This is a genomic window from Mesorhizobium sp. CA15 (genome assembly GCF_020165215.1).
In the GTDB taxonomy this organism is placed as follows: Bacteria; Pseudomonadota; Alphaproteobacteria; order Rhizobiales; family Rhizobiaceae; genus Mesorhizobium.
In genome coordinates this window covers 112,938-168,760 of the sequence record NZ_JAIUHQ010000011.1, presented here as the reverse complement: position 1 = coordinate 168,760, position 55,823 = coordinate 112,938, and the positions used below count along the sequence as shown (strand labels likewise).

53 protein-coding genes, 1 tRNA gene, 1 pseudogene and 1 riboswitch (2 of these 56 cut by a window edge) are annotated in these 55,823 nt (G+C 64.6%); of the genes and pseudogenes, 28 read left to right on the top strand and 27 right to left on the bottom strand.

Annotation, left to right across the window (positions count from 1 at the left end; translation table 11 throughout):
• From LB515_RS18800 to LB515_RS18765, 8 genes are all read left to right on the top strand, one after another.
• A protein-coding gene (locus LB515_RS18800) for a winged helix-turn-helix domain-containing protein (RefSeq protein ID WP_224522766.1) crosses the window boundary here: on the top strand, positions 1-853 show its 3' portion. It extends 347 nt beyond the left edge of the window; only the last 853 of its 1,200 coding nucleotides appear in the window; its start codon lies off the left edge, out of view; it ends in the stop codon at positions 851-853.
• A 509-nt stretch (positions 854-1,362) separates the two neighbouring features.
• Positions 1,363-1,566: riboswitch (cobalamin riboswitch) on the top strand.
• Positions 1,567-1,605: 39 nt separating this feature from the next.
• Positions 1,606-2,037 carry a DUF1636 family protein gene (locus tag LB515_RS18795; RefSeq protein WP_224522892.1) on the top strand — a complete coding sequence of 144 codons (432 nt, stop codon included), beginning with the start codon at positions 1,606-1,608 and terminating at the stop codon, positions 2,035-2,037.
• Positions 2,034-3,071: a cobalamin biosynthesis protein CobW gene (gene cobW, locus LB515_RS18790; RefSeq protein ID WP_140839926.1), complete on the top strand. Its 1,038-nt coding sequence runs from the start codon at positions 2,034-2,036 to the stop codon at positions 3,069-3,071. Before LB515_RS18795 ends, cobW begins: the two co-directional genes overlap by 4 nt.
• 16 nt (positions 3,072-3,087) lie before the next feature.
• Positions 3,088-6,645 carry a cobaltochelatase subunit CobN gene (locus LB515_RS18785; RefSeq protein ID WP_224708595.1) on the top strand — a complete coding sequence of 1,186 codons (3,558 nt, stop codon included), beginning with the start codon at positions 3,088-3,090 and terminating at the stop codon, positions 6,643-6,645.
• Positions 6,642-8,117, top strand: a complete 1,476-nt coding sequence (gene cobG, locus LB515_RS18780; RefSeq protein WP_224708594.1) for a precorrin-3B synthase — start codon at positions 6,642-6,644, stop codon at positions 8,115-8,117. The genes LB515_RS18785 and cobG overlap by 4 nt, the downstream gene beginning before the upstream one ends.
• Positions 8,118-8,750 carry a precorrin-8X methylmutase gene (locus LB515_RS18775; protein WP_224522769.1) on the top strand — a complete coding sequence of 211 codons (633 nt, stop codon included), beginning with the start codon at positions 8,118-8,120 and terminating at the stop codon, positions 8,748-8,750. It begins immediately after the preceding gene.
• 8 nt (positions 8,751-8,758) lie between these two features.
• Positions 8,759-9,496: a precorrin-2 C(20)-methyltransferase gene (locus tag LB515_RS18770; protein ID WP_263490331.1), complete on the top strand. Its 738-nt coding sequence runs from the start codon at positions 8,759-8,761 to the stop codon at positions 9,494-9,496.
• On the top strand, positions 9,493-10,254 hold the full coding sequence (locus LB515_RS18765; protein WP_095764851.1) for a precorrin-3B C(17)-methyltransferase: 762 nt from the start codon (positions 9,493-9,495) through the stop codon (positions 10,252-10,254). The genes LB515_RS18770 and LB515_RS18765 overlap by 4 nt, the downstream gene beginning before the upstream one ends.
• On the opposite strand, the gene LB515_RS18760 is transcribed toward LB515_RS18765, so the two are convergent.
• Positions 10,221-10,988, bottom strand: a complete 768-nt coding sequence (locus tag LB515_RS18760; protein ID WP_224708592.1) for a cobalt-precorrin-6A reductase — start codon at positions 10,986-10,988, stop codon at positions 10,221-10,223. The two genes, LB515_RS18765 and LB515_RS18760, sit on opposite strands and share 34 nt — an antisense overlap.
• 1 nt (position 10,989) lies before the next feature.
• Here LB515_RS18760 and cbiE point away from each other — a divergent pair, with 1 nt between their 5' ends.
• The 8 genes from cbiE (at position 10,990) to LB515_RS18720 (ending at position 17,861) form a co-directional block, all read left to right on the top strand.
• Complete coding sequence (cbiE, locus tag LB515_RS18755; protein ID WP_224708591.1) at positions 10,990-12,231, top strand: precorrin-6y C5,15-methyltransferase (decarboxylating) subunit CbiE; 1,242 nt, start codon at positions 10,990-10,992, stop codon at positions 12,229-12,231.
• Positions 12,228-12,614, top strand: a complete 387-nt coding sequence (locus LB515_RS18750; RefSeq protein WP_095764849.1) for a cobalamin biosynthesis protein — start codon at positions 12,228-12,230, stop codon at positions 12,612-12,614. The genes cbiE and LB515_RS18750 overlap by 4 nt, the downstream gene beginning before the upstream one ends.
• The gene (gene cobM, locus LB515_RS18745) at positions 12,611-13,375 is read left to right on the top strand and encodes a precorrin-4 C(11)-methyltransferase (RefSeq protein WP_224708590.1); all 765 of its coding nucleotides are present in this window, start codon (positions 12,611-12,613) and stop codon (positions 13,373-13,375) included. Before LB515_RS18750 ends, cobM begins: the two co-directional genes overlap by 4 nt.
• Positions 13,372-14,187 (top strand): uroporphyrinogen-III C-methyltransferase, encoded by an 816-nt coding sequence (cobA, locus tag LB515_RS18740; protein ID WP_224708589.1) that lies wholly within the window; start codon positions 13,372-13,374, stop codon positions 14,185-14,187. Before cobM ends, cobA begins: the two co-directional genes overlap by 4 nt.
• Positions 14,184-15,500 carry a cobyrinate a,c-diamide synthase gene (locus LB515_RS18735; protein WP_224708588.1) on the top strand — a complete coding sequence of 439 codons (1,317 nt, stop codon included), beginning with the start codon at positions 14,184-14,186 and terminating at the stop codon, positions 15,498-15,500. Before cobA ends, LB515_RS18735 begins: the two co-directional genes overlap by 4 nt.
• On the top strand, positions 15,497-16,264 hold the full coding sequence (gene cobS / locus LB515_RS18730) for an adenosylcobinamide-GDP ribazoletransferase (protein WP_224708587.1): 768 nt from the start codon (positions 15,497-15,499) through the stop codon (positions 16,262-16,264). Before LB515_RS18735 ends, cobS begins: the two co-directional genes overlap by 4 nt.
• A gap of 24 nt (positions 16,265-16,288) precedes the next feature.
• On the top strand, positions 16,289-17,299 hold the full coding sequence (cobT, locus tag LB515_RS18725) for a nicotinate-nucleotide--dimethylbenzimidazole phosphoribosyltransferase (protein ID WP_224708586.1): 1,011 nt from the start codon (positions 16,289-16,291) through the stop codon (positions 17,297-17,299).
• A gap of 229 nt (positions 17,300-17,528) precedes the next feature.
• Entirely contained in the window at positions 17,529-17,861 is a 333-nt protein-coding gene (locus LB515_RS18720; protein ID WP_224708585.1) for a hypothetical protein, read from the top strand.
• A gap of 175 nt (positions 17,862-18,036) precedes the next feature.
• Here LB515_RS18720 and LB515_RS18715 read toward each other — a convergent pair.
• Positions 18,037-18,112: transfer RNA gene (locus LB515_RS18715), tRNA-Lys, on the bottom strand.
• A gap of 105 nt (positions 18,113-18,217) precedes the next feature.
• Positions 18,218-19,168 (bottom strand): PhzF family phenazine biosynthesis protein, encoded by a 951-nt coding sequence (locus LB515_RS18710; RefSeq protein WP_224708584.1) that lies wholly within the window; start codon positions 19,166-19,168, stop codon positions 18,218-18,220.
• Between the two features lie 84 nt (positions 19,169-19,252).
• Here LB515_RS18710 and LB515_RS18705 point away from each other — a divergent pair, with 84 nt between their 5' ends.
• From LB515_RS18705 to LB515_RS18695, 3 genes are read left to right on the top strand one after another with little or no spacing between them, the layout of a single operon-like run.
• Positions 19,253-20,539, top strand: a complete 1,287-nt coding sequence (locus tag LB515_RS18705; RefSeq protein WP_224708583.1) for an efflux RND transporter periplasmic adaptor subunit — start codon at positions 19,253-19,255, stop codon at positions 20,537-20,539.
• Between the two features lie 4 nt (positions 20,540-20,543).
• Positions 20,544-21,248 carry an ABC transporter ATP-binding protein gene (locus LB515_RS18700; protein ID WP_224600870.1) on the top strand — a complete coding sequence of 235 codons (705 nt, stop codon included), beginning with the start codon at positions 20,544-20,546 and terminating at the stop codon, positions 21,246-21,248.
• Positions 21,245-22,462, top strand: a complete 1,218-nt coding sequence (locus LB515_RS18695) for an ABC transporter permease (RefSeq protein WP_224708582.1) — start codon at positions 21,245-21,247, stop codon at positions 22,460-22,462. The genes LB515_RS18700 and LB515_RS18695 overlap by 4 nt, the downstream gene beginning before the upstream one ends.
• A 74-nt stretch (positions 22,463-22,536) precedes the next feature.
• Here the strand turns inward: LB515_RS18695 and LB515_RS18690 are convergent, their stop codons facing one another.
• Positions 22,537-23,253: a hypothetical protein gene (locus LB515_RS18690; RefSeq protein WP_224708605.1), complete on the bottom strand. Its 717-nt coding sequence runs from the start codon at positions 23,251-23,253 to the stop codon at positions 22,537-22,539.
• Positions 23,254-23,258: 5 nt separating this feature from the next.
• Positions 23,259-24,371, bottom strand: coding sequence for an endonuclease/exonuclease/phosphatase family protein (locus tag LB515_RS18685; protein WP_224708581.1), 1,113 nt, complete (start codon positions 24,369-24,371; stop codon positions 23,259-23,261).
• Positions 24,372-24,538: 167 nt separating this feature from the next.
• Here LB515_RS18685 and LB515_RS18680 point away from each other — a divergent pair, with 167 nt between their 5' ends.
• Positions 24,539-25,126 (top strand): BA14K family protein, encoded by a 588-nt coding sequence (locus tag LB515_RS18680; RefSeq protein ID WP_224545440.1) that lies wholly within the window; start codon positions 24,539-24,541, stop codon positions 25,124-25,126.
• Between the two features lie 170 nt (positions 25,127-25,296).
• Positions 25,297-25,581 (top strand): PilZ domain-containing protein, encoded by a 285-nt coding sequence (locus LB515_RS18675; RefSeq protein WP_095764807.1) that lies wholly within the window; start codon positions 25,297-25,299, stop codon positions 25,579-25,581.
• A gap of 183 nt (positions 25,582-25,764) precedes the next feature.
• Here the strand turns inward: LB515_RS18675 and ilvC are convergent, their stop codons facing one another.
• From ilvC to LB515_RS18660, 3 genes are all read right to left on the bottom strand, one after another.
• Complete coding sequence (gene ilvC, locus LB515_RS18670; protein ID WP_140839888.1) at positions 25,765-26,784, bottom strand: ketol-acid reductoisomerase; 1,020 nt, start codon at positions 26,782-26,784, stop codon at positions 25,765-25,767.
• Between the two features lie 25 nt (positions 26,785-26,809).
• Positions 26,810-27,460, bottom strand: a complete 651-nt coding sequence (locus tag LB515_RS18665) for a TetR/AcrR family transcriptional regulator (protein ID WP_263490336.1) — start codon at positions 27,458-27,460, stop codon at positions 26,810-26,812.
• A gap of 133 nt (positions 27,461-27,593) precedes the next feature.
• Complete coding sequence (locus tag LB515_RS18660; RefSeq protein WP_224708580.1) at positions 27,594-28,049, bottom strand: MarR family winged helix-turn-helix transcriptional regulator; 456 nt, start codon at positions 28,047-28,049, stop codon at positions 27,594-27,596.
• A 96-nt stretch (positions 28,050-28,145) separates the two neighbouring features.
• Between LB515_RS18660 and LB515_RS18655 the strand changes: the two genes are divergently transcribed.
• The 3 genes from LB515_RS18655 (at position 28,146) to LB515_RS18645 (ending at position 30,000) form a co-directional block, all read left to right on the top strand.
• Positions 28,146-28,451, top strand: a complete 306-nt coding sequence (locus tag LB515_RS18655; protein ID WP_224708579.1) for a Rieske (2Fe-2S) protein — start codon at positions 28,146-28,148, stop codon at positions 28,449-28,451.
• A 1-nt stretch (position 28,452) separates the two neighbouring features.
• Positions 28,453-29,172, top strand: coding sequence for a glutathione S-transferase family protein (locus LB515_RS18650; RefSeq protein WP_224708578.1), 720 nt, complete (start codon positions 28,453-28,455; stop codon positions 29,170-29,172).
• A gap of 126 nt (positions 29,173-29,298) precedes the next feature.
• A complete protein-coding gene (locus tag LB515_RS18645) occupies positions 29,299-30,000 on the top strand; it encodes a hypothetical protein (protein ID WP_224708577.1) in 702 nt (233 codons plus the stop codon).
• A 9-nt stretch (positions 30,001-30,009) separates the two neighbouring features.
• Here LB515_RS18645 and LB515_RS18640 read toward each other — a convergent pair whose 3' ends face one another.
• Together LB515_RS18640 and LB515_RS18635 are read right to left on the bottom strand one after the other, a co-directional pair.
• Positions 30,010-31,242, bottom strand: a complete 1,233-nt coding sequence (locus LB515_RS18640) for an FAD-dependent oxidoreductase (protein ID WP_224708576.1) — start codon at positions 31,240-31,242, stop codon at positions 30,010-30,012.
• Positions 31,243-31,325: 83 nt separating this feature from the next.
• Positions 31,326-31,736, bottom strand: coding sequence for a winged helix-turn-helix transcriptional regulator (locus LB515_RS18635; protein ID WP_095764800.1), 411 nt, complete (start codon positions 31,734-31,736; stop codon positions 31,326-31,328).
• A 267-nt stretch (positions 31,737-32,003) separates the two neighbouring features.
• On the opposite strand from LB515_RS18635, the gene LB515_RS18630 reads away from it, so the two are divergent.
• Entirely contained in the window at positions 32,004-32,897 is an 894-nt protein-coding gene (locus LB515_RS18630; protein ID WP_224708575.1) for an SDR family oxidoreductase, read from the top strand.
• A gap of 145 nt (positions 32,898-33,042) precedes the next feature.
• Here the strand turns inward: LB515_RS18630 and LB515_RS18625 are convergent, their stop codons facing one another.
• The 3 genes from LB515_RS18625 to LB515_RS18615 form a co-directional block, all read right to left on the bottom strand.
• Positions 33,043-34,959 carry a potassium transporter Kup gene (locus LB515_RS18625; protein WP_224708574.1) on the bottom strand — a complete coding sequence of 639 codons (1,917 nt, stop codon included), beginning with the start codon at positions 34,957-34,959 and terminating at the stop codon, positions 33,043-33,045.
• A gap of 147 nt (positions 34,960-35,106) precedes the next feature.
• Positions 35,107-37,020, bottom strand: a complete 1,914-nt coding sequence (locus LB515_RS18620) for a potassium transporter Kup (protein ID WP_095765532.1) — start codon at positions 37,018-37,020, stop codon at positions 35,107-35,109.
• An 86-nt stretch (positions 37,021-37,106) separates the two neighbouring features.
• Entirely contained in the window at positions 37,107-37,847 is a 741-nt protein-coding gene (locus tag LB515_RS18615) for a pyridoxine 5'-phosphate synthase (RefSeq protein WP_224708573.1), read from the bottom strand.
• Between the two features lie 109 nt (positions 37,848-37,956).
• Here LB515_RS18615 and LB515_RS18610 point away from each other — a divergent pair, with 109 nt between their 5' ends.
• The gene (locus tag LB515_RS18610) at positions 37,957-38,355 is read left to right on the top strand and encodes an STAS/SEC14 domain-containing protein (RefSeq protein WP_140626916.1); all 399 of its coding nucleotides are present in this window, start codon (positions 37,957-37,959) and stop codon (positions 38,353-38,355) included.
• A 229-nt stretch (positions 38,356-38,584) separates the two neighbouring features.
• Here LB515_RS18610 and LB515_RS18605 read toward each other — a convergent pair whose 3' ends face one another.
• From LB515_RS18605 to LB515_RS18565, 9 genes are all read right to left on the bottom strand, one after another.
• Positions 38,585-39,712 carry an ATP-dependent RecD-like DNA helicase gene (locus tag LB515_RS18605; RefSeq protein WP_224626105.1) on the bottom strand — a complete coding sequence of 376 codons (1,128 nt, stop codon included), beginning with the start codon at positions 39,710-39,712 and terminating at the stop codon, positions 38,585-38,587.
• Between the two features lie 131 nt (positions 39,713-39,843).
• Positions 39,844-40,194, bottom strand: a complete 351-nt coding sequence (locus tag LB515_RS18600; RefSeq protein ID WP_224708572.1) for a nitrile hydratase accessory protein — start codon at positions 40,192-40,194, stop codon at positions 39,844-39,846.
• Positions 40,181-40,840, bottom strand: coding sequence for a nitrile hydratase subunit beta (gene nthB / locus LB515_RS18595; protein WP_224708571.1), 660 nt, complete (start codon positions 40,838-40,840; stop codon positions 40,181-40,183). Before nthB ends, LB515_RS18600 begins: the two co-directional genes overlap by 14 nt.
• Positions 40,837-41,451 (bottom strand): nitrile hydratase subunit alpha, encoded by a 615-nt coding sequence (gene nthA, locus LB515_RS18590; protein ID WP_224708570.1) that lies wholly within the window; start codon positions 41,449-41,451, stop codon positions 40,837-40,839. The genes nthB and nthA overlap by 4 nt, the downstream gene beginning before the upstream one ends.
• Positions 41,452-41,515: 64 nt before the next feature.
• Entirely contained in the window at positions 41,516-44,668 is a 3,153-nt protein-coding gene (locus tag LB515_RS18585; protein WP_224708569.1) for an efflux RND transporter permease subunit, read from the bottom strand.
• Positions 44,665-45,969: an efflux RND transporter periplasmic adaptor subunit gene (locus LB515_RS18580; protein ID WP_224708568.1), complete on the bottom strand. Its 1,305-nt coding sequence runs from the start codon at positions 45,967-45,969 to the stop codon at positions 44,665-44,667. Before LB515_RS18580 ends, LB515_RS18585 begins: the two co-directional genes overlap by 4 nt.
• A 213-nt stretch (positions 45,970-46,182) precedes the next feature.
• Positions 46,183-46,779 carry a LysE family translocator gene (locus LB515_RS18575; RefSeq protein WP_224545426.1) on the bottom strand — a complete coding sequence of 199 codons (597 nt, stop codon included), beginning with the start codon at positions 46,777-46,779 and terminating at the stop codon, positions 46,183-46,185.
• 106 nt (positions 46,780-46,885) lie between these two features.
• Complete coding sequence (ilvN, locus tag LB515_RS18570; protein ID WP_027169049.1) at positions 46,886-47,461, bottom strand: acetolactate synthase small subunit; 576 nt, start codon at positions 47,459-47,461, stop codon at positions 46,886-46,888.
• Positions 47,462-47,603: 142 nt separating this feature from the next.
• Positions 47,604-49,385 carry an acetolactate synthase 3 large subunit gene (locus tag LB515_RS18565; RefSeq protein ID WP_224636047.1) on the bottom strand — a complete coding sequence of 594 codons (1,782 nt, stop codon included), beginning with the start codon at positions 49,383-49,385 and terminating at the stop codon, positions 47,604-47,606.
• A gap of 583 nt (positions 49,386-49,968) precedes the next feature.
• On the opposite strand from LB515_RS18565, the gene LB515_RS18560 reads away from it, so the two are divergent.
• A complete protein-coding gene (locus tag LB515_RS18560) occupies positions 49,969-51,777 on the top strand; it encodes an NAD(P)/FAD-dependent oxidoreductase (RefSeq protein ID WP_224708567.1) in 1,809 nt (602 codons plus the stop codon).
• Positions 51,778-51,829: 52 nt separating this feature from the next.
• Here LB515_RS18560 and LB515_RS18555 read toward each other — a convergent pair whose 3' ends face one another.
• Together LB515_RS18555 and LB515_RS18550 are read right to left on the bottom strand one after the other, a co-directional pair.
• Positions 51,830-52,420 carry an HD domain-containing protein gene (locus tag LB515_RS18555; protein WP_224708566.1) on the bottom strand — a complete coding sequence of 197 codons (591 nt, stop codon included), beginning with the start codon at positions 52,418-52,420 and terminating at the stop codon, positions 51,830-51,832.
• Positions 52,417-53,568: a gamma-butyrobetaine dioxygenase gene (locus LB515_RS18550; RefSeq protein ID WP_224708565.1), complete on the bottom strand. Its 1,152-nt coding sequence runs from the start codon at positions 53,566-53,568 to the stop codon at positions 52,417-52,419. The genes LB515_RS18555 and LB515_RS18550 overlap by 4 nt, the downstream gene beginning before the upstream one ends.
• A 109-nt stretch (positions 53,569-53,677) precedes the next feature.
• Here LB515_RS18550 and LB515_RS18545 point away from each other — a divergent pair, with 109 nt between their 5' ends.
• Positions 53,678-54,562 (top strand): LysR family transcriptional regulator, encoded by an 885-nt coding sequence (locus LB515_RS18545; RefSeq protein ID WP_224708564.1) that lies wholly within the window; start codon positions 53,678-53,680, stop codon positions 54,560-54,562.
• A gap of 5 nt (positions 54,563-54,567) precedes the next feature.
• On the opposite strand, the pseudogene LB515_RS18540 reads toward LB515_RS18545, so the two are convergent.
• The 3 genes and pseudogenes from LB515_RS18540 to LB515_RS18530 all read right to left on the bottom strand — a co-directional run.
• A pseudogene (locus tag LB515_RS18540) lies at positions 54,568-55,092 on the bottom strand (N-acetyltransferase family protein); the annotation flags it as partial.
• Between the two features lie 38 nt (positions 55,093-55,130).
• Positions 55,131-55,439 carry a hypothetical protein gene (locus LB515_RS18535; RefSeq protein ID WP_140839842.1) on the bottom strand — a complete coding sequence of 103 codons (309 nt, stop codon included), beginning with the start codon at positions 55,437-55,439 and terminating at the stop codon, positions 55,131-55,133.
• Positions 55,440-55,444: 5 nt separating this feature from the next.
• A protein-coding gene (locus tag LB515_RS18530; protein ID WP_224708563.1) for a helix-turn-helix domain-containing protein crosses the window boundary here: on the bottom strand, positions 55,445-55,823 show its 3' portion. 188 nt of this gene lie beyond the right edge of the window; only the last 379 of its 567 coding nucleotides appear in the window; its start codon lies off the right edge, out of view; the stop codon is at positions 55,445-55,447.

Here is a 55,823-nt window from a genome sequence, read left to right as displayed (position 1 = left end):
TCTCGGCCTGGCGAAATGGGGTCGTGAACGCAAGGAAATGATCGACGAGATATATAGAGAGGTCGCCGATCGCGGTCCGATCGCCGCGTCCGACATCGAAGGCCACAAGGGCAATGGCGGCTGGTGGGGCTGGAGCGAGGCCAAGCACGCTTTCGAATGGCTGTTCTGGGCCGGGCGCATCACCACGGCCTACCGCCGCGGCTTCGAACGCTATTACGACCTGCCCGAGCGCGTTTTGCCGCAGGCGGTGCTCGACCTTCCCATTCCCTCGGTCGAGGACGCGCATCGCGAGTTGCTGCGCATTTCCGCCCGCGCCCATGGCATCGCCACCTATGGCGACCTGCGCGACTATTTTCGTCTCGCGCCGGGCGACACGAAGGATCGCATCGAGGAACTGGTCGAAGCCGGCGAATTGCTGCCGGTGAAGGTCGAAGGTTGGGACAAGACCGCCTATCTCCACAAGGACGCCCGTTTCCCGCGCCGGATAGAAGCGCGCGCCCTGCTCGCCCCTTTCGATCCCGTCGTCTTCGAACGCACCAGGACGGAGAAACTCTTCGATTTCCGCTACCGCATCGAGATCTACACGCCGGCCGAGAAACGCCAATATGGCTACTACGTGCTGCCCTTCCTGCTCGGCGACCGGATCGTCGCCCGCGTCGATCTGAAAGCTGACCGCCCGGCCAGCATCTTGCGCGTCCACGCCGCCTACGCCGAGGCCGGCGCCCCGCCCGAAACGGCCGCCCAGCTCTTCGACGAGTTGAAGCAGATGCAGGGCTGGCTCGGCCTGGAGGCGATCGAAGTGACGCCGGCCGGCGACCTCGGGCCGGCGCTGGCCGACATCGCGGTGTCGTAGCTGCGCGTTGACAGGGAGAGTGAACAAAAATAGAACATCCCAACTGTGGTTAGGATCGGTTGCGATGGTTTTCAGGCGCTCGATATGTCTGGTCTTGGCCTACCTGACCTTAGCGTCGCCATCATATGCGACAGGTGCTTACCGAGAGGAATGGGTAGAGGTCACGCGTCCAGTCATTTTCTGTGGCGGCCACATTGCACCCGGTATGCAGCCAAAAGAAGTGACGGCGCTTCTTCTGCGGTGGTTGGAGTTTGGAACGATCGACAAGCAGATCGCAGGCGCCTGTGGCTTATTGCCGGTAGGGCAGCGCTATATAATAGTTCATGAGCCGAAGTTCGACGCCAATCGCTTCGTCTTGATGTGGGAACCGGTTTGCCAGCACGGCTGTTCGTTAAGTATGGCGCCCGTGGCCTCACCGCCTCGCAAACTTGTGGGTCCATACCTCAAACCCATAAAGCCGCCAAAAGGCTGGTACTAAGCCAGTCGTTGACTCCAGCCCCCTGAACCCTCTAAATCCTGACCCAGACGGTCTTCTCCCGGCAAAGGGAGGAGCCAAGAGGGAATGCGGTGCGGGCCAACACCCAAATCCGCGGCTGTCCCCGCAACTGTAAGCGACGAGCCTCTGCCGAAAACCACTGGGATGTTCCCGGGAAGGCGGCATTCAGGGTGACGACCCGCGAGCCAGGAGACCTGCCGTCTGAGACTTTAAGTATCCGAATGCCCGGCGGGTTTTCCGGGCAAGGAGCATGGTTTTGGATCGCAACGGCAGTTTCCCGGCAAACAGTGCGGACATTCCGTCCGAGCCCGATGCTTTGGCTGGCGTCACCGTCATCGTCTGCTCATCCTGCCGCGACGAGACCGGGTCGGATGCGCATCCGCGCGCCGGCGCGCTGCTTGCCGAAGACACGCGTCGGGCTGCTTGCGGCGAAAAGATCGACATCCGTACCGTCGAATGCCTCGGCAACTGCAAGCGCCGGCTAAGCGCCGCGCTGCTGCGCGACGGCTGCTGGAGCTACGTCTTCGGCGATCTGAACACGACCAGCGGCGCCGATCTCGTCGCCGGCGCAAAGCTCTTCGCCACCTCGACCGATGGCCTCATCCCCTGGCGCGGCCGGCCCGATTCTCTCAAGCGCGGCCTGGTTGCCCGCATCCCTCCCCTCGACATGCTGAAGGACCGACCATGAACGCATCCGTTTCCCGCGTGCCCTGCACCGTCGTCACCGGCTTTCTCGGCGCCGGCAAGACGACGCTGATCCGCAACCTGCTCGAAAACGCCAAGGGCAAGCGGCTGGCGATCATCGTCAACGAGTTCGGCGATGTCGGCATCGATGGCGAGATCCTGAAGGGCTGCGGCGTCGACACCTGCCCGGAGGAAAACATCGTCGAGCTCGCCAATGGCTGCATCTGCTGCACCGTCGCCGACGATTTCGTGCCGGCGCTCGACCAGATCCTGTCCCGCACGCCGAAGGTCGACCACATCCTGATCGAGACCTCCGGTCTCGCTCTGCCGAAGCCCTTGGTGCAAGCCTTCCAGTGGCCGACCGTGAAGAGCCGCGTCACCGTCGACGGCGTCATCGCCGTGGTCGACGGCCCGGCGCTGGCCGACGGCCGCGTCGCTTCCGACATGGACGCGCTGAAGGCGCAGCGTGCCGCGGACGATTCGCTCGACCATGACGATCCGGTCGAGGAGGTGTTCGAGGACCAGATCGCCTGCGCCGACCTGATCATCCTGTCGAAGAGCGATTTGATGGATGCGGCGGGCTCTGAGCGCGCCAACGCCGTCATCGGCGAGCATGTGGCGCGCGCCGTGAAAGTCGTGCCGACGTCGCAGGGCAAGGTCGATCCCTCGGTGCTGCTCGGCCTCGGTCTCGCCGTCGAGGACGACATCGAGAACCGCAAGACCCATCACGACGACGAGCTCGACCACGAGCACGACGATTTCGATTCCTTCGTCATCGACATCCCGTCGATCGCCAATCCCGACGAGCTGGCCAAGCGCGTCGCCCTTGCCGCCGAGCAGGAAAACGTGCTGCGCGTCAAAGGCTTCGTCGAGGTCGGCGGCAAGCCGATGCGGCTCCTGCTGCAGGCCGTCGGCCCGCGCGTCAACCACTATTACGACCGCGCCTGGACGGCTGAGGACGACCGCCGCTCGCGGCTCGTTGTCATCGGCCTCAAGGGGCTGAACCGCCCGGCGATCGAGCGTATCCTCGCCGGCTGAGGCAATCCGGACCGCGATGCACATCCTCGCCACCACATCCGCATCGCTCGACGATCTCGCCGAGCCGATCGACCTCAGGCAGACGCCTGCGGATGTGGTGGCGCTGTCCTTCACCGACAGCGACCTCGCCGGCCTGGCCACCGCCTGGAAGGCGGATGCGGCGCGGCTGCCCTCAATGCGGCTTGCGGCGCTGCGTGACCTTCGCCACCCGATGTCGGTGGACCTGTGGATCGACAGCGTCGCCCGCCACGCCAGGGTCATCCTCGTCCGCATCCTCGGCGGCTATGACTGGTGGCGCTATGGCTGTGACCAGCTCGCCGCAGTGGCGCGCGAACGCGGCATCAAGCTGGCATTGCTGCCCGGCGAAAGCCATGACGAGGACCTGCGGCTGGTCGAAGGCTCGACCCTGCCGCGCGCCGAGCTCAACGCCCTGCTCGGCTATTTCCGCGAAGGCGGCCCGGCCAATATGCGCGCGCTGGTGCAAAGGCTGGCAAGGCTCGCCGGGTCGGATGCGGCCGTGGCCGAACCGGTCAGCGTGCCGAAGGCGGGATATTATCAGCCGGGAGTTGGTGTCGTCGAGAAGCCGAACCTTTTAAAGGCGGAACTCGACGCCTACAATTTCGCCGTCATCCCCATCCTCTTCTACCGCTCGATGCTGCTTGCCGCCGACGTGGCACCGATCGACGTTCTCGTGGAGGCGTTGAAGCTGCAAGGGCTCACCCCCGTGCCGATCTTCGTGTCCAGCCTCAAAGACGCGGCATCCCTGGCCTTCGTCGAAACCGCCCTCACCTCCCTGAACCCCGCCGCCATCGTCACCGCCACCGCCTTCGCCTCCGGCGCGGAACCCGGCGCCGAAACCCTGTTCGACCGCGCGGGCGTACCGGTGTTCCAGGTCATCGTCGCCACCACCAGGCGCGAGGTCTGGGAAAAGAACCAGCGCGGCCTGGCGCCTGCCGACCTTGCCATGCATGTCGTCCTGCCCGAGCTCGACGGCCGCATCCTGGCCGGCGCCATCTCCTTCAAGGGCGAGGTCGAGACCGATCCGGCGCTGGCCTTCCGAGCCTTCGCCAACCGGCCCGAGGCGGACCGCGTGGCGCAAGTTGCCAAGCGGATCGCGGCGTTCATCCGCCTGCAGCGGATGGAGCGGGCCGAGCGCAAGCTGGCGATCCTGATCCCGGATTATCCGAGCGCGCCAGGGCGAACCGGTTACGCCGTTGGGCTTGATGTGCCGTCGAGCGTGCTCGTCATGCTGCAGGACCTGAAGGAACAAGGCTACGCGGTTGAAGGGATTCCGCAATCGCCGCGGGCCTTGCTCGATGCGCTGGAGGTTGGTGGGCTTGGCCTCTCCTTAGGGGACTACTCCGCCTTTTCGGTCGAACTCCCGAGGGAAGCGCGCGATGCAGTAGAGGCCGCGTGGGGCAAGGCAAAAGGGATAGGTTCGCGCGAGGCACCCCCCTCTGTCCTGCCGGACATCTCCCCCGCAGGGGGGGAGATTGATCTGTCGCCACCGCTTTCGCCAATCGGCAGTGTTGTAGGTGGAGCGCCGGCGCCCGAACTGCCAATCTCCCCCCTAGAGGGGGAGATGTCCGGCAGGACAGAGGGGGGCGCGACAGAACGCCAGCCTTGGCAGCTAGCGGGTGAAACAACCTTCCCCTTCCGCGCCGCGACATTCGGCAACGTCACCGTGGCGCTGGCCCCCGACCGCGGCCGCTCGGCCGACCGCCGCGCCGACTATCACGACCCGACGCTGCCCCCGCGCCACGAGCTGATCGCCTTCGGCCTGTGGCTGCAAAAATCGCTCGGCGTGCATGCCATCATCCATGTCGGCGCGCATGGCACGCTCGAATGGCTGCCGGGCAAGACGGTGGCCCTCTCCGGAACCTGCTTCCCGGAGATCGTCACCGGATCGCTGCCGGTCATCTATCCATTCATCGTCTCCAATCCGGGCGAGGCGGCGCAGGCCAAGCGCCGCATTTCGGCCGTCACCCTCGGCCATCTGCCGCCGCCGCTGAGCGGCGCCGGCCTAGACGAGGCGCAACAGAAACTCGAGCGGTTGGTCGACGAATACGCGCAGGCCGACGGCCTCGACCGCCGCCGCCGTGACCGTCTGGCCAAATTGATTGTCGAGACGGCGCAAAAAACTGGCCTTGCGTCCGAAGCCGGCGTTGCCGGCACAGACGCTCCTGACGAAGCGCTGCGCCGCATCGACGCCTGGCTCTGCGACCTCAAGGATTTCGCCGTCAAGGACGGGCTGCATGTCTATGGCCGCGCGCCGGAAGACGAAGCCGACCCGCTGCGCCGGCAAAGCGCGGCGGCCGAAAAATCCAACCTGCTCGCCGCGCTCGATGGCTGCCACATCAAGGCCGGCCCTGCCGGCGCCCCGGCGCGCGGTCGCTCCGATGTGCTCCCCACCGGCCGCAACCTGTTCACCTCCGATCCGCGCACAATGCCGACGCCAACCGCCTATGACCTCGGCCAGGCGGCGGCGGAGGAAGTGGTGCGCAGCTATATGCAAAGCCATGGCGACTGGCCGCGCTCGCTGGTCATCGACCTCTGGGGTTCTGCCTCGTTGCGCACCGGCGGCGAGGAGATCGCGCAAGGTCTGGCGCTGATGGGCTGCCGGCCGCAATGGGATGCCGCCACCGGCCGCGTCACCGGCATCGAGGTGCTGCCGCCGGCCACGCTCGGCCGCCCGCGCGTCGACGTCACCTGGCGCATCTCCGGCCTGTTCCGCGACATGTTCCCGACCCAGATCGCGTTGATCGACGCCGCTGCCAATGCCGTCGCCAGCCGCGACGAGGACGATACCGAGAACCCGCTCGCCGCAGCGACGCGCGCTCAGGGGAAGATCAGCCCGCGCATTTTCGGCACCTCACCGGGAACTTATGGCGCCGGCGTCGAGGACTTGCTGTCGCGCGGCGAATGGGGCGCGCGCGAAGAGATCGGCCGTGCCTATCTCGACGCCACCTCGCACGCCTATGGCGGCGCCGAAGGCGAAGCGATCTCGGCGCCCGGCGCTTTCGAAGGCCGGATCGCCGAAGCTGATCTCCTCGTCCACACCGGCGACGATCCGGGCCGCGACATCCTTGAAGGCTCGGCCGACGTCGCCTTCATCGGCGGCTTTTCGGCCGCCCTTGCAGCACTTGGCAGGAATGCCGACGTCATCGTGCTCGACACGACCGACCCGAAAAAGCCGAAGCCGCGTTCGGTCGGCGAAGCGGTATCGCGCGTGGTCCGCGCCCGCGCAGTCAACCCGCGCTTCATCGCCGGCCAGATGCGCCACGGCCCGCGCGGCGCCTCTGAATTCGCCGAGACGGTCGACCGTCTGGTCGGCTTCGCGGAGACTACCCATGCCATTTCGGGCGCGCTGATCGAGGCCGTTCACGACGCCTATGTTGGCGATCCGGACGTCCGTGCCTTCCTGCTGCGCGAGAATCCGGCGGCTGCCAAAGTCATCGCCGAACGGTTCCTCGCCGCCCGTCGGCGCGGCCTGTGGCACCCGCTGCGCAACTCCATCGACGACGACCTCGCGGCCTTGATTGCCGAGGCCCAGGCAGGTGGAGTGGCGGCATGAACGCGTTTTCGCGCCGTGGCGCTTGCCCTGCTCTAAGCGCGCCGATGCAGACCGGCGACGGGCTGCTGGTGCGGCTCAACCCAGTCGCTGGAGGAATTTCGCCCAAGTCGCTGATCGGACTCGGCGAATCCGCCTTGCGCCACGGCAACGGCATCATGGAGGTGACGGCGCGCAGCAGCCTGCAGATCCGCGGACTGACGGCCGAAAGCGCCCGGTTGCTGGCGGACGAAGTGGATGCGCTGGGCATCGCGGTGCGCACCGGAGTGCCGGTCGAGACGGGGCCGCTGGCGGGGATCGATCCGCAGGAGATTGCCGACCCGCGTCCACTGGCGGAGCACATACGGGCCGCGATTGAAGAGGTTGGGCTGACGGCAAGGCTGGGGCCGAAGGTGTCCGTGGTTGTCGATGGCGGCGGACAGCTGACGATGGATGCCGTGACGGCCGATGTAAGGCTGAAGGCGGTGCAGGCTGCGGCGGGCATCTGGTGGAGCGTGTCGATTGCCGGCGACGGGCGGAGTGCGAAGCCGCTCGCGACGGTCGATGCTGATGGCGCGCGCGACATTGCAGTCGCGGCTCTTCGGATGGTCGCCGAAAAAGATCGCGAGGCGCATACCCGGGATCTTTCGGAGAGACAGTTGGCTTCTCTCGCCAGCTGGCATTCCTTCGCGCCCCCCTCTGTCCTGCCGGACATCTCCCCCACAAGGGGGGAGATTGGCGGTTCCCGCGCCGGCTCTCCACTTTCAGCGTTGGAGATTGGCGAAAGCCGCGGTGACAAGGCAATCTCCCCCCTTGAGGGGGAGATGTCCGGCAGGACAGAGAGGGGGGCGCAGGAACGCCAGCCCGCGAGAAGTCCCATTGGCCTATTCAATCTAGGCAACAACACCGCCCTAGGCATCGCCCTGCCCTACGGCAGCATGCCGGCGCAAAACCTCATCGATCTCGTCACCCAAGCCGCAAACCTCGGCGCCTCCGAAATCCGCCTCGCCCCAGGCCGCGCCTTGCTCTTTCTCGGCCTCTCCGCCCCCTCCACGCTCCAATCCTCCGCCGCCGCTCTCGGCTTTGTCACCGACCCCGCCGATCCGCGCACGCGCATAGCCGCCTGCCCAGGCGCGCCGGCCTGCGCGTCCGGCCGCATCGCCACCCGCGTCATCGCCGAAACGATCGCAAAAGAAAGCGCGGACCTTCTCGACGCCTCGCTGTCTCTCCACATCTCCGGCTGCGCCAAGGGCTGCGCGCATCTCGGCACCGCTGCGCTCACCCTGGTCGGCGACGAAAACGGAGCCGGACTTGTCGTGGACGGGACTGCGAAGGCTCTTCCTGCCGCGTACAGGCCGGGCTATGACGCCGCGCGCGGGGTCGCCGGCATCCTTGCCGCGATCCGCGACGGAAGACATCAGGGCGAAACCGCCGCCGCCTGCCTGGCAAGGCTTGGCGCTGCCGGCATCGCCGAACTCTATCGACGGAACCAGTGAATGGCCGCCTACGACTATATCCATGACGGAACGGCGATCTACGAGCGGTCTTTCGCCATCATCCGCGCCGAGGCGGATCTGTCGCGCTTCTCGGAGGCGGAAGCCGATGTCGCGATTCGAATGATCCATGCCTGCGGCCAGGTTGAAGCCGCCAGCCATTTCGTCTTCTCGAATAATTTCGTTACCGCCGCCCGGACCGCGCTCGCCGCCGGCGCGCCGATCTTCTGCGATGCCGAGATGGTGGCGCACGGCGTCACCCGCGCCCGTCTGCCGGCCGGCAACGAGGTGATATGCACGCTGCGCGACCCCCGCACGCACGACATCGCCAGGCAAATCGGCAACACCCGCTCGGCCGCGGCGATCGACCTCTGGGGCGAGCGCATGGCCGGCTCTGTCGTCGCCATCGGCAACGCGCCGACCGCGCTCTTCTATCTGCTTGAGAAGCTGCGCGACGGCGCGCCGAGGCCGGCCGCGATCATCGGCATGCCTGTGGGCTTCGTGGGTGCTGCCGAATCCAAGGATGCGCTGGCCGAAAATTCCTACGGCGTGCCCTACGCCATCGTGCGCGGCAGGCTGGGCGGCAGCGCCATGACCGCCGCCGCGCTCAATTCGTTGGCGAGGCCTGGCCTGTGAACGCGATCATGAAAGGCCGTCTGGTCGGCGTCGGCACCGGCCCCGGAGATCCGGAGCTTCTGACACTGAAGGCGGCGCGCGCGTTGGCAGAGGCGGACGTCGTCGCCTATTTCGCCAAGCGCGGCAATAACAGCAATGCGCGTGCCATCGTCGAGGCGCGCTTCCGGCCGGACATGATCGAGCTGCCGCTGCTCTATCCGGTGACGACGGAGATCGACAAGGATCACGACGACTACCGCGCGCAGATCGCCGATTTCTACGAGCAATCGGCCGAACAGGTGGCCGAGCATCTCGGCGCCGGCAGGATGGTGGCGGTGCTGTCGGAGGGCGATCCGCTCTTCTACGGCTCCTACATGCATCTGCATGTGCGGCTTGCGCACCGCTTCCCGACCGAGGTCATTCCTGGCATCACCGCCATGTCGGGCTGCTGGTCGAGCACGGGCCTGCCGATCGTGCAGGGCGACGACGTGCTGAGTGTGCTGCCCGGCACAATGAGCGAGTTCGAGCTGACCCGCCGCCTCGCCGACACCGATGCGGCCGTCATCATGAAGGTCGGCCGCAACCTGCCAAAAATCCGCCGCGCGCTGGAAGCGACCGGCAAGCTGGCGAAGGCCGTCTATGTCGAGCGCGGCACCATGCCGGGCAGCGTCTCGATGCGGCTTGCCGAAAAGCCGGACGACAAGGCGCCCTATTTCGCCATCGTGCTGGTTGCCGGCTGGTCGGCTCGCCCAGGGACCAAGCGGTGAGCGGCCGCCTTACCGTCATCGGTCTCGGACCCGGCAATGCCGACCAGGTCACGCCGCAGGCTGCCAATGCCGTCGCCGAGGCTTCCTTCTTCTATGGCTACAAGCCCTATCTCGACCGGCTGGAACTGCGGCCGGACCAGACCCGCATCGCCTCCGACAACCGCGAGGAACTCGCCCGCTCCAACGAAGCGCTGGCCAAGGCGGCCGAAGGCCACAACGTCGCCGTCGTCTCCGGCGGGGATCCAGGCGTCTTCGCCATGGCCGCGGCCGTTTGCGAGGCGATCGAAGCCGGCCCTGAGGAATGGCGTGCCATCGACATCTCGGTTGTCCCGGGCGTGACTGCGATGCTTGCCGTCGCCGCCCGCATCGGCGCGCCGCTCGGCCATGATTTCTGCGCCATCTCGCTCTCCGACAATCTGAAGCCGTGGGAGCTGATCGAGTTGCGCTTGTTGGCGGCGGCCGGGGCCGGCTTCGTCATCGCGCTCTACAATCCCATCAGCAAGGCTCGCCCCTGGCAGCTTGGCCGCGCCTTCGAATGCCTGAAGGCGATCCTGCCCGGCACCACGCCGGTGATCTTCGGCCGCGCCGCCGGCCGGCCCGACGAGCGAATCGAAATCTCTCTGCTGGCGGACGCCGATGCGTCAAAGGCCGACATGGCGACCTGCATCATCATCGGCTCGCCGGAAACCCGCATCATCAAGCGCGGCGAAAAACCAGCGCTGGTCTACACCCCACGTTCTGCAACGGGGTCGAAATGATGATCGACCTTTGCCGCCAGCGCATCGACGGTCTCAGTCGAAGGAACGTCCGGCAAACGCGGTCGGCGGATCATGATCACTTCGATACCAAGCGCCCGCGCAGCGGCGATCTTGCCATAGGTCGCCTCGCCGCCGCTGTTCTTCGAAACGACGGCATCGATACCGTATTTTTCGAGCAACGCCCTTTCGTCCGCTTCCGGAAACGGTCCGCGCGCCAGCAAGTAGAGCGCATCGGGTACGCCAAGCTCCGGCTCGACCGGATCGACACTGCGGATCAGATAACGGTGCTGCGGAGCGGCCTCGAACGCGCCCGCCTCCTGCCGGCCGATCGCCAGGAAGACGCGACGCGGCGCCGTGCCGAGCGCACGTGCCGCCTCGGTGACATTGTCAACCAGCGTCCAGCGATCACCCGTCACGGGTTCCCAGCCGGGACGGCGCAGCGCCAGGATCGGCACGTCCGTCTGCCTTGCCGCTTCGGCGGCATTGGCCGAAATACGCGCGGCGTATGGATGCGTGGCGTCGATCAGCAGATCGACGTGTTCTTCCCGAAGATAGGCAGCCAGCCCATCTGCGCCGCCAAAGCCGCCGACACGCACCGGCACGCCTTGCGCGACCGGGCTTTCAGTGCGGCCGGCCAGCGACAGCGTGACCGAAAAATCGTCGCGACGGGCGAGCTTCCCGGCCAATTGCCGGGCTTCCGTCGTTCCGCCGAGGATCAGGATATGGTGGGTCATCATGCCTGCTAAGGGTCCGCGCGCCGCCAAGCCAGCCTCAAAATGGCTCACCATCGTCGGCATCGGCGAGGACGGTGTAGCGGGTCTCGGCGACGAGGCCAAGCAGCGGATTGCCGAGGCCGAGATCGTCTTCGGCGGGAAGCGGCATCTCGGCCTTGTCGCGTCGCTGGCCAAGGGCGAAGCGCGCCCGTGGCCGACGCCCTTCGATGCCGAAATGCGCGACGTGCTGGCGGTCGCGGGCAAAAAAATCTGCGTGCTCGCGTCCGGCGACCCGTTTTTCCATGGTGTCGGCGCCACGCTGGCCCGCAAGGTCAAGCCGGAGCAAATGCTCGTCCTGCCGGCGCCCTCGTCTCTGTCGCTGGCCGCGTCCCGTCTCGGCTGGGCATTGCAGGACGTGGAGACCATCTCGCTGCACGGCCATTCGATCGACCTGATCCGCCCCCTGCTCCATCCCGGCGCGCGCATCCTGGCGCTCACCTCCGACGCCGACACTCCGGCGGCTATCGCTGCACTGCTCGACGAGCTCGGTTTTGGCCCTTCGCGCTTGACTGTCCTCGAAGCGCTCGGCGGCCCCGATGAGATGCGCCGCGCCGCTCGAGCCGATGCCTTCGATCTCAAAAACATCAATTCGCTCAACGTGCTGGCGCTCGAAATTGAATCGACGCCGGATGCGCGCATCCTGCCCTTGACCGTCGGCCTCGCCGATCATCTGTTCGAGCATGACGGTCAGATCACCAAGCGCGAGATCCGCGCCATCACGCTGTCGGCGCTGGCGCCCCGGCGCGGCGAACTGCTGTGGGACATCGGCGCCGGTTCCGGCTCGATCGGCATCGAGTGGATGCTGGCTCATTCCTCGCTGCGCGCCATCGCCATCGAGGCTAACGCAGAACGCGCCGCCCGCATCGCTCGCAACGCCGCGCATTGCGGCGTGCCCGGCCTCGTCGTGATCGAGGGCGCCGCGCCTAAGGCGCTGGCAAAATTGGAGACGCCCGATGCCATCTTCATCGGCGGCGGCGGCAGCGATGCCGGGGTGCTGGAGCAGGCGATCAAGGCGCTGCGTCCCGGCGGCCGGCTAGTCGCCAATGCGGTGACGCTGGAGATGGAGGCGCTGCTGCTCGACCAGCACAACAGGCGTGGCGGCGACCTGACCCGCATCGCCCTGTCGCGCGCGGCGCCTGTCGGATCGATGCAATCATGGCGTCCGGCCATGCCGGTCGCGCAGTGGAGCTGGGTCAAGCCATGATGGTCGCGGGCATCGGCAGCCGTAAAGGCGTGACGGCGGGCGACGTTCGCGCCGCGGTCGAGACCGCGCTCGAAGCGCACGGGTTGGCGATGACGGCGCTTTCCGCGCTGGCGACAGGCGAAATCAAGCGCGACGAGCCGGCGATCTTCCTTGCCGGCCGAGACCTCGACCTCCCCGTGCTCGTCATCTCCGACGCCGCGCTGCGATCCGTCTCGTCCGGCACGGTCAGTCGCTCCGAAGCGTCGCAGGCCCAGGCCGGCACGCCTTCTGTCTCGGAAGCCTCGGCTCTGGCCGCGGCCGGGAAAGGTGCGAGACTGCTTGGACCGCGCATCGTGCTCGGTCCGGTGACTTGCGCCATCGCTCTTGGCGGAGGCGCCGCATGACCGTCCATTTCATCGGTGCCGGCCCGGGCGCGGCCGACCTCATCACCTTGCGCGGCGCCCGGCTGCTGGCCAGTTGCCCGGTCTGCCTCTATGCCGGCTCGATCGTGGCTCCGGAACTGCTCGAGCATTGCGCGCCAAGCACCAAACTGATCGACACGGCGCCGATGTCGCTTGACGAGATCGAGGCCGAATATGTCGCTGCGCACAAGGCCGGCCAGGACGTCTCGCGCCTGCATTCCGGCGATCTTTCGGTGTGGAGCGCGGTGGCCGAACAGATCAGGCGCCTGGAAAAGCACGGCATCCCCTACACGCTGACCCCAGGCGTCCCCTCCTTCGCGGCGGCGGCGGCCGCGCTTCGCCGCGAGCTAACCATCCCCGAGCTCGCGCAAAGCCTGGTGCTGACGCGCGTTTCCGGCCGCGCCTCGAAAATGCCGCCGGGCGAGACGCTGGCCGGCTTCGGCCGCACCGGCGCCACGCTTGCCATTCATCTCGCCATCCATGCCATCGACCGCATCGTCGCGGATCTGACGCCGCTTTACGGCGCCGAATGTCCGGTCGCGGTCGTCTTCCGCGCCTCCTGGCCGGACGAGCGCATCCTGACCGGCACGCTGGGCACCATCGAAGCGCAACTGGCGGAGAGCCCGATGGAACGCACCGCGATCATCTTCGTCGGCAGCGCTCTCGCCGCGCAGGATTTCGGCGAAAGCTCATTATACGACGCCCACTACCAGCGGCGTTTTCGCGGACGGGATGGATTGTGAACGGCAGCGCCAATACGAACGGACGGGCTAATGTGGAGCAGGCGCTGGCGCGGCTGAACTTCAAGCCGCGGGAGCTTGAGCCCGGTCATGTCTGGCTGGCAGGCGCCGGCCCCGGCGACCCCGGCTGCCTGACGCTGGAGGTGCTGGCGGCACTTGGGCAATGCGATGCGCTGGTCTATGACGCGCTGGTTTCGCCCGATGTCGTCGCGGTAGCCCAGGGTGCCGAGCTTTTCTACGCCGGAAAACGCGGCGGCCAGCCCTCGATGAAGCAGGACGACATCAACGCGCTTCTCGTGCGGCTGGCGCGCGAAGGCCGCCGAGTCGTGCGCCTGAAGGGCGGCGACCCCTATATTTTCGGCCGCGGCGGCGAAGAAGCTCTGGCGCTCGCCGGCGAAGAAATTCCGTTCCGGGTGCTCTCCGGCCTCACCTCCGGCCTCAGCGCGCTGGCCGCGACCGGCATTCCCGCCACCATGCGCGGCATCAACAAGGCCGTGATCCTCGCCACCGGCCACGCCGCCGGCACCGATGACGATGTCGACTGGACCGCGATCGCCCGCACCGGACAGCCGGTCGTCGTCTATATGGGCATGGCCAATTTGCCGGTGATCGCGGCAAAGCTGCTCGAGGGCGGCCTCGCGCCATCGACCCCGGCCGCCGTGATCGTGGCGGCAACCACTCCGCAGGAGCGCATCGTGGTCGCCACGCTCGCCAACATCGCTGACGAGGCCGCGGCCGCCGGGCTCGCTTCGCCGGCGCTGATCGTTGTCGGCGGCATCGTCGCCATGCGCGCGGCACTGACGGGCGGCGCATGACGGCGCGCGCAATCATCGTCGGCGCGCCGCGCTCCGGCTCGGGCAAGACCAGCGTCACCATCGGCCTGTTGCGTGCGCTTGCGCGGCGCGGGCTGAAAGTGCGCGGCGCGAAGTCCGGACCAGACTATATCGACCCGGGCTTCCACGCCGCCGCGACCGGCCTGTCAGGCGTCAACCTCGACAGCTGGGCGATGTCGCCTTCTCTGCTCAATGCGCTGGCCGCGCAGGCTGCGGACGACGCCGAGTACATTATCCTTGAAAGCGCGATGGGCCTGTTCGACGGCATCCCCGCGCCGCAGGGCCGCTCCGGCTCGGCCGCCGATCTCGCGCGCCTCTACGGCCTGCCTGTGCTCCTGGTGCTCGATGTCTCCGGGCAGTCGACCACGGCCGCCGCCGTCGCCAAGGGGTTTGCCACTTACGACCCGGACGTGCGCATGGCCGGCGTCATTCTAAACCGGCTCGGCAGCGAACGCCACCGGCGTCTATCGGGCGACGCGATAGAGGCGATCGGCCTGCCCGTGGTCGGCGCCATCCTGCGCGATCCGACGCTCAACCTGCCGGAGCGGCATCTCGGCCTCGTCCAGGCCGGCGAATACGAGAACCTGATGGCGCATCTCGACCGGCTGGCCGACATGGTCGAGAAGTCGCTCGACATCGACGCCATCCTGGCGCTGGCATCCCCGCTGGACCCGGCGGCCGGCGACTTCGGTGACGCGCTGCAGCCGCCCGGGCAACGCATCGCATTGGCGGAAGATGCCGCCTTCACCTTCCTCTATCCGCATGTCGCCACGCATTGGCGCAAGGCAGGCGCCGAGATCGTGCCTTTCTCGCCGCTTGCCGACGAGGCACCCTCGCCCGACTGCGATGTCTGCTGGCTGCCCGGCGGCTATCCCGAGCTGCATGCCGGCAAGCTTGCGGCCGCGACGACCTTCCAGGCCGGAATGGCGCGCTTTGCGGCGGCAAAGCCGGTTCACGGCGAGTGCGGCGGCTTCATGGTGCTGGGCGAGGTGCTGGAAGACGCGGAGGGCGAGAGCCACAAGATGCTCGGCCTGCTTGGCCATTCGACCAGCTTTGCCAAACGCAAGATGAATCTCGGCTACCGCGAGGCGCGGCTGCGTGCCGCCTGCCCGTTGGGACCGGAGGGCACGCTGATCCGCGGTCACGAATTCCACTACGCGCAGATGCTTGCTGCCGGCAACGACGAGCCCTTGGCCGATCTCGCCGACGGCCAGGGCAATCCGCTCGGCGCCTCCGGCTGTCGGCGCGGCCATGTCAGCGGCACCTTTTTCCATGCCATTGCGAGGGGCGCATGAGCGGCCCTTCCGCGCCCCGGCAAGTGCTTGACGATATCGGCCTCAGCCTCGTCTTTTTCACCCGCCTGCGGTTGCCCTCGAGCGATTTCGGCGGCCGCAGCCTGGCGGATGCGATCTGGGCCGCGCCCTTCGCCGGCCTCGCCGTGGCGACCATCGGCGCACTCGTCTATGCGATCGCTACCGTCTTCGGCCTCGCCACAGCACCGGCCGCGGCGCTCACCCTCGCCGCGACGATGCTCGTCACCGGCTGCCTGCACGAGGACGGGCTTTCCGATATCGCCGACGGCTTTTGGGGCGGCAGGACGCGCGACAGGAAACTGGAGATCATGCGCGACAGCCGCATCGGCGCCTATGGCGCGGCCGCGCTTGGGCTGTCGCTGCTCATCCGCTGGAGCGCGCTTTCCGAACTCGCCGGTCCAGGCCACGTATTCCTGGCGCTGCTTGCCGCGCATGCCGGCTCGCGCGGCCTGTTCGGCGCCTTTATGCATCTTCTGCCGCCGGCCCGCAGCGACGGCCTGTCGGCGGGCGCAGGCACCGTCACCACCGAGACCGCCGTCATAGGTGCTGCGCTTGGTGCCGTGGCGCTGCTGGCGCTCGGCCTTGGCGGCACGATCGCGGCGCTGATCCTGCTCGGCCTGGTCTTCATGGCGTTCCGCGCTCTTTGCCTCAGCCAGATCGGCGGGCAGACCGGCGACACGATCGGCGCGCTGCAGCAGCTCGGCGAGATCGCCGTGCTGCTCGTCGCTTCCATCTGCCTTTCCTGATTCACTTTCGGAGACCTTTCCCCCATGAGCTTCAAATCCCTCGAAGACCTTCGCGCCGCCTGCCTCGACCTCCCGTCCGGCAGCGATGCGGCCGCCAGCGCCGTCGCGAGGCGCCAGGACACGCTGACCAAACCGCAGGGCAGTCTCGGCCGGCTGGAAGCGATCGCCGCCTGGCTCGGCCGCTGGCAGGCCCGCGACATGCCGAAGCTCGAGCATGTGAAGGTCGTCGTCTTCGCCGGCAATCACGGCGTCACCGCGCAGGGCGTGTCGGCCTATCCTTCGGAAGTCACCGTACAGATGGTGGCGAATTTCGCCGGCGGCGGCGCGGCCATCAACCAGCTTGCCCGCATTGCCGGCGCCAAGCTCGACGTCATCCCGCTCGACCTCGACCATCCGACCGGCGATTTCACGCAAGTGCCGGCGATGGACGAAAAGGCGTTCCTCGCCGCCGTCTCGGCCGGCTACGACACGGTAACCAAGGATCTCGACCTCGTCTGCTTCGGCGAGATGGGCATCGGCAACACCACGCCGGCGGCGGCGATCTCGACGGCGCTTTTCGGCGGCGGCGCGGAAAAATGGACCGGCCGCGGCACCGGCGTCGACGATGCCGGGCTGTTGCGCAAGGTCGTGGCCATCGAGGCCGGCCTCAAGCGCCATGCCGATGCGCTCTCCGACCCGCTGAAGATCGCTGCCGCCCTTGGCGGGCGCGAGCTGGCGGCAATCCTCGGCGCCACACTCGCCGCGCGCAAGAATAACGTGCCGGTGCTGCTTGACGGCTTCGTCTGCACCGCAGCCGCAGCACCTCTGGCGAGGCTGCATCCGACCGGGCTGGCCCACACCATCGCCGCCCATGTCTCGGCCGAAGCCGGCCACCGCCGCCTGCTCGAGGCGCTCGGCCTGCCGCCGCTGCTCGATCTCGGCATGCGGCTCGGCGAAGGCTCCGGCGCCTGCCTTGCCGTCAACATCGTTCGTTCGGCGCTGGAATGTCATGCCAGGATGGCGAGCTTCGCCGAAGCCGGTGTTTCTGAAAAGTGACGGGATTGGTCCGCCCTTACGCAATTTCTGTTTCTGCAAATCGGCTTAATATTATCTAAATTTAGCGGATTTGACGGCTGCACTGATCTGACCACGGATCATTTAAAGATCGTCTTGCCAACAATTGCAGATGATTTGTGATCATCATCACAGATCAAACTCTGACGCCATGCCAAATCATACCTCGTTATTACCCCAGAATTGAGGTTCTTCAGAAAAGGAGGAAGGCATGGCTCGTTCAATTAGAGTACTCTACCGGGGAATGAAAGGTACAATTCGTCAGAACTTCAATTGGGACCCGATTAACCTAGACTCGGTGGTGATCATAACAGCAGCGGAATTTATACCTGCCTTCGGTGGCTTTGGTGGCGGACCGAAGACGCTTGGGCGCCCAAATCTTGGCTCCGCTAATGTGTATGTGACCAATGTTGGCCCCCACGGCGTGGCCGGCGGGGAAGCAGGAGGCGTTGAATTCCTTCTTCATGTCGACTGGGACAGCCCGTTGGACATCATTGCAACCATCACCGTTCTGGATGACATCGAGGAATTCTTCCAGGCGTAGCAGACATCTTCCGTGGCCTAGTGCGCCATTGGCACTTGCGGCTTGATCCTGCGATCGCCGGTTGGGCATCAATCGTCATGAGAGCTGTCTGACGGGCGATCGTTGCAGGTCTTGAGCTTTAACAGCTCAATCCGCCGCGAAGGCGGCTAAAAAGGAGAAATACCATCGGAAAAAATGGTGGGTGTGCACAGGATCGAACTGTGGACCCGCTGATTAAGAGTCAGCTGCTCTACCAACTGAGCTACACACCCACACCGCCGGGAAAACCAGCGTCGGCGGCGCATATAGCCGCCGCTTTCGGTCATGTCCAGCCCTACCGGATCATTTCCCGACAAATCGCTGAATTGCCGCACCCGTCAGATAAAAAGCTTGCCTTCAGCCACCTTGACCGCGTGGCCGCCGATGCGCGCGGAGGCCAGTTTCCCGCCATCGACATTGAGCTCGAGCCGGATGCGCGACGGCCGGCCCATTTCCAGCCCCTGCTCGATCCAGAGCTGCGAGATGCCGTCGGTCGGGGCGTCGAAATGCATGACGGCGCCGGCAAAGGCGGCCGCAGCCGAACCGGTCGCCGGGTCCTCATAGGAAGGCGTGCCGGGCACGATCATGCGCACGTGGAAGGCGCTGTCGTGATGGACCCGCTCGCGGCAATAGACATAGGGGCTGGCGAAGGCCCATTCGCTCTTGCGCGGCGCCAATTCCGACCAGGCCTGATTGTCGAGCCGGATTTTGGCCGCCTCCTCCAGGCCGGCAACGGGAATCGTCACATAAGGCACGCCGGCCGACCAGAAGGCGACGCGGTGATTCTCGAAGCCGATCTCGTGCGGGGCAAGGCCGAGCGCCGCGCCGATCGCTTCCGGGTCAGCCTTGAGCTCCAGCGGTTCCGGCAGTTTCGCCAGGTCGAACTCAGCGAATGTCGAGCCGTCATGCTTGCTCACCGCGCAACGCACCGGCCCGATATTCTCCTCCAGCACGAAAATGCCGGCGGCCTCGCCGGCGAGTTCGGCCAGCGCGATCGCCGAGCCGACCGTCGGATGCCCCGCGAAAGGCATCTCATAGTCGGGCGTGAAGATGCGTATGCGGTTGCGATGCTTCGGATTGTCGGGAGGCAGCACGAACACTGTCTCAGACAGATTGAATTCGCGCGCGACCGCCTGCATGCCGGCAATGTCGAGCCCGTCGCTGTCCAGCACCACCGCGAGCGGATTTCCGGCCAGCCTTTCGGTGGTAAACACATCGTAAAGCAAGTAATTGCGCGCCGTGGAGAAAACCTTTCGCCTCGCCCCGAATTTCTGCCTCACTCCCAACATGAGGGAAATTTAATTTGAAATTCGAACCTTAAGGCCTGATTTGTGGACGGATAGGGACATCCATTTTCAGCATAGGGGTCCGGCGTGGACCAGCTTGTCAATCCGCCAAACGCGGAATCCGGTACTTCCATAGAGGCAGCGCTCGGGCTCGACCGCAAGGGCGTAAGCCGCAAGCGTCGCCGCTTCTGGCTCTACGCGCTGCTGGCGGTGGCAATCATCGCCGCCGGCATTGCCCTCTATCGATGGTATGCCGCAGCACCTCCCAGGCTCGAATACACCGCCGTGCCCGCGGCGATCGCCGACCTCACCGTCGCGGTATCGGCCACCGGCACGCTGCAGCCGCTGACCCAGGTCGACATCTCCAGCGAGCTTTCCGGCATCGTCCGCTCGGTCGCGGTCAATGAAAACCAGCAGGTGAAGAAAGGCGACGTGCTGGCGAGGCTCGACACCGCCAAGCTCGAAGTCCAGATCGAACGCGCCACCGCCTCCGCCAAGGCGGCGGCAGCAAGCGTCGAGAACGCCAAGGTTACCTTGCAGGAGAACGAGAACGCGGTTGTGCGCGCAAGCGCGCTGACCAAGCGCGGCATGGCGACGGACCAATCGCTCGAAGCGGCGACCGCGACGCGCGATCGTTCGAAGGCGGCGCTCGACAGCGCCGAAGCCAATTTCGCCATCGCCCAGGCCGACCTCAAGGCGCAGCAGACCGATCTCGCCAAGAGCACCATCTATGCGCCGATCGACGGCATCGTGCTGACGCGCTCGGTCGATCCCGGCCAGACCGTCGCGTCCTCGCTGCAGGCGCCGGTGCTCTTCGTCATCGCCGCCGACCTTCGTAACATGGAATTGCAGGCCGCGGTCGACGAGGCCGATATCGGCCAGGTCAAGCCCGGCCAGCACGCCCGCTTCACCGTCGACGCTTTCCCGGACCGACCCTTCGACGCCGAGATCCGCGACATCTCCTACGCCTCGGTCACCACCGACGGCGTTGTCACCTACAATGCCCGCCTCGAAGTCGACAATGGCGAGCTTCTCTTGCGGCCCGGTATGACGGCCACGGTCTCGGTTGTGACCCGGCAGGCCAAGGGCGTGCTTACCGTTCCCTCTACCGCCTTCCGCTATCGCCCGATGCAACAGGCGACGCGCGGCTGGAGCCTTAGCGACCTCTTCACCGGCCGCATGGGCCGCCCCAACCGGCAGCGCGAGGCAACGAAGGCGCCGACCGACGGCTCGCGCACGCTCTATGTGCTGGAGAACGGCCGGCCACGTCCGGTCAACGTCAGGATCGGCTCGACCGACGGCGAGCTGACCGAGATCACCTCCGGCCTCGACGAAGGCGCGCAAGTCATCACCGGCGCGCAGCAGCGGAGCTGACGAAATGTCGGCTCCCCTGCTCATCACCTTCGACAAGGTCTGGAAGAGCTATGGCGAGGGCGAGGCTCGCGTGCACGCGCTGGCCGGCGTCGACCTCGCCATCCGGCGCGGCGAATTCGTCGCCATCATGGGTCCCTCGGGCTCGGGCAAATCGACGGCGATGAACATCATCGGTTGCCTCGATACGCCGACGGCCGGAACCTACTGTTTCATGGGCATCGATGCGGGCCGCCTCGACCGCAACCGCCGCGCGCTTTTGCGCAACCTCTATATCGGCTTCGTCTTCCAAGGCTACAATCTGCTGCCGCGCACCACCGCCGCGGAAAATGTCGAGCTGCCGCTGATCTATCGCGGCGTTGCCGCGCGCGAGCGCCGCGATCTCGCCATGCAGGCGCTGGCCGAGGTCGGGCTGGTCGGGCGCGAGCACCACACGCCGGCCGAGCTTTCCGGCGGCCAGCAGCAGCGCGTGGCGATCGCCCGCGCCATCGTCACCAGGCCGACGCTGCTCGTCGCCGACGAGCCCACCGGCAATCTCGACACGGCGCGCACGCACGAGATCATGGAGCTGCTGACCAGGCTCAACGCCGAGCTCGGGCTCTCCATCGTCATGGTCACGCATGAGGCCGACGTCGCCGACTATGCCGGCCGCACCGTCCGTTTTCTCGACGGCCATGTCGCCTCCGACACCTTAGCGGAGCAAGCGGCATGATCTGGGAGACCGTCCGCCTCTCGCTGCGCTCGATCCGCCGCAACGTATTGCGCTCGTTCCTGACGCTGCTTGGCATCGTCATCGGGGTCGCGGCCGTCATCGCCATGCTCACCATCGGCTCCGGCACGACGGAGAAGGTCAAGGCCGATATTTCCAAGCTCGGCAGCAACCTGCTCGTCGTCCGCGCCGGCCGGCCGGCAGGCCCCGGCGGACCGGGAGGGCTCGACCAGGCGGTGCGGCCGCTGGCCGAAAAGGATGTCGCCGCGCTCGTCGCGCATCTGAGCGGCGCCCGCGCAATTTCGCCGGCCTCGCAAAAGCAGGTCCGCGTCATCTTCGGCACCGAAAGCCTGACTTCGGGCGTGACCGGCACCGACAGCGCCTATCTCGATGCCCGCGACTGGAAGCTGGTGTCCGGACGATCCTTCAGCGATTCCGAAACGCGCGCCGGCGCCGGTGTGTGCCTGATCGGCGAAACCGTGCGCCAGCAATTCTTCGGCGCCGGCGATCCGGAGGGCGAGATCATCCGCGTCAACCGCACCTCCTGCAAGATCATCGGCCTGCTCGAGCCCAAGGGCTATACCGGCTTCGGCCAGGACCAGGACAATGTCGTGCTGATGCCGCTGCACGCCTATCAACGGCGCATCGCCGGCAACCGCGATATCGACAACATCTATATCGCCGCCGACGACCGCACCCCGACCACCGAGCTGCAGCCGCGCGTCGAGGACATTTTGCGCGACACACGCCGTATCACGCCCGACCGCGATCCCGATTTCGCCATCCGCGACATGACCCAGATCGCCGATGCGATGACCAGCGCCACCACCACCATGACCGGCATGCTGGGCGCAGTCGCCGGCGTCAGCCTGCTGGTCGGCGGCATCGGCATCATGAATATCATGCTGGTCTCGGTCACCGAACGGACGCGCGAGATCGGCATCCGGCTGGCGATCGGCGCGCACGAAAAACATATCCTCATCCAGTTCCTGGTCGAGGCGACGGTGCTGTCGCTCTTTGGCGGCATCATCGGCATCCTGATCGGGCTCTCGCTGGCCGGCCTCGCCTCGATGACGCTGACGATACCGTTCACGCCAAGCCCCGCCGTCGTCCTGCTCGCCGTCGGCTTTTCGGCGCTGATCGGCATGGTGTTCGGCTTCTTCCCGGCGCTGCGCGGCGCAAGGCTCGACCCGATCGACGCGCTCAGGCACGAATAGTCAGAAAACAACGTTCCGCGCCTGTGCCCCACTGATCTTGCGGTGAGGCGGCGCTGAAAGAGCGGGGGGTGCTGCTAACGATCGCCGCCGAAATGCCACTCAACCAGCGGCTTCATGTGGGGCATCAGGCCGGCGGGAAGATCGCCGGCGTGGCGGATGATCACCGGCCCTTCGATCTCCGGGTCTGTTTCGGTAGCGACGAAGGCGGTGATACGCCGCGCCAGCTCGTCGGCGGACTCCGCGACCCGGTAGCGGCGGAAGATGACCGTACCGCTTGCCGTCGATAGCGCGTGATAGCGCTGTCCGCGCTCGGCCGCAGAAAGGTCGAGGCCGGTCTCCTCCCTCACCTCGCGGATCATGTTGAAGTCGACATCGACCAGTCCGTCGCGGAAATCGATCGGCTCGAAGGAGCCGGCGGCGAAATAGACGCGGCCGGCATTGACCGTATGCGGCCCCATGCGGATCGCCACCAGCGCATTGTCGCCGGCGACCAGCACGGCATGCGCATAGGCGTGCTCGGCGCCGGAATTCTCACGCCGCTTGCGCCACAGCATGAAGGTCGAATAGTTGACCGCATGGCAGCGGCCGACGAGGCGGCTGTCGCGGTAGGCAAGCTCGGCAAGCAGCACCACGGCGCCGTCGAACAATGCCGGATTGGCGGCGATCTCCCGCCGCCAGTTCTCGGCGATGGCTGCCGCATTGCTCAGCGCGAAGGGATGCGGGCCGGGATCGAGGCGGACATCGACCGCATCGACCGGAAGGATGACGTTGCGCGGCAGGTCGAAACTCAACAGCGTCATGCCATGTCCAGTGTGATCGCCACCGGGCAATGGTCCGACGCTTTCGGCCTGTCCCAGCCCGCGCGCGGGAAACGTTCGACCTCCTGTCCGGGCGGAAAGATGGTGCGCCAGGGCTGGCCATTGCGGATGATGTCGGGAACGGCGGTGGCGTTCTTCGCGGCCAGCGCCTTCGACAGCAGGATATAGTCGAGCTGGCAAAGGTGCCGCTCCTCCGGGCCGCGCGTATGGTAGAAGCTCCAGCGGTCCATCTCCGGACGCCGCTCGACAACATTGTCGCAAAAGCCCCCTGCGGTGAGCACATCGATCGAGGACAGGGTTTCGTCGACAACCTCGAAACGGTAGCCGTCGATGGCGTCGCCATCGATCTTCACGCGTTGCCGGTAATCGTTCATGTCGCCGCAGATGGCCCAGCGTTTGTCGGCGGCATGGTCCTTGCCGAAACGCTCCTCGACGATGCGGCGCACCGCTTGCGCTTCCGCGATGCGCAGCGGCATCGACGCCTGGCGGCCATCCAGCCCGTTGCGCGGCGGCCCCATCGATTTGAAATGCACCAGATAGAGCGTTAACGGCACGCCGCCGACCCTCAGGTCGATCTCCAGGCAGTCGCGGCGAAAGACACGCTCATTGGCGAGATAGCCGAGCGCGGCGAGCTCCGGCGTGAACAGCCCGAACTCCTCGAAGGTGACATAGGCGTGGCTGGTCATGCGCACGAAGTCGATCGGCTGCCCTTGCGCTGTTTCATTGCGCATCATCACCGCGACATCGATGCCGCGCGTATCGTTGCCGGCGGTGGTGTATTTCTGCCGGTAGCCCTGGCCGATCATCTTGAACAGATAGCCATATTCGAAAGCCTTCAGCGCCTCGATGTTGTCGACCTCCTGCATGCAGATGATGTCGGCGCGGGTGGCTGCTATGGCGAGCGCCGTCAGCTGGCGCGTGTCGTCGGACTGGGCGATGGCACGAGCCTGCTCGAGAAACCGGTATTCGGCCTCGCTCTGGATATCGAACAGCGCCAGCGTGCGGTCTTCATTGAGCTGGTTGCGATAGCCCGAGAAATCGAACCTGCTCATCAGGTTCTCGACGTTGAAGGTGGCAAGCCGAAGCGACATGGCCGTGACCTTTGCCCGCAAGCGGGGACGAAAACAAGAGCCAGGCGCGATACTCGTTATGGTTGATGGAACCTTTCCGTTCATCTTCCGTTCAGACGGAAAGTTCCAACAATGGGCCTCTTCCCGGGGTGTGCTGGGCGTGGGGCCTTTGCTCCTTGGAGAGTGAAATGAAACCGCTTTTCTCTTCCCTTCGATCCGGGCTCCTGGCCCTCGGTTTCGTTGCCGGCGTGACGGCACCGTCGGTGGCCGGCCCAATCCTGCAACCCGATCTGTCGACCGCAACCAGCACGGCGGCAACCATCATACCCATCCGCGACAGTTGGGCCGGCGGCAACGACCGGCAGGGGATGTATGACTGGCGCTGGCGGCGCGGTGGCGACTGGCGGGGCCGAGATTTCAGATGGCGCGGCGACGACTTCCGCTCTCGTCATTTCTCCCGCAACTGGGATGGGGATGGCGACTGGCGCTGGCGGCATCATCGCCATCATCGGCGTTTCGACAATGGTGACGCCGCCCTTCTGGGGCTTGGGCTAGGCCTGGGCCTGGGTAGCCTCGCCTACAACAACTACTACGATCCATATTATTACGACCCCTACCCGCGCTACGTTCAGCCACGGCGCATCTACCGGACCGAGCGGCTTTCCAGGGCCCATGTCCAATGGTGCTACGACCGCTACCGGTCCTATCGGGCCTGGGACAACACGTTCCAGCCCAATTACGGCCCGCGCCGGCAGTGCATCTCGCCCTATATCTGAGCCCTTCGGCAGGAAGGATGAGACGGCGCCCTTCGCGGCGCCGTTTTATTTTGCCGAACCTGTGTCCGCCATCGGCCGATAACCCTAAATTCATCGGCGGCGGCTATTCATCCATGCCGTTGTCCCTCAATATGACGATTCGCGCGAACGGGGTGCGAGACGTGCACGCCATGGCCGAAAACGAACACAGAAACCAACACAGGCAACGCGTGCTCAAAGGCGCGGCGATCCTGACCGGCATCAACAATTCCGAGGTCAGATGCACGGTGCGCAACATGCATGCTAACGGCGCAGAGTTGAAAGTGCCGATCGATGCGCGCGTGCCGGACGAATTCCTTCTCTATGTGCCGATCGACGGCATCGGCTACAGAGCGGTGGTCCGTTGGCGCCGCGAGGACCGCATCGGCGTCGAGTTCACCGGCACCGAGCCCAAGCCGCACTGGCACTACGGCTAGATCCCGGACCCGACCAGCTTGCTTGGCAAAGAAAGGGCCGGCGGATCGCTCCGCCGGCCTTTGGGATGCAACGGTGAAATCGAAGATCAGTTCTTCGCCTTGTCGACCAGCTTGTTCTTGGCGATCGCCCGCGCGACCGCAGGGCAAGCCCGAGGACGCGCAGGCAAAAAGACGTGGATCGCCTTAGTTCTTCGCCTTGTCGACCAGCTTGTTCTTGGCGATCCACGGCATCATCGCGCGCAGCTTGGCGCCGACTTCCTCGATCTGGTGGCTGTCGTTGCCACGGCGGATGCCCTTGAAGCGCGACAGGCCGGCCCGATATTCCTGCATCCATTCCGAGGTGAACTTGCCGGTCTGGATGTCCTTCAGGATGCGCTTCATCTCGGCTTTGGTGTCGGCGGTGATGATGCGCGGACCCGAGACATATTCGCCCCATTCGGCGGTGTTCGAGATCGAGTAGTTCATGTTGGCGATGCCGCCTTCATAGATCAGGTCGACGATCAGCTTCACCTCGTGCAGGCACTCGAAATAGGCCATTTCCGGCGCGTAGCCGGCTTCCACCAGCGTCTCGAAACCAGCGCGGATCAACTCGACCAGACCGCCGCACAGCACCACCTGCTCGCCGAACAGGTCGGTCTCGCATTCCTCGCGGAAATTGGTCTCGATGATGCCCGAACGGCCGCCGCCGACGCCGCAGGCGTAGGAGAGCGCGAGGTCGAGTGCGTTGCCCGAAGCGTCCTGGTTGACGGCCACCAGGCACGGCACGCCGCCGCCCTTCTGGTATTCGCCGCGCACCGTGTGGCCCGGGCCCTTCGGCGCGATCATGACGACGTCGACCGACGCCTTCGGCTCGATCAGGCCGAAATGCACGTTGAGGCCGTGCGCGAAGGCGATCGCGGCGCCGTCACGGATATTCGGAGCGATCTCGTTTTTGTAGATGTCGGCCTGCAATTCGTCGGGCGTCGCCATCATCATCAGGTCGGCCCATTTGGCGGCGTCCGCCACGCTCATCACCTTGAGCCCGTCGGCCTCGACCTTCTTGGCGGTCGCCGAGCCGGCCTTCAGGCCGATGGCGATCTCCTTGACGCCGGAATCCTTGAGATTGAGCGCGTGCGCCCGGCCCTGGCTGCCATAGCCGATGATGGCGACCTTCTTGCCCTTGATGAGGTTCAGATCGGCGTCACGATCGTAATAGACACGCATTGTGGTCTTCCTTCCCGTTTGAAGATCAGAGGGCCTGCGGCCCGGTTTTTGCTCCGAAAAGAGCGAGAAACTGTTGCGTCGCGCGGCGGGCATCGCCGCCGATCGTCGCCCCAGTCAATTCCACCCGATCGCCGAGCAGCAGACGTATCTGCACGTCCCGGCCGACCAGGCCGAAAAAGGTCCGGAACGCCGTCTCGGCGTCCTCGAAATCGAGCAGCCCGGCCTGGCGTCCGGCTTCGAGCACAGGCTTCAGGCGCTTCGCCAAGGCAAAGCGGCCGTTCTGCAGCACGACGGCGCCGAGATCGTCCTTGCCCGAGCCGGCATGGCTGACCGCGACACGGTTGAGCGCGATCGAGGTGTCGCTGGAAATTACCTTGAGCCAGTCGGATGCGAAGCGTTCGAGGCTCGCGGTCAGCGAAGCAAGGTCGAGCCCTTCGCGATCGACCGGCGCCACGCGCACTTTGGACGCCTGCCACTGCACTGTCGCCGTCAGCAGCCCGTCGCGGTCGCCGAACCATTTGTAGAGCGTTTCCTTGGAGCAGCTTGCCCGCCGCGCCACCGCGGTCATGGTCAGGTTGTCGCCCTCCTCGACCAGCAGGCGAAGCGCCGCATCCAGAACGGCCTGCTGGCGCTCCGTCAGCGTTTCGCTGTTGTCGATGTCGGCGCCTGCCTGCAGCACGTTCTGTCCTGTTTTTCCGGTCGCTCGGGTGCGTACCGTACGTTACGGTTCGGCTTATTGCGCATTCCGTCTTCCAACGCAAGGGGCCGCGGCGAAAAACGATCCGGCAGAACAGCGAAGGGCTCGCCTGCTAATCGCTTATCGGCGGATCACGCAGCCGTCCGAGAAGGCTAGCCAATGTCTTCAGATCCTGGGCTGAAAGCCTGTCGCCCATTTGGTCGGCGATCGAAGCGCCATAGACAGCCCAGATGCGGCGGCGCATGTCCCGACCGCTTGGCGTGATGCGCACGGTCTGGCCCCGGCCGTCATCGGAGACCGGCAGCTTTTCGACCAGGCCATTCGCTTCCAGCCGGGCCAGCAGCCTTGAAACGCCGTATTGTGCCAACAGAACGCGATCGATCAGCTCGAACGGCCGCAGCCCTCCCTCGCCCGCTTCCGCCAGCTCGTGCAGCACGTCATACCAGCCTAGCGGCGGCAGCCCGCCGGCCTTCAGCGCGTCCTCGGTCTTTTCCACCAGTTGGCGCGCGACGCGCATGAGGCGCGCCCAGGCGGTGACGGCTTCGGGCGATGGGGATTTCTTCGTCATCGGCGCAGCCTAGCGGATAGATGCAATTGCATCAAGCTTGACGATCGATGCAAATGCATCCATATAGATGCAATTGCATCGACAAGGAGTTCTCCGATGAAACATGAAATCTGCAAGATCGCCGATATCCCGCAAACCGGCAGCCTGATCGCGCCGTTCTTCGGCCGCGAGATACATGTCTGGCGCAGCGGCGAGCGCATCCGCGCCGCGGCCAATGTCTGCCTGCATTTCGGCGGGCCGCTGGAATGCAAGGACGGCTCACTTGTCTGCCAATGGCATGGCGCGAAATTCGACCTGGCAAGCGGCGAGCGCCTGGAAGGCCCGGCGCCGAAGGGCTCCCGCCTGATGTTCCTGTCGACCCGCGTGGAAGACGGCGCGCTGAACTATGTCTGGGGGGAATGAGATGACCGCCAGGCTCACCCTCGTCAGCCATCACCTCTGCCCCTACGTCCAGCGCGCCGCGATCTCGCTTGCCGAGAAAGGCGTGCCGTTCGAACGGGTCGATGTCGACCTTGCCAACAAGCCCGACTGGTTCAAGGCGGTCTCGCCGCTCGGCAAGGTGCCGCTGCTGCGCGTCCGGCATGGCGACGCGCAGGAAGTCATTTTCGAATCCGCCGTTATCCTCGAATTTCTCGAGGAGACGGAGGCCAATCCCTTGCACCCTGCCGATCCGCTGCTGCGGGCCAGGCATCGCGCCTGGATCGAATTCGGCTCGGCGATCCTCAATGCCATCGGCCGTTTCTATTCCGCTGCCGATGAAGCCGCTTTTCTCCATGAAAGCGGAGGCTTGTCCGGGATGTTCGCGCGTGTGGAGGCAGAACTTGCGGCAAGGCAAAGCGGTCCGTGGTTCGCCGGAGATCGTTTCTCGCTGGTCGACGCTGTCTACGGACCGGTCTTCCGCTATTTCGACACGTTCGACCGCATCGGCGACTTCGGCCTTCTGGACGGCAAGCCGCTCGTCCAAGCCTGGCGCGAGGCGTTGAGCGAACGGAAATCGGTGAAGGAAGCCGTCAGCCCGGACTATCCGTGGCGGCTGCACGCCTTCCTGCGGGCAAAGGGATCTTACCTGTCCGAGATCATCCGGCTGCAGGCCATTGCAACTCCGCAAGCCCGATCCGCCTGAACGGGTCGCCCATCGCAGGAACGATAGTGTTGTCCGAGATGATAAAAACCAATTTGACGGAAAATGCGATCGAAGCTTTCATCTGCGTTGTTCTACAGATTGCGGAGTCTGCATGGAGCCGAATCCGTGGAAACGCCCGCCGAGACAAGAAATCACCTTCTCATTCCTGGAATACCGACGCTCCGGAAATCTATTGTTCCGCCGATCACCGTCCAGCTTCCGATCGAGGCAAGCTGCAGTCGCGCAAAGAATTTTTTCGTCGGAGTCTTCTGGCTTTTTTGCTCGTTCGCGATGCTGGCAACAGCTGCAACATTTTTCGCAGGCGCCCCTGAGAACCAGCACTCCCTCGTCCAAAAGGCAATGATGATTGCCCTTCAGCTTTTTGGACTCTGGTGGGCACCGTTCTTCTTGATGTGTGCACTTTTGGCCTTCCGGGACGCTTGCCGTATCAAGCCAGTTTTGATCGTTAGATTGGACCGGCTAGTCGACAACCGGTCGGGCTTGTCCGTGAAGTGGGCGGATATCCTCAGCGTGCGCCCGGTAATGACAAGGGCCGGCTACTGGGGAGTGACGCTGCAAGTTCGTCACAGGGGACTTTTTCCGAAGTCCGTTCGAGTTGGATATCCGATGCTACGCAGGCGAAGAGATGAAGCCCACATACAATGCAACTTCCTGAGCGTACCACCTTATCAGATCGTCAGCTCGATCCTCACATTGGCGCAACAAGGCGGCGCCGAAATCTTCCCTCCGCGCTCGGTCCTGTTCTGGAATTCGCCACCGCCGACCATTCTTCGGCCGCCGAGCGGCGATCCATTGCAAACAAACTAAAAGCAGGCGCTATCGTTTGATGTCCGCCCATTGCAACTCCGCAAGCCCAATCCGCCTGAACGGGTCAATCACGGTTCCGGCGACCATCGCGGCAAGGAATTGCGGCCCTGGCGGAACTCTCGCCAGCGCCGCGACCACACGGTCGCGGACAAAGGGCAAGGCCGCGGAGTCCGATTGGTAGAACGGCGTCAGCGACAGCGATAGCGCCTGGAAGACGCGCACATGCCAACGGCGCGCACTTACATAGGTCGCCAGCGCTTCATCTATGCCGTTCGCGTGCGCCAGCGTATGGCTGAGCGCCGCGGCGTCAAGCAGCGCCATGTTCGCGCCTTGCCCGAGCTGCGGGCTGGTCGAATGCGCGGCATCGCCGATGACGGCGAGCCGCCGGCCGGCCGGCAATGTCATCGTATGGTGGCCATAGCGGGCGAGCGAGAGCTGCTCGAAACTGTCGATCTGGCTAGTGAAAGCCTCGCACTCTGGCCACACAGAGACCACCCTCGCTTTCCAGGCATCGAGTCCCTTCGCCTTTATCTGTTCGGCATCGGCCGGCTTGAGGCTCCAGAAGAAGGCCGCCATCTCTTGCGCGCCGGGCTCCGGCCGGCCGATCGGCAGCACGCCGACCATGACGCTCGCCTTGTCATAGCGCTGCAGCAGCGCGCTTCTGTCAAAGCCGTCCCGCCAGCCAAGCGACGCCCAGAATGCGCCATAGGCGAGCGGCCGTGGCATGGCGTTATCGCCGAGATATGACCACAGTTTCGAGCGCGCGCCGCTGGCATCGACAATGAGGTCGAACGGTCCCAGCCGCCTGCCGTTGCCGCAGACCAGCGTCGCGCGCTCGCCGACTTCCAGCGTTTCGACCTCGACATCGGTTTCGATGGCAATCGCTTCGCGCAAGGCGGCACGGTAGAGCACGCCGAACAGCGCCGCCCGATGCACGGCGAGGCCGAAGCGGCGGCCGCGCCGCGCGTCATAGCGGACTTCGAGCACCGTGCGCCCGCTGCCGGCGTCAGTGCCGTGCAGCCGCTCGATGCGGCTGCCAAGTGAAAGGATCTCATCGAGCAGGCTGAGATCGGCGAGCACGGTCAGCCCGGTCGGCTGCAGGATGAGGCCTGAGCCGACAGGCCTCGGCGCGTCGAAACGCTCGAAAATGGTGACCTTGTGTCCGGCCCGCTTGAGGTAAAGCGCTGCCGCCAGCCCGGCCGGACCAGCGCCGGCAATCGCGATCTCGTAAGACTTGCCCATCGTCCCCCAACCCGACCCTGCGGGGACAATCCCGCTTGGAACGCGCCGGATCAATCGGGCGCTTTGACGCTTGTGTCGAGAGATCAGCCCTGGGCGGTGTCGAAGGCGGCGCGCGCATCGCGCACCGCGTCATGATTGAGTTCGGCCCATTGAACGAGCTGTTGCAGAGGCAGGAACATCGAACGTCCAAGATCGGTCAGGCTGTATTCGACGCTCGGCGGCTTGGTCGGGAACACCTCGCGGTGCACGTAGCCGTCCCGCTGCAGATCATGGAGCGTCTGCGTCAGCATGCGCTGCGAGATGTCGGGAACCAGCCGGCGCAGCTCGCCAAAGCGATAGGGCTTCTCGGCCAGTGCCATCACCAGCAGCGAGCTCCATTTGCCGCTGATGCCCTGGATCACGTCGCGGACCGGACAATCGGCGAAATTGGCGCCGTTCGTCATGGCCTTGTAGACCTCGAGCTTGGCTTTCAGATTGAAGATCTTGCTGTCCATCACGACATCCGCTGATCGAAACTAAAGCATCTCCCGAAAGTGGGAACCGGTCTCGGGATAAAGACATGCGTAAAATCAAACCTAAAGCGCATGGAGCGAATCTGAAAGATCGCGACGCGCTTTAGGCCGGCCGGGGTGGTTCCCTGGCAGTGCCTACCTCCCGAAAAACTGCCTTCTTTACGGCCTGCGGTCAATTCCTATTTTAGCGCTGGTCTCTTTTTGAGACCACAAGTCAGACCCGCCATTGGCATTTCAAGGGATAACCCGATGACCGAAACCCTTCTCGTAACCGGTGCTTCCGGCCATCTTGGCCGCGCCGTCATCAATCATCTGCTTGGCGAACGGAAAGTCGCGCCAGCCAATATCATCGCCACCACACGCAACCCGGAAAATCTCGCCGATCTGGCTGCGCGGGGCATCGCTGTGAGAGTTGCCGACTTCGACGATAAGGCTTCGCTGGAAGCAGCGTTCACGGGCGCCGACCGGGTGCTTGTCATCTCGACCGGCGAGCTCGACCTGAAAAGCGACCGGCGCCTGAAGCAGCACCAGGCAGCGGTGGCCGCCGCCAAGGCAGCCAAGGTCTCGCACCTGCTCTATACCTCAATGCCCAATCCGGAGCCCGGCTCGCCGGTGCTGTTTGCTGGCGACCATTACGGCACCGAAGAGGCGATCAAGGCGAGCGGCATCCCCTACACCATCTTCCGCAACGGCTGGTATCAGGAGAACCTGTTCATGTCGCTGCCGCACGCCATTTCGTCGGGCAAGTGGTACAGCTCGGCCGCCGACGGCCGCATCGCTCACGGTGCGCGCGACGACATGGCGGCGGCCATCGCCGCCAGCCTCGCATCCGGCTCCAAGGAAAGCCACATCTACACGCTGACCGGCCCGCAGGCCTATACCACGAATGAAATCGCGGCGCTGGTAAGCGAAGTGACCGGCAAGCCGCTGGAGGTCATCCAGTTGCCGGACGAGGCGCTGACCGAAGGGGTGAAAGCGGCGGGCGTTCCCGAGGATTTCGCCCGTATCATCGTCTCCTTCGATGCCAACACCCGCGCCGGCCGCATAGGCGAGGTGACCGATGCGGTCGAGAAGCTCTCAGGCCGCAAGCCGCGGACGCTGAAACAGTTCCTCGAAGCGAACAAGGCCGCATTGCTCGGCTGAAGTCTGGCGCGCCTGGGAGGTCGTCCTCCCGGCGCGCTTCACTTCGATTTCTTGGGCATCCGAGCCAGATCGGGCTTTCACCGGTCGCGACAAGCGCGCCTCTCTGAGATGCGGCGTCCAGCCGAGCAGGCGCGGCCGCAGTTTCTCAGATCACGACCTGCGTGCCAATCTCCACCACGCGTCCGGTGGGAATCTGGAAATACTCGGTCGCGTCCGACGCCGTCTTCGCCAGGCCGATGAACAGCCGATCCTGCCAGATCGGCATGCCGGAATTGGGCGAGGCTTTCAGCGAACGGCGCGACAGGAAGAAGGACGTCGTCATGATGTCGAACTTCCAGCCCTGCTTGCGGCAGATGGCCAGCGCGCGCGGAATGTTGGGCTGCTCCATGTAGCCGAAGGTCAGCGTCACCCGCATGAACAGCTCGTTGACTGTCTCCAGCTTCACGCGCTCGCTGTCCGGCACCACAGGCTGCGGCGCCGTCACCACCGACAGGATGACGTTCTTTTCGTGCAGCACCTTGTAGTGCTTGAGACTGTGCATCAGCGCCGTCGGCGCGCTCAGCGGATCGCTGGTCAGGAACACGGCGGTGCCCGAGACCAGCTGCGGCTTCTTCTTCAACAGGTTTCCCGCCAGGAAATCGAGCGGGATCTCGTTGCGCCGCGTCTTGTCGAAGAGGTAGCGACTGCCGCGCACCCAGGTCCACATGCCCAGGATGATGGCGAAGGCGACCGCGAGAGAGGCCCAGCCACCCTCGAACACCTTGACGATGTTGGAGGCGAAGAAGCCTATGTCGATCAGGGCGAACACCGCCGTCAGGCCGATCGCCGGCCAGATATTCCACTTCCAGATGCGTGTCATGACGATGAACAGCAGCGTCGTCGTCACCAGCATGTTGCCTGTGACGGAAATGCCATAGGCCGAGGCGAGCCTACTGGATTCGCCGAAGCCAACCACCAACAGCATCACCACCAGCGCCAGGAGCATGTTGACGCGCGGCATATAAACCTGGCCGGACTGCTTCTCCGACGTATGCAGGATTTCAAGCCGCGGCAGCATGTTGAGCTGCACCGCCTGTCTGGTCAGCGAATAGGCGCCGGAGATGACGGCCTGGCTGGCAATCACGGTCGCTGCGGTCGCAAGGACCACCATGGGGATCAGCGCCCAGCCCTCATTCATCTCGAAAAACGGGTGGCCGACCGTGCCCCCCTTGGCAAGCACATAGGCCCCCTGCCCGGCATAGTTCAAAAGCAGGCAGGGAAACACGATCGCAAGCCAGGCCAGCACGATCGGCTTGCGGCCGAAATGGCCGAGGTCGGCATAGAGCGCCTCGGCGCCGGTGACGGCCAGGAAGACGGCGCCGACCGTGACGAAGGACACGTCGGGCGAATTGATGAAGAAGGCCACGATGTAGTGCGGGCTTATGGCCCACAGGATTTCCGGGTCCGAGATGATGTGCTTCAGCCCGGAAACGCCGATGGCAAGGAACCATATGGCGGTGACCGGCCCGAACACCAGGCCCACACCGCCCGTGCCGAAACGCTGCACCGCAAACACGGCTGCGAGAATGAGCAATGTCAGCGGCACCACATAGGGCTGGAAGGTGGGGGTGACGACGTTCATGCCCTCGACCGCCGACAGCACCGAGATGGCGGGCGTGATGACGGCATCGCCGAAGAACAGCGACGCGCCGACGATGCCGATGCCGAGCACGATCGCCGAGCGTGTCGGAAAAGTACCGCGCGCCAGCGCCATCAGCGACAGCACGCCGCCCTCGCCGCGGTTGTCGGCGCGCAGCACGAACATGATGTATTTCACCGTCACCGTGATGGTGAGCGACCAGATAATCAGCGACAGCACGCCGAGAATGTCGGCGCGGTTGGCCACGTCGCCGCCCGACGAGGCGTGCAGCGCCTCGCGGAAGGCGTAGATCGGGCTCGTGCCGATATCACCATAGACGACGCCAAGCGCCCCCAGCATCAGCACCTTGGCGCTGTGCTGTTCGATCTCTGGATGGCTCGATTGGTCGACGGGTTCTGCCTCAGCACCATTGGCAAGGGCCATGGACCACACTCCGATAAAACGCGCGGTGCTCTACGCTTGCTGCAGTGCAATATCAAGTGCCCTAGCGTGAGGGCTCCCATGCCGCCGACGCACGGCTTCACTGTGCACGGAGCGCGCCTGCATCGTCATCCGATAGAAACGGCCTCGTCAGATAGCGACCTGCGTGCCGATCTCGACCACGCGTCCGGTGGGAATCTGGAAATACTCTGTCGCATCCGCTGCCGTCCGCGCAAGGCCGATGAACAGCCGGTCCTGCCAGACCGGCATGCCGGAATTGGGCGAGGCCTTAAGCGAGCGACGCGACAGGAAGAACGACGTCGTCATGATGTCGAACTTCCAGCCCTGCTTGCGGCAGATGGCCAAGGCGCGTGGAATGTTGGGCTGCTCCATGTAGCCGAAAGTCAGCGTCACCCGCATGAACAGCTCGTTGACTGTCTCCAGCTTCACGCGCTCGCTGTCCGGCACGACCGGCTGCGGCGCCGTCACCACCGACAGGATGACGTTCTTTTCGTGCAGCACCTTGTAGTGCTTGAGGCTGTGCATCAGCGCCGTGGGGGCGCTCAGCGGATCGCTGGTCAGGAACACGGCGGTGCCCGAGACGAGCTGCGGCTTCTTCTTCAACAGGTTCGCCGCGAGGAAATCGAGCGGGATCTCGTTGCGGCGCGTCTTGTCGAAAAGGTAGCGGGTTCCGCGGATCCAGGTCCACATGATCAGGCCCATGAGGCAGGCGACAGTGATCGACACCCAGCCCCCTTCGACGATCTTGACAACGTTGGCCGAGAAGAAGCCGAGATCGATGACGCCGAACAGCAATGCCAGCGCCAGTGCGGCCGCAACCTGCCATTTCCAGAGCCAGCGCATGACGACGAACAAAAGGATCGTCGTCATCAGCATCTCGCCGGTCACCGAAATGCCATAGGCCGAGGCGAGCGCGCTCGAGCTGCCGAAACCGACGACCAGAAGCATGACGCCGAGTGCCACCAGGAGATTGACCCTCGGCATATAGATCTGGCCGCTCTGCATCTCGGAAGTATGCTGCACTTCGATACGGGGCAGAAGGTTGAGCTGCACGGCCTGCCGTGTCAGCGAGAAGGCGCCGGAAATGACGGCCTGGCTGGCGATGACGGTGGCCGCGGTCGCCAGGCCCACCATAGGCATCAGCGCCCATTCGGGCAGCATCTGGAAGAACGGGTTGGTGGGCTTGCCGCCATGCGAAAGCACGAAGGCGCCCTGCCCGAAATAATTCAGGAGCAGGCAAGGGAAGACGATTGCGAACCAGGCCATCACGATCGGCTTGCGGCCGAAATGGCCGAGGTCGACATAGAGCGCCTCGGCGCCGGTGACGGCCAGGAACACGGCGCCCACGGTGACGAAGGCGCCTGTCGGCGTGGTGGCGAGATAATAGATCGCGTAATATGGATTGATCGCCAGGAAGACGGACGGGTCGTCGACGATATGATAGACGCCAGCCGCTCCGATGGCCACGAACCATGTCGCCGTCACCGGTCCGAACACCGCCGCCACCTTGCCCGTGCCAAAGCGTTGCACGGCGAAAAGCACGGCCAGGATGACCAGCGTGATCGGGACCACATAGGCATCGAGCGCCGGGGTGACGACTTTCAGGCCCTCAACCGCCGAAAGCACCGAGATCGCCGGCGTGATGATCGAATCGCCGAAGAACAATGCCGCGCCGCAAAGGCCGATAACCAGGATGAAACGCGAGCCCGGGGGGTAGGCGCTGCGCGCCAGCGACATCAGCGACAGCGTGCCGCCTTCGCCCTTGTTGTCGGCCCTGAGCACGAAGGCGACATATTTGATCGTGACGATGATGGTGAGCGCCCAGACGATCAGCGACAGCACGCCGAGCACGTCATGGCGGGCGACCGAGCTTGACGAGGCATGCAGCGCCTCGCGGAAGGCGTAGATCGGGCTCGTGCCGATATCGCCGTAGACGACGCCCAGCGCGCCAAGCATGAGAACCTTGGTGCTGTGCTGCCGCTCGGTTTCGGCATGGCCCGAGCGTTCGAGGGATTCCGTCTCGCTGGCGTTGGCTAGCACCATGAACCCCATTTCATCAGATTCGCCACGCTTCGCGGTCGCCGCAACACGCGGGACGCATCGAAACTGCCGGAGTTACGCAAGGCGCCCTACCATCCGCAGGCCTTCAAGAACCGCCCGACAGTGCCGGCCATGCCATACTCCAGCGCATCCGCTGTCAACCCATGTCCGATCGATACTTCGGCTAATGCCGGAATGCGTTTGGCCAGCGGCGGCAGGTTCTTCACGGTCAGATCGTGGCCGGCATTGACACCGAGCCCGGCCGCGAACGCCGCATCAGCGGTTTTTCCCAATCTTTCCAGTTCTTTCGCCGCCTTTGCGGAATCAGAATGGTAACCTCCATATGGCCCGGTATAGAGCTCGATGCGGTCGGCGCCGGTGTCGCGAGCCGCACTGACCGCGTCCGGATTCGCGTCGGAAAACAAAGACACGCGAAACCCGCCCTTCTTCAACCGCTTGACGATCGGAGTGAGGAACGCCGCCTGGGCGACGAAGTTCCAGCCATGGTCAGAAGTCGCCTGCGCAGGGTCGTCCGGCACCAGCGTCACTTGCTCGGGCTGGTTCTTTTCAACAAGCGCCAGGAAATCCTCGGTCGGATAGCCCTCGATGTTGAATTCCGCGCCCGGAAACTCGTCGTCGATCAGCGCCCTGATCTCCGGCAGGTCGGAATGCCTGGTGTGCCGCTCGTCAGGGCGCGGATGGACCGTCAGCCCGTGCGCGCCGGCGGCAAGCGCTATGCGGCCAAGTCCGGTCACGCTCGGCCATGGCAGGTCGCGACGGTTGCGCAGCATGGCGACGGCGTTGAGATTGACCGAAAGCTTGGCGGGCATGAGCTGGGGTCCAGTGGATCGGCGCGCATCTATAGCGCCTTTGACGGGAACAGATAGAGGGTTTCGCGTGTTCCAGGGGATAGATGGAGGCTAAGATAAGGATTTGCCAGTGAATTTCCTCGAAGCCGTGCCGGCGATCCGCCGCATCGAGACCAATCGCGATGCGCTTTTCGCCATCGACGTCGTCGGCGATGTCTCGCCGGCCGACGCGGAAAACCTGTTCGGCCTGCTGGAGGCCGCCTACGCGCTGCATCCCAGGATCGACGTGCTGGTCAGGTTGACCGACGAGGAAAGCGTCGACTGGGCCAATATCAAGCAAGACACGCTCAAGCAGGGCGTGGCCGACGCGATGCAACATGTCGTGCGCTGCGCGGCCATCGGCGAGCCGAGTTGGGCCCCCCTCGTCGCCGGCCTTTTCCCCAAGACGCTGCCTTTCGAATTCAGGCGCTTTGGCGTCGACGACGAGGAAGCCGCCTGGCAATGGCTTGGCGCAAGACCAACGGACTAGGGTTGTTGAGATTCAGGTCAGGCCGAGCCGGAGTCGAAGACGGGCGCGAAGCGACCAAACTGATGGTTTCCGGGAACCGGCCTACGCCGGCCGTAGCCTTCATAGAGCGGAGATGCTTATGAGAGCTTCGGCCGGCGAAGGCCGGAGCGGAGCGTGCTTGACGTATGTGAGCACCGGAAGCGCAGGAAGCCGCCATTTGCAGGCCGGCCTCACCTGAAGCCCAACAACCCTAGCGCACCACCGTCAGCCGCTCGGCGGCCCGGGTGATGGCGGTGTAGAGCCAGCGCTGCCTGGTCTCCTTGAACGCCCAGCTCTCGTCGAACAGCACCACGTCGTTCCACTGCGAGCCCTGCGCCTTGTGCACGGTCAGCGCATAGCCGTAATCGAAATCGTCGAAGCGCTTCTTCTGCTGCCAGGGGATCTCGGCATCCGGATCCTCGAATGCCGCCTTGAGCAGCTTGATCTTGGCGACGCCGCGGTCGGGGTCGTCCTCTTCCGGCGAGACCAAAAGGTTGATGCCGGGCTTCACCGTCTCGCGCGACGAGGTCATCACCTTCCACAGCGAACCGTTGAGCAGCCCCTTGGCCGGGTCGTTGCGCAGGCAGACCAGCTTGTCGCCGGCTTGCGGGAAGTCGGCGATAAACCCCTTCAACTCGCGCAGCCTTTGATTGTAGCGCCGGCGCGTGCGGTTGGTGCCGACCAGCACCTGATCGGCCTTGAGCACCAGCTCCTGGTTGACTGCTTCCCTGCCGATCACCTGCGCCGTACCGTAGTCGCCATGCATGAATTCGCGGCCCTCGCGCACGTCGAGCGCCAGCCGGATGATCGGATTGTCGCGCGCCTGGCGGTGGATCTCGGTCAACAGAACGTCCGGCTCATGCTCGGTGAAGAAGCCGCCGCCCGAGATCGGCGGCAGCTGCGCCGGGTCGCCGAGCACCAGGATCGGCGTGCCGAAACTCTGCAGGTCGCGACCGAGCTGCTCGTCGACCATCGAGCATTCGTCGATGACGACAAGCTTGGCGCGCGAAATCGGGCTTTGCCGGTTGAGCGAGAAGGTCGGCGACATCGATGTCTTGCCGGTCACCTCGTCCTCAACCGATTCCTCGCCCTTCGGCCTGTAGATCAGCGAATGGATGGTGCGGGCGTTGGTCGCCCCCTTCGAGCGCAGCACCTGCGCCGCCTTGCCGGTGAAGGCGGCGAACTGCACCTGGCCGTCGACATGCTCGGCGAAATAGCGCGCCAGGGTGGTCTTGCCGGTGCCGGCATAGCCGAACAGCCGAAAGACCTGCGGCCGGCCCTCCTTGAGCCAGCGCCCGACCGCTTTCAGAGCCTCATCCTGCTGGGGAGAAAATTCCATCAATGCGACAGACCGGATTCGCTGACGAAAGACAAGATTGGCCGCTGTATCGACCGTGGTCGGCTGCGGGCGCTAGCCTCGACAACTCAGGCTACCAGTCGCCAATCGGAACGTAAAGAGAACAAAACGATCTATCGGCCTGCGCCTGGATCATTCTCCAGCAGGATAGGCTTGCCATGCGGCGTGGCATGCGCGGCGCGTTCCCAGGCGGCAGCGAGTTCATCGACCTCGCTCTTGCGGGCGACATCCTTCCTGGACAAAAGCTTCTCCAGCGCCGTCAGCCAGTGCTCGTAGTAATCGTGCCCGTCGCTCGCCGCGGCAGGCTGTTTCACCTCGGCGGATAAGGCCTCCGCCCATTCGCTCCACGAGAACAGGCCATTGCCGTGCAGCGCAATGGTCAGTGCGAAGGCTTCGGCCTGCCACGGCTCGGCAAAGACCGGCTCGTCGAAACCAGCCGGCAACGCACCTTCATGCCGGCTCAAGATAACTCTCCCAGGCGTCGATCGAGACGCTGAGCGTCGGATCGGCGCCCTCGCCCCAGATCTCGGCCCCGTCGAACACCACGGTGTAGACCCATTGCGGGTTCTCGCCCTTGCCGTGCGCATTGCTGTCGGGGAAGACGAAGCCGTCGCGCACCGCCTCGATCCTGCCGTTCTTGCCGCGCGCATAACGCGGCAGGCGCGTATGGCCGGTCGGGTTGAAATTCTTTGTGCGCACCCGGTCGCCCGGCTGAAAACGCGCCGGCGTGGCGACCGGCCGGTTGCACGGCCCGCCCTTAGCGAGCACTGCGGGTACATCCGCCGCCTTCAGCACTCTCTTCGGCGTCGCCGCGGGATCGACTGCCTTGCCGGCGGCAAGGTCGCGCTCGGTGACGAAGCCGTGGCGTTTCAGGAGCGTTTCCAGCGCCTTGATCCAGATCTGATAGTAGCTCGATGAGTAATAGTCGGCGGGATGCAGCGATTCCCGCGCATGCCGGCTTTCGTCGATGTTCCAGGCGCCCATGCCGCCGGCGGTGAGCGTCACGCCCAGCGCCCGCCGCTCCCAGGCCGCGTGGAAATAGGGCTCGTCCTTCTCGGGCGCGACCGGCCCGAAACCCATTTGACCGCCGAGATCCTGCGGTCCGTTCATGCGGGTTCCCCTTCCGGCTCTTTGGCAAGCGCGGTGCCGATCATCGCATCGCGGCTGACCAGTCCGGCGAGCTGCTCTTCGCTCCAGCCCTCGGTCCCCTTGGGACGCATCGGCACCACCAGGTAGCGAAGCTCTGCCGTCGAATCCCAGACGCGGATTTTCTTCTCCGCCGGCAGTATCAGTCCGAACTCCTCCAGCACGCCGCGCGGATCGATGACCGCCCGCGAGCGGTAAGGCGGCGCCTTGTACCAGACCGGCGGCAGGCCGAGCACCGACCACGGATAGCAGGAGCAGAGCGTGCAAACGACGAGGTTGTGCGTCTCGGTGTTGAACACGGCCTGCATGTGCTCGCCCTGCCGGCCGGTGTAGCCCAGCGACGCGATTGCCGCGGTCGCGTCGCGCTTGAGCCATTCGGCATAGGCTGGATCGTTCCAGGCCTTCGCCACCACCCGCGCGCCGTTGCGCGGGCCGATCTTCGTCTCATAGGTGTCAACGATGACGTCGATGGCCGCAGGGTCGATCAAGCCCTTTTGGGTCAGGATCGTCTCCAGCGCGCGCACGCGCGCCGCGAACGGATCGAGCTCGTTGTCGTGGTCATGATCATGGGACATGGTCACAGACTAGGATCGGCTGCGGCCGGCCGCAAGCGCCACGGCTTGGGCCAGTCGGAGCGATCTACTCGGCTGCCGTCTTCTGCGGCTCGGGTTCGCCGTCGAACAGCGAGGCTTGCTCGCCGCTTTCCACCACATGCAGCGCCGGCCGGCTCTTCTTCGACGAGAAGCTGAGCAGCCAGCCCGAGAAATTCTCGAAATAGACGTAGATCACCGGCGTGACGAACAGCGTCAGCGCCTGCGAGGCGAGCAGGCCGCCGACCACGGCAACGCCGAGCGGCTGGCGCAATTCGGCGCTGGCGCCGGTGCCGAGTGCGATCGGGAACGTGCCCATCAACGCCGCAAGCGTCGTCATCATGATCGGCCGGAAGCGCATCAGGCAGGCTTTGTGGATGGAGTCCCTCGCCGACATGCCCTGCCGCCTGAGCTCCAGCGCGACGTCGACCATCATGATGCCGTTCTTCTTCACGATGCCGATCAGCATCAGGATGCCGATCACCGCGATCACCGACAGATCCATGCCGGCGAAGCGCAGCGCCACCACAGCGCCCAGCACCGCCGACGGCAGGCCGGTGAGGATGGTGAGCGGGTGGATGAAGCTCTCATAGAGCATGCCAAGCACGATATAGATCGTCAGGACCGCGCCGCCGATCAGCAGCCCCTGATTGGCAAGCGAATCCTGGAAGGTCTTGGCCGTGCCGGCAAAGCTCGTCGAGATCTCCTTCGGCATGCCGATCTGTTCTTTGAGCTGGTCGATGCGGGTCACCGTGTCGCCGAGCGATACGCCTTGCGGCAGGTTGTAGGAGATCGTCACCGCCGGAAGCTGACCGAGCTGATTGATCGTCAGCGCGCCGGCCGTGCGGTCGACATGGGCGAAGGCGCCGAGAGGCACCAGGCTGCCGCTCGCCGTCCGCATCTGGATGGCGAGCATCCGCTCGGGCGACCATTCGATCTTGGGATCAAGCTCGGTGATGACCTCATAGCTGTCGGCCGAACCGAAGATCGTCGAAACCTGGTCGGTGCCGAAGCCGCCATAAAGCGCGGAGCGCAGCGTGTCGGTGTCGATGCCGAGCTGGGCGGCCTTGTCACGGTCGATCACAAGCGATGCCTGCAACGCGTTGTTCTGCAGGTCGCTGGTGACGTCGGTGAACATCGTATGGTCCGCCGCCATCGCGTCGTTCAGCTTCTGCGCCCAGATGTCGGTCTGGCGGGTATCCAGGCCCTGCACCACGAGCTGATAGGCGCTGGCCGACGACCGCGAGCCGAGCCGCAGGTTCTGCACGGGCTGCATGTAAGTCTCAATGCCCGCCACGCCGGCCAGCTGGCGTCTCAGATCCGAAAGCACCTTCTCGATGTTGGGCCGCTGATCCTTGCCCTTGAGCTGGACGAAGAGCTGGCCCTGGTTGAGCGCGTTGTTGCCGCTGCCCGCCGACCAGGCCACATGGTCGACATAGGGCGACTTCGAAAACACGCTGGCCACCTGCCCTTGCAGCTTCGCCATGGCGTCGAACGAGATGTCCTGGCGCGCGATCGTGGTCACCGATATCTGGCCGATATCCTCCTGCGGAAAGAAGCCCTTCGGGGAGACCTGGATCACCCACACCGACGCCGCGGCGGTCGCGATGAAGACGAGGAACACCAGGAAAGTGTTTCGCAGGCAGAAGCCCAGAATCCGGTCGTAGCCGCGCGTGATGAGGTCCGGCTTATGACCGGGGGCGTGCTTTTCGCGATCGGCCTTGGTCACCGACAACAGACGCGAGCAGAGCATCGGCGTCAGCGTCAGTGACACGAACATCGAGGCCAGGATGGCGACGGTCACCACGACGGCGAATTCGTTGAAGATGCGGCCGATGACGCCGCCCATCAGAAGCACCGGAATGAACACCGCCACCAGCGAGATCGAGATCGAGATGATGGTAAAGCCGATTTCGCGCGCCCCCTTCAACGAAGCGTCGAAGGCGGACAGCCCGTCCTCTTCCATATGGCGGAAGATGTTTTCCAGCATGACGATGGCGTCGTCGACGACAAGGCCGACGGCCAAAGTCAATCCCATCAGCGAGATATTGTCGATCGAGAAGCCGAACAGGAACATAGCGCCAAGCGTGGCGATCAGCGAGATCGGCACCGCCACCGCCGGGATGATCGTCGCCGTCACCCGCCGCAGGAATACAAAGATCACCAGCACCACCAGCGCGATGGTCAAGAGCAGCGTGAACTGGACGTCGTCGACGGCCTGGCGGATCGATGTCGAGCGGTCATTGAGCAGCTTGATCTGGGCGGCGCCCGGCATCTGGTCCTGGAAGGACGGCAGCATCGCCTTGACCTTGTCGACAACGTCGACGGTATTGGCGTCGGGCTGGCGCTGCACGGCCATGATGATCGCGCGCGTGCCGTCATACCAGCTCGCCGTCGTCGTAGTCTGCACGGAATCGACGACGCGCGTCACGTCGCCCAGCCGCACCGGGCGGCCGTTCTTGGTGGCGATGATGAGGTTGGAGAAGCCTGCGGCGTCGGTAAGCTGCGTGTTGGCGGTAATCGTCAGCTGCTGCTTGTTGTTCTGCAGCACGCCGAGCGGAGTGTTGCTGTTGGCCGAGGTGATGGCGGCCTGCAGCTGATCGATCGAGATACCGCGCGCGGCCAGCGCGGTCGGATCGATCTGGATGCGCACGGCGTATTTCTGCTGGCCGAAGATCGAGACCTGGGCCACGCCGTCGATGGTCGACAGCGACGGTGACATGACGTTTTCCGCGAAGGCGTCGAGGTCGGTCAGCGGGACCGTGTCGCTGACCAGCGACATCAGGAGGATCGGCGCGTCGGCCGGATTGACCTTGCGATAGCTTGGCGGCGAGGTCATTTCCGGCGGCAGCGATCTTTGCGTTCGCGCGATCGCTGCCTGGACATCCGCGGCCGCGGCATCGATGTCGCGGTTGAGCACGAACTGGATGGCGATCGAGGTCTGGCCAAGCGAATTGGTGGTCGAGATCGAATCGATGCCGGCGATCGTCGCGAATTGCTTGATCAGCGGCGTCGCCACCGATGTCGCCATCGTCTCCGGCGACGCGCCAGGCAGGCTGGCCGAAACGTTGACCACCGGAAATTCGGCGCTGGGCAGCGCCGCCACCGGCAGGAACTTGTAGGCAAAAATACCGCCCAGAATGAGGGCGAACGACATCAGAAGGGTGGCGACAGGCTTGCGGATGCAGAATTCGGAGATCATTGGCTCGCCCCGCCGGCCTTGTCGGCCTCCGCGACCTTGGGCGATGCCTGTTCACCGGATCCCGCGGCGGCTTTGCCTTCATGCACCGCCGCGCCGTTTTTCAACCGTGTCTGGCCTTCGACGACGACCTTCTCGCCGCTCTTGAGCCCGTCGCTGATGGCGCTGTTTTGGCCTTCCGTCAGCGCCACCTGCACCGGCCGCATCTCGACGGTGTTGTCCGGCTTGACGACATAGACGAACGGCCCCTTCTGGCTGGGCTGCACCGCGACCGTCGGAACGGAGGTCATCTGCGGCATCATGCCGGCCTCGAGCACGACGTTCACATACTGCCCAGGCCACAGCGAAAGATCCGGATTCGGTATGCTCGCCCGCGTGGCGATGGTGCCGGAGGCCGTATCGACGCTGGAATCGACGAAATCGAGTGTGCCCTTGCCGATCGGCGTGGGATCGCCGGTCTTGGTCAGCGCCACGTCGCCTTGCTGTGGATCGGAGAGCGCCTTGTGCAACAGGGCAAGGTTGCTCTCGGGCAGCGTGAAGTTCACCTGCAGCGGATCCATCTGCGTGATGGTGACCAGCGGCGTCGAGCTGCTCGAGTTGCCGTTGCTGGTGGTGACGAGATCGCCGACCGACACGTTGACCGCGCCGAGCCGGCCCGAGATCGGCGCCGTAATCGTTGCATAGCTCAATTGCACGGTGTCGGCATCGATGGTCGCCTTGTCGGCGTCGATGGTGGCGGCCGCGGCCTTCTGCGCCGCCAGCGCCTGATCGTAGGTCTGCTGCGTGCCGGCCTGCTTGGCCACGAGGTCCTTGGCGCGCTGCAGATCGGCCTGGGCGCTTACCAGCATCGCCTGGTCCTTGGCGAGCTGCGCCTGATCCTTGGCGAGCTGCGCCTTCAGCGCGCGGTCATCGAGCGAAATGAGCAGATCGCCGGCTTTGACCATCTGCCCGTCCTTGACCGCGATCGAGACGATCTGGCTGGAAACACGGGCATTGATATTGACCACCTCCGGTGACGAGACGAAGCCGATGGCATAGCGGCGGATCGGAAAATCGGCTGTCGTCGCGGTGGCGGAGACGATCGAGGCCGAACGCGGACCGCTGCCTTTCGCATTGTCGCTTTTCGCATTGTCCGGGGCACCGGCCGCTTTATCCCCGCTCGCCGTCTTGTCCGTGGCGGCCACGCTGGCCTGCTTGCCCGAAATCAGCTGCTTCACCTCGGCCAACGTCGTGGGCGAAAGATAGAGCCCGGCGCCCGCCAGACCGGCGACCGCAACAACTGCAAAGGCGATTTTTCCGCGCATCGACAAATAAGCCTTCTACCCGACACGCCGATCCCGGTGGTCCATTCTAGCTCGCTTCACGACCTCGTGCCGCGATTTTCGTGGAGTAGATAGGACAAGGCTTTGGCCGAAAAGGGCCAAAACGGGGCATTACGAAGATTTAATGTGCACTGCACAATAGCTAAGCAGCCGGCTAATATGCCGCCGCGGATTCTCCCGTCTGCGTAAAATGCCTCAGCGGAGCATCGGCCACAGCGTCGCCGCCAAGAGCACGCCCATGGCGATGTTGAACCATTTCAGCCGCACCGGATCCGACAGGAAGCCGCGCAGCGCCGTGCCGAAGCCGGCCCATACCGAAACGCTGGGCAGGTTGACGATGGTGAAGGCGATCGAGATGAGCGCCACCGAGACGAACGGGTGATCGGCATTGGTGTAGACGGCCATCGCGGTGATCGCCATCACCCATGCCTTGGGATTGACCCACTGGAATGCGGCGGCGTCGATGAAGCGCATCGGCCGGCCCTGCGCCCCTTTTCCGTCGCTTATCGAGCGCGACATGGCGATCTTCCAGGCGAGGTAGAGCAGGTAGGCGGCACCGGCGATCTTCAGCGCCGTATGCAGCGCCGGCACCGCCGTCAGCACCGCGCCCAGCCCGAAGCCGACGGCCAGCAACAGGACCAGGAAGCCGATGCTGATGCCCAGCATGTGCGGAACCGTCCTGGCGATACCGAAATTGACGCCGGAAGCGAGCAGCATGAGGTTGTTCGGCCCCGGCGTGATCGAAGTCACGAAGGCATAGACCAACAGGGCAAGGAATGCGTCGAGCGACATGTTATCCTCCCGGATATGTCAGCCTTACTGTCCTTTTAGCAAATGCGCAAAAGCCAGAAACGGGCAACCGCCGGGCCAAAGTTTTGAAACAGGACGGTCGTCCTGTTCACATTCCCTGCGGACCGCGATTCATCGCGGCGACGCCGGTGCGGCAGATCTCGACCAGGCCGAGCGGCTTCATGATGGCGATGAACTGATCGAGCTTGGAACCCTTGCCGGTGATCTCGAAGATGAAATGCTCGGTGTTGGCGTCGATGACCGAGGCGCGGAAAGCATCCGCGAGCCTCAGCGCCTCGACCCGGGCGTCGCCTGTGCCGGCGACCTTCACCAACGCGAGCTCGCGTTCCAGCGGGCGCTCCTGCCCAAGCTCATGCGAGCGCACGGTCAGGTCGACCACCCGGTGCACCGGCACGATGCGCTCGAGCTGATGCTTGATCTGCTCCATCACATGCGGCGTGCCGCGCGTCACGATGGTGATGCGCGACAGATGTTTCTCATGCTCGGTCTCGGAAACGGTAAGGCTTTCGATGTTGTAGCCACGACCGGAAAACAGGCCGATCACGCGGGCAAGCACGCCCGGCTCGTTGTCGACCAGCACTGAAAGCGTGTGCGTTTCCGGCTTTTCGGTTTCCTTGGCGATAAAATAGGCGGAGCCGGTCGGTTGAAGGTGCTGTGCGTTCATAAGGTGAATCTCGATTTCAAACTTTTGAGCTAATTCTCTGTTTGCGCACGGCTTTCTCGCGACAGCCCCGCCTTGATGGCTGGTGTTATGGATGGAGCATGATGTTGCCCGAAAACCGCTTCTCACTTTTCGGCATCATGCTCTAAACCAGTTCCCTGCCCTTGGCGTCGATGGCGTTGGCCACCGCCTCGTCGGTCGCCTCGTCGGGCAGCAGCATCTCGTTATGCGCCTTGCCCGACGGGATCATCGGGAAGCAGTTGGCCAAGGTCGCCACGCGGCAGTCGAACAGCACCGGCTTCTTCACCGTGATCATCTCGCGGATCGCGTCGTCGAGCTCGTCCGGCTTGTCGCAGCGAATGCCGTGGCCGCCATAGGCTTCCGCCAGCTTGACGAAATCCGGCATCGCCTCGGTGTAGGAATGCGACAGCCGGTTGCCGTGCAGCAGCTGCTGCCATTGGCGCACCATGCCCATATACTGGTTGTTGAGGATGAATATCTTGATCGGCGCCTCGTATTGCACCGCCGAGCTCATCTCCTGCATGGTCATCTGCACCGAAGCGTCGCCGGCAATGTCGATGACCAGCGCGTCGGGATGCGCGATCTGCACGCCGAGCGCGGCCGGCAGGCCATAGCCCATCGTGCCGAGGCCGCCCGACGTCATCCAGCGATTCGGCTTGTCGAAATGATAGTGCTGCGCCGCCCACATCTGGTGCTGGCCGACCTCGGTGGTGATGTAGGTGTCCTTATCTTTGGTCAGTTCGTAGAGCCGCTGGATCGCGTATTGCGGCATGATCACGTCGTTGTTCATCTTGTAGGCGAGCGAATCCCGCGCTCGCCATTTCGCGATCTGCTCCCACCAGGGATAGAGCGCCTTCTTGTCGACCTTGGCGGTCGCCCGCCACAGCCGCACCATATCTTCGAGCACCCTGCCGACATCGCCGATGATCGGCACCTCTGTGTGAACGTTTTTGTTGATCGACGACGGGTCGATATCGATGTGGATCTTCTTCGAGTTCGGCGAGAAGGCGTTGAGCCGGCCGGTGATGCGGTCGTCGAAGCGCGCGCCGATGCAGACCATCACGTCGCAATCATGCATGGCCATATTGGCTTCGTAGGTACCGTGCATGCCGAGCATGCCGACCCAGTTCTTGCCGGATGCCGGATAGGCGCCGAGGCCCATCAGCGTCGAGGTGATCGGAAAACCGGTGAGATCGACCAGCTCGCGCAGCAGATGGCTGGCTTCCGGACCGGAATTGATGACGCCGCCGCCCGAATAGATGATCGGCCTCTTCGCGCCGGCCATCAGCTCGACCGCGGCCTTCACCTTTTCCAGGTCACCCTGGACCTTCGGCTGGTAGCTGGTGCGCGGCGCCGTTTGCGGCGGCACGTAGGTGCCCTTGGCGAACTGCACGTCCTTCGGAATATCGACCACGACCGGGCCGGGTCGGCCGGTCGTCGCGACATGGAACGCCTCATGGATGGTGGCGGCGAGCTCGTTGACGTCCTTCACCAGCCAGTTGTGCTTGGTGCAGGGTCGCGTGATGCCAACCGTGTCGCATTCCTGGAAGGCGTCGGAGCCGATCAGCGAGGTCGGCACCTGGCCGGTGAGGCAGACCAGTGGGATCGAATCCATCAGCGCGTCCTGAAGCGGCGTCACCGCATTGGTGGCCCCGGGACCGGACGTCACCAAAAGCACGCCGGCCTTGCCGGTCGAGCGGGCATAGCCTTCGGCCGCGTGGCCGGCGCCCTGCTCGTGCCGCACCAGAATGTGCTCGACCTCGTCCTGCTGGAAAATCTCGTCGTAGATCGGAAGCACGGCGCCGCCCGGATAGCCGAACACATGCTTGACGCCGTTGTCCTTCAGCGCCTGCACCACCATTTCGGCGCCCGTCATTTCGCGCCGCTCGTTCTGTCCGTTGCTCATCGGTCTGGTCCCGTAATGTTCGCCGCGTGGCGATTTGCTGGTCGTTTAGTCGTGTTCAAGGCAATAAAAAAGGCCCCCGAGGGAGCCTGTGTGATGCGCATGGGAGGTTTTCGCCCGGCGGTTACACCGCCTTGCCCACGCGCCAGCCTACGAGAATGAGTGCCGTTTTCATGGGCGCGGACAATAAGGGCCAAAACGCGGGCTCGTCAATGGGGTCCAGCGCGAATTCACTCGCCTGTGGGAGACGGCGCCTGCGCGCAACCCCCCACAGCTACCATAGTACAGTTGAGCGTCGCTCTCCGACGCACCACTATACGCTGGCAAAAGACGTGCGAGGAGGACGCATGGCTGGCGAGCACATACGCGAGATCGAGCAGGTCCTGTCCGGCGTGCGATCGCCTCGCGACGATGTCATAGTTCAATCCTGGCTGCGCTGCATCGCTACCCATCGACTCGACCCGGCACGGCCGATCGAAGCCCATATCGTCCTAACAGATTGATTTCATTGCAATCGCTCATGAGCATCGCGGTTGGCAGGCTGCTTACTGCTGATGCCGGACTCTAGCAAAGTGGAGGAGAACAAATGCTCGAGAGAACACCCACCACCAAGGCGCAAGCGCTGCTCGACAAGTTCGGCAAGGCGCTGGAAGCCGGCGACATCGACAGCGCCGTCAACTGCTTCCAGGCCGATTGCTACTGGCGCGACCTCGTCACCTTCACTTGGAACCTGAAGACGATGGAGGGCCAGGACCAGATCCGCGACATGCTGCAGGCGACGCTGGCCAGCACCAAGCCGACCGGATGGGCGGTGGCCAAGGGCGAGGAAGCGAGCGAGGACAGCGGCGTCACCACTGCCTGGATCACCTTCGAGACGAGCGTGGCGCGCGGCTTTGGCCTCGTGCGGTTCAAGGGCGACCTGATCTGGACCCTGCTCACCACCATGGCGGAGCTGAAAGGCCATGAGGAGAAGGCCGGCTTCACGCGTCCTCTCGGCGCCAAGCACGGCCACGGCAAGGGCCGCAAGACCTGGCGTGAGGAGCGCGACGACGAGATCGCCGAGCTCGGCCACACCAAGCAACCCTATGTCGTGATCATCGGCGGAGGCCAGGGCGGTATCGCGCTCGGCGCCCGGCTGAAACAGCTCGGTGTGCCCACCATCATCGTCGAGAAGAACGAGCGTCCGGGCGACTCTTGGCGCAAGCGCTACAAGTCGCTCTGCCTGCACGACCCGGTCTGGTACGATCACCTGCCCTATATCGACTTCCCGATGAACTGGCCGGTCTTCGCGCCCAAGGACAAGATCGGCGACTGGCTGGAAATGTACACCAAGGTGATGGAGCTGAACTATTGGTCTTCCACCACCGCCAAATCCGCCAAATACGACGAGAAGACCAAGGAATGGACGATCGTCGTCGAGCGCGGCGGCAAGGAGATCGTGCTCAAGCCGAAGCAACTGGTGCTGGCGACCGGCATGTCGGGCAAGGCGAACTGGCCGAAATACAAAGGCCAGGACATCTTCAAGGGCGAGCAACAGCACTCCTCGACCCATCCCGGACCGGACAAATACCGCGGCAAGAAGGTGGTGGTCATCGGCTCCAACAACTCGGCCCACGACATCTGCGCGGCGCTGTGGGAAGGCGGCGCCGACGTGACCATGGTGCAGCGCTCGTCGACCCACATCGTCAAGTCGGACACGCTGATGGATATCGGGCTTGGCGCGCTCTACTCCGAGCAGGCGGTGGAGAACGGCATGACGACGGGCAAGGCCGACATGATCTTCGCTTCGTTGCCCTACCGCATCCTGCACGAGTTCCAGATCCCACTTTACCGGCAGATGAAGGAACGCGACGCGAAATTCTACGATGACCTGGAAAGGGCCGGCTTCATGCTCGACTGGGGCGACGACGGCTCGGGCCTGTTCATGAAATATCTGCGCCGCGGCTCCGGCTACTATATCGATGTCGGCGCCTGCGACCTCGTCATCGACGGCTCGATCAAGCTGAAGAGCGGACCGGGCGCCGCGGTGCAGGAACTCACCGAAACCGGCGTCAAATTCGTCGACGGCACCGAATTGCCGGCTGACTTGGTGATCTATGCCACCGGCTACGGCTCTATGAACGGCTGGGCCGCCGACCTCATCTCGCAGGAGGTGGCGGACAAGGTCGGCAAGGTCTGGGGCCTCGGCTCCGCCACCACCAAGGATCCGGGTCCCTGGGAAGGCGAGCAGCGCAACATGTGGAAGCCGACGCAGCAGGAAGCGCTCTGGTTCCACGGCGGCAACCTGCACCAGTCGCGCCACTATTCGCAATATCTGTCGCTGCAGCTGAAGGCCCGCCAAGTTGGCCTGCCGACGCCTGTCTACGGGCTGCAGGAGGTGTACCACAAGAGCTGACGCACGGCGCTCTCGCGGATGGCAGAAGCCCAACGGGCCGGGCTTCTGCCATCTATGCCGCCTTCTCCGCCGCGAACTTCTTCACCACTCGCTCGAGCAAAGGCACGTAGTCGCGAAAGGCCCGCGTCTTCATGTCGGCGATTTTGCCGCCTTCGTCCCAGATGCGCACGCGCACCGCTTCGTCGTGGAAGGGATTGCTGCGGAACTCAGCCACCTCCTCCGCGCTCATCGGCCCGCCCTGCAGCGACAGCGTATGCACCGAAGCCGGCGACAGCTTGCTGAAATAGGTCGGATCGGTGGCGCAGAGATAGCGTTTGGCCGAGACATGCAGCCTGACGCATTCGACGATGACCGGCGGGAAGAAGGGCGCCAGCACCTCACCGCCCGCCTCGTCATGGTGCTTGTCCTCGACGTCGTCGGGCGAATAGGTGCCGAACTCGCTGGTGTAGTGGCCGATGTCGTGCAGCAGCGCCGCCGCCACAAGCTCCTCCGGCGCGCCGTCCTGCTCGGCCAGCCACGCGCCCTGCAGCATATGCTCCGACATGGTGACCGGCTCGCCGAGATAGGATTCGGCGCCGCGGCGCTCGAAAATATCGGCGATGAATTCGACGATATTGCCTGCGTTCAATTCGTTGGGCTTCATTCCGCCGCCTCCTTGAAACCATGCTCGATCGCCGCAAGCGTCGACAGCAGGCCGTCCTTGTCGGCGTAGCAGCCCTGCAGCCAGCGCTTGCCGCTGCCGGAAAACGCCTTGCGCGCATGCATGACGCGGGTGTTGTCGACTATGAAGGATTGCCCCGCCTCGAGCTTGAACGTCACCTCGAAAGCAGGATCCTCGATCAGCTCGGCGAAACGGCGATAGGCCGCGTAGTATTTCTCCATGTCGGCGAAGGGCACGTCGACCGCCGGCGCCAGCGAGCGGTTGTTGAAGCGGATGCAGATGAGCTCCCCATCGGGCCCGAGCTCGATCATCGGCCGCTTGGACTGCAGCCGCACGCCCGACGAGCCGGCATATTCGAAACGCGCCGGATGGGAAGAGAGCAGCCGGAAGCCCTCCGGATTTTCCGACTGAAGTGCGGCAGCCACCGCGAACCCGTCGATGACGCTGGACTCGCCGCCTTCGACCGTGTTCTCGATGCAGGCGAGGATCTGCAGCGTCGGCACCGGATCGCGATAGGGGTTGTCGGTATGCGCCTGCAGCCCGAGATTGGTGTAGGCGAGGTTGTTCGGATTGATCTCGGCCCGCACCTCGAACCAGCGCCCATAATTGGTCTCCCTGATATAGCCGAACAGGTCCGCCACCTTGCACAGCGCGCCGGATTCGGCGGACAGGCCGTCCATGATAGCGAAGCCGAAGCTGCGGACCGCGGCGAGCCATTGCCGCAAGACGTTGCTGTCGCGGCTGGCCTCCGTATAAGTCGCGCGCGGCACGGAATTCTGCATCGTGGCTTTCGTCCAGCGCTCTATGTCGCCTCCCGTCCAGCCGGGTTCGCGCGCCTGCTGGCGATCATAGGCATGAGAGCGGAGCCAGCTTGAGGGAAAGCTGACGGCCTTGCCTTCAGGAGCGAATGTGACCTCCAGCGCTCCGCCCCTGATCTCAGCCGCGCCGATCCGCGTCTCGGCCGGAATATCGAGGATGGTGATCAGCCGCTGTCCGTTGCCGGCGCTGCGCGTCTTGTCGTCCAGCGCGTTGTCGCGCAGCCATATGGCATGGAAGCGGCTGCGCGCTCCGTCCTTCCAGCCAAGCTCGATGGTTCGTCCCTCGTCGCCCAGCGTCACTGTCGTCAACATGCCCAAAAGCTCCCATCCTAGATCGCGGCTGCGGGTACGGATTGCATGGTGGCTTCATCAAAGGCATAATTCAAATTATCGTTTTTCGGGTGATGGCGCTAAATTTCTGATGGCTGGAAGAACTTTCGATGCGATACCTCCGCTCGACTGGCTGCGCAGTTTCGAGGCGGCCGCCCGCCTGTCGAACTTCACTGCCGCGGCCGCCGAGCTCGGACTCACGCAAGCCGCCGTCAGCCAGCACATCCGCTTTCTGGAGGAGCGGCTCAAAACGCGATTGTTCGCGCGTCTGGCGCGCGGCGTGGCTCTGTCGCCGGAAGGCGCGGCCTATCTCCCGCACATCCAGTCGGCATTCGCGACCATCGGCAACAGCACGAACGAGCTGTTCGAGCCGCGTGCCGTGCAGATCGTCAGCATCCGCGTCCCCATCTCTTTCGCGATGCTGGTGCTGGTCCCGGCTCTTCCGGACCTGGCAAAGGTGCTGCCGCAGATCCGGCTCGATCTGGTGACCATCCATCGGCCGACCGACTACGACCAGCCGGGCTCGGCGCTCGACATACGTTTCGGCAACGGATCCTTTCCCGGGCGCGAGGCCGACCGGCTGACCATCGAGCGGCTTGTCCCGGTCGCGGCTCCGCCGCTCGCCCAAGGTGGCGAGTGGACGTCGTTGCCGCTTCTCCTGGTGGCGGGCGCGCGCGAGATGTGGGCGGAATGGTTCGCAGCCGCGGGATTTTCCGGCCATCCCCGGCGCTCGCACCGCTTCGACAGTTTCGTCGCCGCCATGGAAGCCGCGAAGGTCGGCGCCGGGGCGCTGCTCGGCTCGCGGCCGCTGATCGACGCGGCCCTCAAGGACAAGGTTCTCGTCAGGCTTTCCGATTTCGAGCTTTCGAGCCCATCGGGCCATTTCCTGACGAGACCGTCATCGTCGCGACTCTCCGGCGCCGAGCAGGATTTCCGCCGCTGGCTCCTGTCGCACATTGCCGGAAGTTCAGGATAGCGTGTCGCCGCTGCCCCGATCCGTTTCCAGTAGATAAGGGTGCCGGTGAGCCCGCCGTGTGGCTTGAGCGCGAAATCGGGGATCTCTCCAGCCAAGGTGAAACCAAGTTTCTCATAAAGCCCGGCCGCGCCCTCTTCGCTGGCCGTGTCCAGCACCAGCAGCGTACGGCCTTTCTCGACGGCCAGTTTCTCCGCTGCCCGCATCAGGGCGGTCGCGACGCCTTTGCCACGATGGTCGCGGCCGGTCATCAGCTTGGCGATCTCGGCGCGGTGCGGTTGGTTGGGCGGGAAGTCGAGCAACAGCGTGACGGTGCCGGCAAGCACCTCGCCATGCCATGCGCCCAGCACCGCCCTTTCGCCGCGCGCCGCCGCGGCAAGCGACTTGCGCCAGAATTCCCGCGCGGCCTCCGCCGACAATGGATGCATGAAGCTCACCGATCCGCCGGCGGCGACCGTCTCGATCAGCAGATCGGTGAGCATAGCGATGGTCGCTGCATCGTCGCGCAACGCCCGGATTTCAAGGGAGTTCATGCTGGCGCTCTCCAGGTGATGATATGTCGTTGACGAGGTCATTCGAAATGGCTGATGCGTTTGCGTCGTCGCGCCCGCCTGATTTCGGCGATGCGGTCGGCGTCGTCCTCGCTGAGATGACGGCCGCGCTCCAAAATCTCGAGCGTATATTCCTCGTAGGTCAGACCGAGCCGTTCGGCTCTCTCCAGCCGCATCAGCATGACGGCGTGGCTTGGCGCCTTCCAAGCCTTATCGTGGGCGGCGCGCCAGGCGAGGAAAATGTAGGCATCGCCCTTGCCCCAGGGCGGGCCGTCATAGTCGTCGAGCGGCGGCCCGCCATTGTGCGAGCGTTTTGGCCGGCGAGACATCGGAGTCAGTCCCTGACCAGCGCCACGAGATACTCCGCCGCATCCGGTCCGGGAGCATGAAAGACGCAATCCGAGGGCGCGCCCAGCGCCAGGCAGTCGCCAGGCTCGAGCCGGTGCACCACATCGCCCTCGGTGAAATCCAGCCTTCCGCCGATCAGCCATATCTGCTGTTTGATGAAGGCGTAGGACGCCGCCGGCAGACTGACCCTGGCACCTGCCGGAAGGCTGACCCTGACCAGTTCCAGCGGCATCTGCGATGCCGGCGATAGATACCGCCTGATGTACCCGGTTGCCGGATCCTGCCAGATCGGCTGCTCGTCCCGGCGCGAAATACCGCCGCCTTGCATCTCGGCCCGCGCGATCAGCGTCGACAGCGTCATGCCG

What these genes read in the sequence shown, in the direction of transcription:
- LB515_RS18550 (WP_224708565.1), bottom strand. Translation starts at nt 53,568, where the DNA reads ATGTTGACGACAGTGACGCTGGGCGACGAGGGACGAACCATCGAGCTT.
- LB515_RS18620 (WP_095765532.1), bottom strand. Translation starts at nt 37,020, where the DNA reads ATGGTGCTAGCCAACGCCAGCGAGACGGAATCCCTCGAACGCTCGGGC.
- LB515_RS18545 (WP_224708564.1), top strand. Translation starts at nt 53,678, where the DNA reads ATGGCTGGAAGAACTTTCGATGCGATACCTCCGCTCGACTGGCTGCGC.
- LB515_RS18660 (WP_224708580.1), bottom strand. Translation starts at nt 28,049, where the DNA reads ATGACGAAGAAATCCCCATCGCCCGAAGCCGTCACCGCCTGGGCGCGC.
- LB515_RS18785 (WP_224708595.1), top strand. Translation starts at nt 3,088, where the DNA reads ATGCACATCCTCGCCACCACATCCGCATCGCTCGACGATCTCGCCGAG.
- LB515_RS18630 (WP_224708575.1), top strand. Translation starts at nt 32,004, where the DNA reads ATGACCGAAACCCTTCTCGTAACCGGTGCTTCCGGCCATCTTGGCCGC.
- LB515_RS18615 (WP_224708573.1), bottom strand. Translation starts at nt 37,847, where the DNA reads ATGCCCGCCAAGCTTTCGGTCAATCTCAACGCCGTCGCCATGCTGCGC.
- cobS (WP_224708587.1), top strand. Translation starts at nt 15,497, where the DNA reads ATGAGCGGCCCTTCCGCGCCCCGGCAAGTGCTTGACGATATCGGCCTC.
- cobM (WP_224708590.1), top strand. Translation starts at nt 12,611, where the DNA reads ATGACCGTCCATTTCATCGGTGCCGGCCCGGGCGCGGCCGACCTCATC.
- cbiE (WP_224708591.1), top strand. Translation starts at nt 10,990, where the DNA reads ATGCCTGCTAAGGGTCCGCGCGCCGCCAAGCCAGCCTCAAAATGGCTC.
- LB515_RS18710 (WP_224708584.1), bottom strand. Translation starts at nt 19,168, where the DNA reads ATGTTGGGAGTGAGGCAGAAATTCGGGGCGAGGCGAAAGGTTTTCTCC.
- cobW (WP_140839926.1), top strand. Translation starts at nt 2,034, where the DNA reads ATGAACGCATCCGTTTCCCGCGTGCCCTGCACCGTCGTCACCGGCTTT.
- LB515_RS18560 (WP_224708567.1), top strand. Translation starts at nt 49,969, where the DNA reads ATGCTCGAGAGAACACCCACCACCAAGGCGCAAGCGCTGCTCGACAAG.
- nthB (WP_224708571.1), bottom strand. Translation starts at nt 40,840, where the DNA reads ATGAACGGACCGCAGGATCTCGGCGGTCAAATGGGTTTCGGGCCGGTC.
- LB515_RS18685 (WP_224708581.1), bottom strand. Translation starts at nt 24,371, where the DNA reads ATGTCGCTTCGGCTTGCCACCTTCAACGTCGAGAACCTGATGAGCAGG.
- LB515_RS18535 (WP_140839842.1), bottom strand. Translation starts at nt 55,439, where the DNA reads ATGTCTCGCCGGCCAAAACGCTCGCACAATGGCGGGCCGCCGCTCGAC.
- LB515_RS18585 (WP_224708569.1), bottom strand. Translation starts at nt 44,668, where the DNA reads ATGATCTCCGAATTCTGCATCCGCAAGCCTGTCGCCACCCTTCTGATG.
- LB515_RS18775 (WP_224522769.1), top strand. Translation starts at nt 8,118, where the DNA reads ATGGCCGCCTACGACTATATCCATGACGGAACGGCGATCTACGAGCGG.
- LB515_RS18635 (WP_095764800.1), bottom strand. Translation starts at nt 31,736, where the DNA reads ATGGACAGCAAGATCTTCAATCTGAAAGCCAAGCTCGAGGTCTACAAG.
- LB515_RS18770 (WP_263490331.1), top strand. Translation starts at nt 8,759, where the DNA reads ATGAAAGGCCGTCTGGTCGGCGTCGGCACCGGCCCCGGAGATCCGGAG.
- LB515_RS18680 (WP_224545440.1), top strand. Translation starts at nt 24,539, where the DNA reads ATGAAACCGCTTTTCTCTTCCCTTCGATCCGGGCTCCTGGCCCTCGGT.
- LB515_RS18720 (WP_224708585.1), top strand. Translation starts at nt 17,529, where the DNA reads ATGGCTCGTTCAATTAGAGTACTCTACCGGGGAATGAAAGGTACAATT.
- ilvN (WP_027169049.1), bottom strand. Translation starts at nt 47,461, where the DNA reads ATGAACGCACAGCACCTTCAACCGACCGGCTCCGCCTATTTTATCGCC.
- LB515_RS18655 (WP_224708579.1), top strand. Translation starts at nt 28,146, where the DNA reads ATGAAACATGAAATCTGCAAGATCGCCGATATCCCGCAAACCGGCAGC.
- LB515_RS18695 (WP_224708582.1), top strand. Translation starts at nt 21,245, where the DNA reads ATGATCTGGGAGACCGTCCGCCTCTCGCTGCGCTCGATCCGCCGCAAC.
- LB515_RS18625 (WP_224708574.1), bottom strand. Translation starts at nt 34,959, where the DNA reads ATGGCCCTTGCCAATGGTGCTGAGGCAGAACCCGTCGACCAATCGAGC.
- nthA (WP_224708570.1), bottom strand. Translation starts at nt 41,451, where the DNA reads ATGTCCCATGATCATGACCACGACAACGAGCTCGATCCGTTCGCGGCG.
- LB515_RS18675 (WP_095764807.1), top strand. Translation starts at nt 25,297, where the DNA reads ATGGCCGAAAACGAACACAGAAACCAACACAGGCAACGCGTGCTCAAA.
- cobT (WP_224708586.1), top strand. Translation starts at nt 16,289, where the DNA reads ATGAGCTTCAAATCCCTCGAAGACCTTCGCGCCGCCTGCCTCGACCTC.
- LB515_RS18580 (WP_224708568.1), bottom strand. Translation starts at nt 45,969, where the DNA reads ATGCGCGGAAAAATCGCCTTTGCAGTTGTTGCGGTCGCCGGTCTGGCG.
- LB515_RS18575 (WP_224545426.1), bottom strand. Translation starts at nt 46,779, where the DNA reads ATGTCGCTCGACGCATTCCTTGCCCTGTTGGTCTATGCCTTCGTGACT.
- LB515_RS18555 (WP_224708566.1), bottom strand. Translation starts at nt 52,420, where the DNA reads ATGAAGCCCAACGAATTGAACGCAGGCAATATCGTCGAATTCATCGCC.
- LB515_RS18750 (WP_095764849.1), top strand. Translation starts at nt 12,228, where the DNA reads ATGATGGTCGCGGGCATCGGCAGCCGTAAAGGCGTGACGGCGGGCGAC.
- LB515_RS18640 (WP_224708576.1), bottom strand. Translation starts at nt 31,242, where the DNA reads ATGGGCAAGTCTTACGAGATCGCGATTGCCGGCGCTGGTCCGGCCGGG.
- LB515_RS18650 (WP_224708578.1), top strand. Translation starts at nt 28,453, where the DNA reads ATGACCGCCAGGCTCACCCTCGTCAGCCATCACCTCTGCCCCTACGTC.
- LB515_RS18700 (WP_224600870.1), top strand. Translation starts at nt 20,544, where the DNA reads ATGTCGGCTCCCCTGCTCATCACCTTCGACAAGGTCTGGAAGAGCTAT.
- ilvC (WP_140839888.1), bottom strand. Translation starts at nt 26,784, where the DNA reads ATGCGTGTCTATTACGATCGTGACGCCGATCTGAACCTCATCAAGGGC.
- LB515_RS18605 (WP_224626105.1), bottom strand. Translation starts at nt 39,712, where the DNA reads ATGGAATTTTCTCCCCAGCAGGATGAGGCTCTGAAAGCGGTCGGGCGC.
- cobG (WP_224708594.1), top strand. Translation starts at nt 6,642, where the DNA reads ATGAACGCGTTTTCGCGCCGTGGCGCTTGCCCTGCTCTAAGCGCGCCG.
- LB515_RS18735 (WP_224708588.1), top strand. Translation starts at nt 14,184, where the DNA reads ATGACGGCGCGCGCAATCATCGTCGGCGCGCCGCGCTCCGGCTCGGGC.
- LB515_RS18565 (WP_224636047.1), bottom strand. Translation starts at nt 49,385, where the DNA reads ATGAGCAACGGACAGAACGAGCGGCGCGAAATGACGGGCGCCGAAATG.
- LB515_RS18760 (WP_224708592.1), bottom strand. Translation starts at nt 10,988, where the DNA reads ATGACCCACCATATCCTGATCCTCGGCGGAACGACGGAAGCCCGGCAA.